Annotated in this window: 46 protein-coding genes and 1 pseudogene (1 of these 47 running past the window's edge); 21 read left to right on the forward strand and 26 right to left on the reverse strand. The window is 73.7% G+C overall.

The annotated features are described in order from the left end of the window. Window positions 1-217 precede the first annotated feature (217 nt). The 3 genes from ACFWJO_RS30280 (at window position 218) to ACFWJO_RS30290 (ending at window position 2446) form a co-directional block, all read left to right on the forward strand. Window positions 218-826 (forward strand): hypothetical protein, encoded by a 609-nt coding sequence (locus ACFWJO_RS30280; RefSeq protein WP_386870316.1) that lies wholly within the window; start codon window positions 218-220, stop codon window positions 824-826. 68 nt (window positions 827-894) lie between these two features. Further along, window positions 895-1683, forward strand: coding sequence for a TIGR04222 domain-containing membrane protein (locus tag ACFWJO_RS30285; RefSeq protein WP_386870224.1), 789 nt, complete (start codon window positions 895-897; stop codon window positions 1681-1683). Between the two features lie 52 nt (window positions 1684-1735). Further along, window positions 1736-2446 (forward strand): GNAT family N-acetyltransferase, encoded by a 711-nt coding sequence (locus tag ACFWJO_RS30290; RefSeq protein WP_386870226.1) that lies wholly within the window; start codon window positions 1736-1738, stop codon window positions 2444-2446. Here the strand turns inward: ACFWJO_RS30290 and ACFWJO_RS30295 are convergent. Continuing rightward, window positions 2394-3998 carry an AMP-binding protein gene (locus ACFWJO_RS30295; protein WP_386870228.1) on the reverse strand — a complete coding sequence of 535 codons (1605 nt, stop codon included), beginning with the start codon at window positions 3996-3998 and terminating at the stop codon, window positions 2394-2396. The genes ACFWJO_RS30290 and ACFWJO_RS30295 overlap by 53 nt on opposite strands. Then, window positions 3995-5692 carry an AMP-binding protein gene (locus tag ACFWJO_RS30300; protein WP_386870230.1) on the reverse strand — a complete coding sequence of 566 codons (1698 nt, stop codon included), beginning with the start codon at window positions 5690-5692 and terminating at the stop codon, window positions 3995-3997. Before ACFWJO_RS30300 ends, ACFWJO_RS30295 begins: the two co-directional genes overlap by 4 nt. 162 nt (window positions 5693-5854) lie before the next feature. Between ACFWJO_RS30300 and ACFWJO_RS30305 the strand changes: the two genes are divergently transcribed. Beyond that, window positions 5855-6655, forward strand: a complete 801-nt coding sequence (locus ACFWJO_RS30305; protein WP_386870318.1) for a LuxR C-terminal-related transcriptional regulator — start codon at window positions 5855-5857, stop codon at window positions 6653-6655. A 147-nt stretch (window positions 6656-6802) separates the two neighbouring features. On the opposite strand, the gene ACFWJO_RS30310 is transcribed toward ACFWJO_RS30305, so the two are convergent. Further along, window positions 6803-7924, reverse strand: a complete 1122-nt coding sequence (locus ACFWJO_RS30310; protein WP_386870232.1) for a winged helix DNA-binding domain-containing protein — start codon at window positions 7922-7924, stop codon at window positions 6803-6805. A gap of 158 nt (window positions 7925-8082) precedes the next feature. Between ACFWJO_RS30310 and ACFWJO_RS30315 the strand changes: the two genes are divergently transcribed. Next, window positions 8083-9207: a magnesium and cobalt transport protein CorA gene (locus ACFWJO_RS30315; RefSeq protein WP_386870234.1), complete on the forward strand. Its 1125-nt coding sequence runs from the start codon at window positions 8083-8085 to the stop codon at window positions 9205-9207. A 257-nt stretch (window positions 9208-9464) separates the two neighbouring features. Here the strand turns inward: ACFWJO_RS30315 and ACFWJO_RS30320 are convergent, their stop codons facing one another. The 4 genes and pseudogenes from ACFWJO_RS30320 to ACFWJO_RS30335 all read right to left on the reverse strand — a co-directional run bounded on the left by ACFWJO_RS30320 (window position 9465) and on the right by ACFWJO_RS30335 (window position 12514). Then, window positions 9465-9992 (reverse strand): flavoprotein, encoded by a 528-nt coding sequence (locus tag ACFWJO_RS30320; RefSeq protein ID WP_386870236.1) that lies wholly within the window; start codon window positions 9990-9992, stop codon window positions 9465-9467. After that, window positions 9989-10252 (reverse strand): annotated as a pseudogene (locus ACFWJO_RS30325) (transcriptional regulator); the annotation flags it as partial. The gene ACFWJO_RS30320 and the pseudogene ACFWJO_RS30325, both read right to left, overlap by 4 nt. A gap of 88 nt (window positions 10253-10340) precedes the next feature. After that, on the reverse strand, window positions 10341-10742 hold the full coding sequence (locus ACFWJO_RS30330) for a hypothetical protein (RefSeq protein WP_386870238.1): 402 nt from the start codon (window positions 10740-10742) through the stop codon (window positions 10341-10343). After that, the gene (locus tag ACFWJO_RS30335) at window positions 10742-12514 is read right to left on the reverse strand and encodes a hypothetical protein (RefSeq protein WP_386870240.1); all 1773 of its coding nucleotides are present in this window, start codon (window positions 12512-12514) and stop codon (window positions 10742-10744) included. The genes ACFWJO_RS30330 and ACFWJO_RS30335 overlap by 1 nt, the downstream gene beginning before the upstream one ends. 381 nt (window positions 12515-12895) lie before the next feature. Here ACFWJO_RS30335 and ACFWJO_RS30340 point away from each other — a divergent pair, with 381 nt between their 5' ends. After that, the gene (locus ACFWJO_RS30340; RefSeq protein WP_386870242.1) at window positions 12896-14758 is read left to right on the forward strand and encodes a TerD family protein; all 1863 of its coding nucleotides are present in this window, start codon (window positions 12896-12898) and stop codon (window positions 14756-14758) included. Window positions 14759-14878: 120 nt separating this feature from the next. Here the strand turns inward: ACFWJO_RS30340 and ACFWJO_RS30345 are convergent, their stop codons facing one another. From ACFWJO_RS30345 to ACFWJO_RS30370, 6 genes are all read right to left on the reverse strand, one after another. Next, complete coding sequence (locus ACFWJO_RS30345) at window positions 14879-15562, reverse strand: potassium-transporting ATPase subunit C (RefSeq protein WP_386870244.1); 684 nt, start codon at window positions 15560-15562, stop codon at window positions 14879-14881. Window positions 15563-15568: 6 nt separating this feature from the next. Further along, entirely contained in the window at window positions 15569-17677 is a 2109-nt protein-coding gene (gene kdpB, locus ACFWJO_RS30350) for a potassium-transporting ATPase subunit KdpB (protein WP_386870246.1), read from the reverse strand. Continuing rightward, window positions 17674-19338, reverse strand: a complete 1665-nt coding sequence (gene kdpA / locus ACFWJO_RS30355; RefSeq protein ID WP_386870248.1) for a potassium-transporting ATPase subunit KdpA — start codon at window positions 19336-19338, stop codon at window positions 17674-17676. Before kdpA ends, kdpB begins: the two co-directional genes overlap by 4 nt. An 8-nt stretch (window positions 19339-19346) precedes the next feature. Continuing rightward, window positions 19347-19436 carry a K(+)-transporting ATPase subunit F gene (gene kdpF / locus ACFWJO_RS30360; RefSeq protein WP_386870250.1) on the reverse strand — a complete coding sequence of 30 codons (90 nt, stop codon included), beginning with the start codon at window positions 19434-19436 and terminating at the stop codon, window positions 19347-19349. 200 nt (window positions 19437-19636) lie between these two features. Then, complete coding sequence (locus ACFWJO_RS30365; RefSeq protein ID WP_386870252.1) at window positions 19637-20521, reverse strand: sigma-70 family RNA polymerase sigma factor; 885 nt, start codon at window positions 20519-20521, stop codon at window positions 19637-19639. Continuing rightward, a complete protein-coding gene (locus ACFWJO_RS30370) occupies window positions 20518-20901 on the reverse strand; it encodes a VOC family protein (RefSeq protein ID WP_386870254.1) in 384 nt (127 codons plus the stop codon). Before ACFWJO_RS30370 ends, ACFWJO_RS30365 begins: the two co-directional genes overlap by 4 nt. Window positions 20902-21136: 235 nt before the next feature. Between ACFWJO_RS30370 and ACFWJO_RS30375 the strand changes: the two genes are divergently transcribed. Continuing rightward, window positions 21137-23155 (forward strand): DUF2264 domain-containing protein, encoded by a 2019-nt coding sequence (locus ACFWJO_RS30375; RefSeq protein WP_386870256.1) that lies wholly within the window; start codon window positions 21137-21139, stop codon window positions 23153-23155. Here ACFWJO_RS30375 and ACFWJO_RS30380 read toward each other — a convergent pair. Next, window positions 23142-25049 (reverse strand): protein kinase, encoded by a 1908-nt coding sequence (locus tag ACFWJO_RS30380; protein WP_386870322.1) that lies wholly within the window; start codon window positions 25047-25049, stop codon window positions 23142-23144. The genes ACFWJO_RS30375 and ACFWJO_RS30380 overlap by 14 nt on opposite strands. Window positions 25050-25294: 245 nt before the next feature. Continuing rightward, entirely contained in the window at window positions 25295-26617 is a 1323-nt protein-coding gene (locus ACFWJO_RS30385) for a D-arabinono-1,4-lactone oxidase (RefSeq protein WP_386870258.1), read from the reverse strand. 426 nt (window positions 26618-27043) lie between these two features. On the opposite strand from ACFWJO_RS30385, the gene ACFWJO_RS30390 reads away from it, so the two are divergent. Together ACFWJO_RS30390 and ACFWJO_RS30395 are read left to right on the forward strand one after the other, a co-directional pair. After that, window positions 27044-28363, forward strand: coding sequence for an amino acid deaminase/aldolase (locus ACFWJO_RS30390; protein ID WP_386870324.1), 1320 nt, complete (start codon window positions 27044-27046; stop codon window positions 28361-28363). A 206-nt stretch (window positions 28364-28569) separates the two neighbouring features. Further along, window positions 28570-29169, forward strand: coding sequence for a TetR/AcrR family transcriptional regulator (locus ACFWJO_RS30395; RefSeq protein WP_386870260.1), 600 nt, complete (start codon window positions 28570-28572; stop codon window positions 29167-29169). Window positions 29170-29250: 81 nt separating this feature from the next. Here the strand turns inward: ACFWJO_RS30395 and ACFWJO_RS30400 are convergent, their stop codons facing one another. The 4 genes from ACFWJO_RS30400 to ACFWJO_RS30415 all read right to left on the reverse strand — a co-directional run bounded on the left by ACFWJO_RS30400 (window position 29251) and on the right by ACFWJO_RS30415 (window position 34978). Beyond that, a complete protein-coding gene (locus ACFWJO_RS30400) occupies window positions 29251-31872 on the reverse strand; it encodes an ABC transporter permease (protein ID WP_386870262.1) in 2622 nt (873 codons plus the stop codon). A gap of 67 nt (window positions 31873-31939) precedes the next feature. After that, a complete protein-coding gene (locus ACFWJO_RS30405) occupies window positions 31940-32722 on the reverse strand; it encodes an ABC transporter ATP-binding protein (protein ID WP_386870264.1) in 783 nt (260 codons plus the stop codon). A gap of 144 nt (window positions 32723-32866) precedes the next feature. Continuing rightward, the gene (locus ACFWJO_RS30410) at window positions 32867-34261 is read right to left on the reverse strand and encodes an ATP-binding protein (RefSeq protein WP_386870266.1); all 1395 of its coding nucleotides are present in this window, start codon (window positions 34259-34261) and stop codon (window positions 32867-32869) included. Between the two features lie 27 nt (window positions 34262-34288). Then, entirely contained in the window at window positions 34289-34978 is a 690-nt protein-coding gene (locus ACFWJO_RS30415) for a response regulator transcription factor (RefSeq protein WP_386870326.1), read from the reverse strand. Between the two features lie 409 nt (window positions 34979-35387). Between ACFWJO_RS30415 and ACFWJO_RS30420 the strand changes: the two genes are divergently transcribed. Further along, a complete protein-coding gene (locus tag ACFWJO_RS30420) occupies window positions 35388-37703 on the forward strand; it encodes a SpoIIE family protein phosphatase (protein ID WP_386870268.1) in 2316 nt (771 codons plus the stop codon). 135 nt (window positions 37704-37838) lie between these two features. Then, the gene (locus tag ACFWJO_RS30425) at window positions 37839-38294 is read left to right on the forward strand and encodes a tellurite resistance TerB family protein (protein WP_384410775.1); all 456 of its coding nucleotides are present in this window, start codon (window positions 37839-37841) and stop codon (window positions 38292-38294) included. A gap of 14 nt (window positions 38295-38308) precedes the next feature. Here ACFWJO_RS30425 and ACFWJO_RS30430 read toward each other — a convergent pair whose 3' ends face one another. Next, window positions 38309-39250 carry a M56 family metallopeptidase gene (locus ACFWJO_RS30430; protein ID WP_386870270.1) on the reverse strand — a complete coding sequence of 314 codons (942 nt, stop codon included), beginning with the start codon at window positions 39248-39250 and terminating at the stop codon, window positions 38309-38311. Window positions 39251-39255: 5 nt separating this feature from the next. Next, window positions 39256-39672, reverse strand: a complete 417-nt coding sequence (locus ACFWJO_RS30435) for a BlaI/MecI/CopY family transcriptional regulator (RefSeq protein WP_386870328.1) — start codon at window positions 39670-39672, stop codon at window positions 39256-39258. Between the two features lie 273 nt (window positions 39673-39945). Here ACFWJO_RS30435 and ACFWJO_RS30440 point away from each other — a divergent pair, with 273 nt between their 5' ends. From ACFWJO_RS30440 to ACFWJO_RS30450, 3 genes are read left to right on the forward strand one after another with little or no spacing between them, the layout of a single operon-like run. Further along, window positions 39946-40581 carry an ABC transporter ATP-binding protein gene (locus ACFWJO_RS30440; protein WP_386870272.1) on the forward strand — a complete coding sequence of 212 codons (636 nt, stop codon included), beginning with the start codon at window positions 39946-39948 and terminating at the stop codon, window positions 40579-40581. Further along, window positions 40578-41456, forward strand: a complete 879-nt coding sequence (locus tag ACFWJO_RS30445; RefSeq protein ID WP_386870274.1) for a metal ABC transporter permease — start codon at window positions 40578-40580, stop codon at window positions 41454-41456. The genes ACFWJO_RS30440 and ACFWJO_RS30445 overlap by 4 nt, the downstream gene beginning before the upstream one ends. Continuing rightward, window positions 41405-42214, forward strand: a complete 810-nt coding sequence (locus ACFWJO_RS30450; RefSeq protein ID WP_386870276.1) for a metal ABC transporter solute-binding protein, Zn/Mn family — start codon at window positions 41405-41407, stop codon at window positions 42212-42214. Before ACFWJO_RS30445 ends, ACFWJO_RS30450 begins: the two co-directional genes overlap by 52 nt. Window positions 42215-42332: 118 nt before the next feature. Here the strand turns inward: ACFWJO_RS30450 and ACFWJO_RS30455 are convergent, their stop codons facing one another. The 3 genes from ACFWJO_RS30455 to ACFWJO_RS30465 form a co-directional block, all read right to left on the reverse strand. Continuing rightward, window positions 42333-43748: a signaling protein gene (locus ACFWJO_RS30455; protein ID WP_386870278.1), complete on the reverse strand. Its 1416-nt coding sequence runs from the start codon at window positions 43746-43748 to the stop codon at window positions 42333-42335. A gap of 150 nt (window positions 43749-43898) precedes the next feature. Then, window positions 43899-45659: a class I adenylate-forming enzyme family protein gene (locus ACFWJO_RS30460; protein WP_386870280.1), complete on the reverse strand. Its 1761-nt coding sequence runs from the start codon at window positions 45657-45659 to the stop codon at window positions 43899-43901. Continuing rightward, on the reverse strand, window positions 45656-47704 hold the full coding sequence (locus ACFWJO_RS30465) for a CoA transferase (RefSeq protein WP_386870282.1): 2049 nt from the start codon (window positions 47702-47704) through the stop codon (window positions 45656-45658). Before ACFWJO_RS30465 ends, ACFWJO_RS30460 begins: the two co-directional genes overlap by 4 nt. 143 nt (window positions 47705-47847) lie before the next feature. Between ACFWJO_RS30465 and ACFWJO_RS30470 the strand changes: the two genes are divergently transcribed. Continuing rightward, the gene (locus tag ACFWJO_RS30470) at window positions 47848-49080 is read left to right on the forward strand and encodes an acyl-CoA dehydrogenase family protein (protein ID WP_386870284.1); all 1233 of its coding nucleotides are present in this window, start codon (window positions 47848-47850) and stop codon (window positions 49078-49080) included. On the opposite strand, the gene ACFWJO_RS30475 is transcribed toward ACFWJO_RS30470, so the two are convergent. Together ACFWJO_RS30475 and ACFWJO_RS30480 are read right to left on the reverse strand one after the other, a co-directional pair. After that, window positions 49067-50413, reverse strand: coding sequence for a sugar ABC transporter permease (locus ACFWJO_RS30475; protein ID WP_386870286.1), 1347 nt, complete (start codon window positions 50411-50413; stop codon window positions 49067-49069). The two genes, ACFWJO_RS30470 and ACFWJO_RS30475, sit on opposite strands and share 14 nt — an antisense overlap. Further along, window positions 50410-51978 (reverse strand): MFS transporter, encoded by a 1569-nt coding sequence (locus ACFWJO_RS30480; RefSeq protein WP_386870288.1) that lies wholly within the window; start codon window positions 51976-51978, stop codon window positions 50410-50412. The genes ACFWJO_RS30475 and ACFWJO_RS30480 overlap by 4 nt, the downstream gene beginning before the upstream one ends. A gap of 218 nt (window positions 51979-52196) precedes the next feature. On the opposite strand from ACFWJO_RS30480, the gene ACFWJO_RS30485 reads away from it, so the two are divergent. The 6 genes from ACFWJO_RS30485 to scpA all read left to right on the forward strand — a co-directional run. Then, complete coding sequence (locus ACFWJO_RS30485) at window positions 52197-52898, forward strand: hypothetical protein (RefSeq protein ID WP_386870290.1); 702 nt, start codon at window positions 52197-52199, stop codon at window positions 52896-52898. A 74-nt stretch (window positions 52899-52972) separates the two neighbouring features. Further along, a complete protein-coding gene (locus ACFWJO_RS30490) occupies window positions 52973-53713 on the forward strand; it encodes a sigma-70 family RNA polymerase sigma factor (protein WP_386870292.1) in 741 nt (246 codons plus the stop codon). Between the two features lie 230 nt (window positions 53714-53943). Next, the gene (locus ACFWJO_RS30495; protein ID WP_386870294.1) at window positions 53944-54234 is read left to right on the forward strand and encodes a hypothetical protein; all 291 of its coding nucleotides are present in this window, start codon (window positions 53944-53946) and stop codon (window positions 54232-54234) included. A gap of 144 nt (window positions 54235-54378) precedes the next feature. Beyond that, window positions 54379-54996: a histidine phosphatase family protein gene (locus ACFWJO_RS30500; protein WP_386870296.1), complete on the forward strand. Its 618-nt coding sequence runs from the start codon at window positions 54379-54381 to the stop codon at window positions 54994-54996. A gap of 184 nt (window positions 54997-55180) precedes the next feature. Next, window positions 55181-56998, forward strand: a complete 1818-nt coding sequence (locus ACFWJO_RS30505) for a methylmalonyl-CoA mutase family protein (RefSeq protein ID WP_386870298.1) — start codon at window positions 55181-55183, stop codon at window positions 56996-56998. Continuing rightward, a protein-coding gene (gene scpA, locus ACFWJO_RS30510) for a methylmalonyl-CoA mutase (protein ID WP_386870300.1) crosses the window boundary here: on the forward strand, window positions 56998-57314 show its 5' end (the start). Its footprint extends 1906 nt past the window's final position; the window shows 317 of its 2223 coding nt (coding positions 1-317); the start codon lies at window positions 56998-57000; its stop codon lies off the right edge, out of view. The genes ACFWJO_RS30505 and scpA overlap by 1 nt, the downstream gene beginning before the upstream one ends.

Below are 57314 nucleotides of genomic sequence, written 5' to 3' on the forward strand. Positions count from 1 at the left end.
CCCGCAGGCCCGGCTGCGGCGGGGCAGCACCCGCAGGGGCCCGCCGAGGGGCGGCCCTCCGAGGGGCGGCCCTACGCCGCTGACGCCTCCGCCACCGGCTCCTCCCCCGGCTCCACCGCCGCCGGCACCACCGCCGCCGGCACCACGGCAGCAGGCCCGGGAGGCGGCACCGCCACGGGGAACGGTCCCGTCCCGGGAAGCGGGAGCGACGCCCGCACTGGGACCGGGACCGGCGTCGGCCCCGCCGGTCTCGCGTCGCCCTCCGCCGCACCCGGCGAGCCGGCACCAGGCGCCGGCTCCGTCCCGGCCCCCGGTGCCGCACACGCTCCCGCTTCCCCGCCCGCTCCCGCGCCCGCCGAGTCCTCCTCCTTCGCGCGCCGGCACCCCTCTCCGCCGGTCCCCCCCCGCCCCGGCGCACGCCCGTCCGGGTCCTGAGGCGGCCCGAGCCGCGTTCCGGCCGGTCACGATCAGGACCGCACGGGACGCCGTCGCCGCGTCCGCCGGGTACCTGCGCTGGCTGGGCTTCCGTGACGTCGTCCAGCCGGAGGAGCGCTCGGCCTCGGCCGTGGACCTGCGCGGGCCCGGGCTGGTCGCGCAGGTGGACCCGAGCACCCGGCCGACCGGACTGCGGGCGGTGGAGTGCCTGTGGCTGAACGGCCTCAGCAGTTCCTCCGTGAGCGTCTACTTCTCGCTCGCCGGATACACGCCCGAGGCCCACGAGCGGGCGGACGGCCTCGGCATCCCGCTGTTCGTGCTCGACCTCACCGGCACGCCCCAGCCCGTCAACCCGCCCGCCGGCGAGCTGCTCTCCTCCGGGGCTCCCTAACAGTTTCGGCCATTCGCACGTGACGACCGCCGCTCCCCCGGGCACAACTCCTTCGGGGGGTGGACGCCATGACGACGGGGATGTGGTGGTTCCTAGCGGTCGCGGCCGGTCAACTCGGACTGGCGGCCGTGCTGTTGCGTGCGCGCAGCCATGAGCAGCCGGAACTGCCGCCGCAGGCACTCGCGTTGCTGCGGGGCGGACCGCGGGCGGCGGTCGTCGTGGCGCTCGTCGCGCTGCACCAGCGCGGCGCGGTCGCGGCCGGGCGGCGGGGCACGATTCGCGCCAACGGCGGGGCGGGCCGCACCCGTGATCCGCTCCAGCTCGGCGTGCACCGCTCGCTCCAACGGGCCCTGACACTAAGGCTGCTCGCGACGCGGCCGAAGGCGCGGCAGGCGCTCGACGCGCTGAGCGCGGAGCTCGCCAGGACGGGGCTGCTCCGGTCGCCCGGACGGCACCGGACGGCCCGGGTCCTCCTCGTCTGCGTCCCGCTCACCGTCGCCGCGGGCCTGGTCGCGACCGGAGCGTCCGGACCGGCGCTGGCACTCGGGGCGCTGCCGGTGCTCGCCGCCGCGGCGCTGCTCACCGTTCCGCCGACGACCCGGGCGGCCCGGCGGCTGCTCGACGGCCTGCGCGCCCGGCACCCGCTGCCCGCGCACCGCCAGGAGGTCACCGAGGGCCGGGACGTGCTGCTGTACGTGGCGCTGTACGGCGACCCCGCGCTCGCCCTCTTCGTGCCGCACTTCTCCCGGGACGGCGGGCTGCTCGGCCGCCAGGCCCATCGCGAGGACGGCTACGCGACGGGCCGGGGCCTGAATCCGGAGACCGGGTTCACCTGCACGGGAGCGACGCCCGACTGAGGGCCCGTCCGCCTGTGACGCGCCGGCTGCCCCCGGCGCGTCATACTGGCGTATGCGCATCCGAGTGGCCGCACGGGCCGAACTCCTCCTGCTCCAGGACATCGAACGCGCCGCGGGCGAGGCCTTCCGCCCTCTCGGCATGGTGGAGATCGCCGACGACGAACCCCTGCCGCTGGACGTCCTGGAGAGCTATCGCCGCGCGGGCCGGGCCTGGGTGGCGGTGGACGCGACGGACCGGCCCGTCGCGTATCTGCTCACGGACACCGTCGACGGGGCCGCCCACATCGAACAGGTCTCGGTGCACCCGGACGCCGCCCGGCGCGGCGTCGGACGTGCGCTGATCGAGCACCTGGCCGGGGCGGCCCGGGAGCAGGGTCTGACGGCGCTGACCCTGACGACCTTCGCCGAGGTCCCGTGGAACGCCCCGTACTACACCCGGCTCGGCTTCCGCCGCCTCGACGAGGACGATCCCGGGCTCACCGAGGGCCTGCGCGCGATCAGCCGGACCGAGGCGGCGCACGGCCTCGCCGCCTGGCCCCGGGTGTGCATGCGCCGCGAGCTCACGACCGCCGGCGGCACCGGCCCGGGCGGCCCGGCGGGCCACACCGAGCAGACGCACCCGGCCGGCCCGGGCGACACCGCGCACGCGCACCCGGCCGGACCGGCCCGCGTGGCCGGCGCGGCGCGCGCGGCCCGCCCGGCGGGCACGGTCAGCCCGCCCCGTACCGCTCCCGCAGTTCCACCTTCCGCACCTTCCCGCTGACCGTCATCGGGAACTCGGTCAGGATCTCCACCCGGCGCGGGATCTTGTAGTGGGCGAGGCGGTCGCGGCAGAAGGCCGTGATCTCCTCCAGGGTGGGCGGGTCGGCCGGGTCGCGCGGCACCACGCAGGCCAGGATCTCCTCGCCGTAGCGCTCGTCCGGCACGCCCACGACCTGTACGTCGGCGACCTTGGCGTGCCCGTACAGGAACTCCTCGATCTCGCGCGGGTAGACGTTCTCGCCACCGCGGATGATCATGTCCTTGATGCGGCCGACGATCTGGACGTACCCGTCCTCGCGCATCACGGCGAGGTCGCCGGTGTGCATCCAGCGGCCCGGGTCGATCGCCTCGGCCGTCTTCCCGGGCTCGTCCCAGTAGCCGAGCATCACGCTGTAGCCGCGGGTGCACAGTTCACCAGCCGTGCCGCGCCCGACCGTCAGGCCGGTCGCCGGGTCGACGATCTTCACCTCGACGTGCGGCATCACCCGGCCGACGGTGCCGGTGCGCCGCTCCAGGTCGTCGTCACGGCGGGTCTGGGTGGACACCGGCGAGGTCTCCGTCATGCCGTAACAGATGGAGACCTCGGCCATGTTCATCTCGGCGACCACCCGCTTCATCACCTCCACCGGGCAGGGCGAGCCCGCCATGATGCCGGTGCGGAGGGAGGAGAGGTCGTACGAGGCGAAGTCGGGCAGGTCGAGCTCGGCGATGAACATCGTCGGCACCCCGTAGAGCGAGGTGCAGCGCTCCTCCTGCACCGCGCGCAGGGTGGCGGCCGGGTCGAAGGAGGGCGCCGGGATCACCATGCACGCACCGTGCGAGGTGGCGGCGAGGTTGCCCATCACCATGCCGAAGCAGTGGTAGAAGGGCACCGGGATGCAGATCCGGTCCTGCTCGGTGTAGGCGATCATCTCGCCCACGAAGTAGCCGTTGTTGAGGATGTTGTGGTGGGAGAGGGTGGCGCCCTTGGGGAAGCCGGTCGTGCCCGAGGTGTACTGGATGTTGACCGGCTCGTCGCAGGACAGCTCTGCGGGCGCGACGCCCTCCGGGGCCGTGCGGGCGAGGAGTTCGTCCCACGTGGGGTCGCCGAAGTAGACGGTCTCCCGCAACGCGGGGCAGGCGCCGCGCACTTGCTCGACCATGGCCCGGTAGTCGCTGCTCTTGTGGGTGAGCGAGGCGAACAGCAGGGAGATCCCGGCCTGGTTGAGCACGTACTCCAACTCGTGCGCGCGGTAGGCCGGGTTGATGTTGACCATGATGGCGCCGATGCGGGCGGTGGCGTACTGCACGAGGACCCACTCGGCGCAGTTGACCGCCCAGATGCCGACCCGGTCGCCCTTGGTGACGCCGCTGCCGAGCAGCGCGTCGGCGAGCCGGTCGACGTCGGCGCCGAACGCGGCGTACGTCCAGCGTCGCCCGGTGGGCAGGTCGACCAGCGCCTCGCGGTGGGGCCAGGCGGCGACGGCCCGGTCGAGGTTGGCGCCGATGGTGTCGCCGAGGAGTGCCGTGTCCGACACCCCGTGCGCGTACGAGAGTTCGGCGGTGTCGCTCACGCGAGGTCTCCTTCGGTGTACTCGGTGCCGGTGTCGCCCTCGGCCGTGAGCCTGCGCAGCTCGACGCGGCGGATCTTGCCGGAGACGGTCTTCGGCAGGTCGGCGAACTCGATGCGGCGGATCCGCTTGTAGGGGGCGAGCACCTCGCGTGAGTGCGCGAACAGCGCCTTCGCGGTGTCGGGGCCGGGCTCCCAGCCCGCGGCGAGGACGACGTACGCCTTGGGGACGGCGAGCCGCAGCGGGTCGGGCGCGGGGACGACGGCGGCCTCGGCGACGGCCTCGTGTTCCAGCAGGGCGCTCTCCAGCTCGAACGGACTGATCTTGTAGTCACTGGCCTTGAAGACGTCGTCTCCGCGTCCGATATAGGTGATATATCCCTCTTCGTCCCGAGAGCCGATGTCGCCGGTGCGGTAGTAGCCGCCGGCCATCGCCTCGGCCGTACGCTCCGGGTCGCCGTGGTAGCCGGTCATCAGGCCCACCGGGTCTCCGGAGAGGTCGAGACAGATCTCGCCCTCGTCGGCGTCCGGCCGCCCGGTGACCGGGTCGACGAGGGTGACCCGGAAGCCGGGGCTCGGACGGCCCATCGAGCCTTCCTTGAGCCGCTGGCCCGGGCTGTTGGAGACCTGCACGGCGGTCTCCGTCTGGCCGAAGCCGTCCCGGATCGTGACGCCCCAGGCGCGCCGCACGCTCTCGATGACCTCGGGGTTCAGCGGCTCCCCGGCGGCGACGACCTCGCGCGGCGGGGTGGCCAGCCGGCCGAGGTCGGACTGGATCAGCATGCGCCAGACGGTGGGCGGGGCGCAGAAGCTGGTGACGCCGTGCCGGTCCATCTCGGCCAGCAGCCGGGCCGGGTCGAAGCGCGTGTAGTTGTGGATGAAGACGGTGGCCTCGGCGTTCCACGGGGCGAAGAGGTTGGACCAGGCGTGCTTGGCCCAGCCGGGCGAGGAGATGTTGAGGTGGACGTCACCGGGCTTCAGGCCGATCCAGTACATCGTCGCCAGGTGGCCGACGGGGTACGAGGTATGGGTGTGCTCGACGAGCTTGGGGCGGGCGGTGGTGCCGGAGGTGAAGTAGAGCATGAGGGTGTCGTCGGCGAAGGTCGTGCCGTCCGGCTCGAAGGCCGGGGACTCGGCGTAGGCGTGCTCGTAGCCGAGCCAGGTCACGCCGTCGCCGCCCACCGCGATGCGGGTGTAGTCGCCGGGCACCTCGTCGAACTTGCCGGTGTCCTCCGCCCGTACCAGCACGTGCCGGGCCCGGCCGCGTTCGACGCGGTCGCGCAGGTCGGCGGGGCCGAGCAGCGGGGTGGCGGGGATGACGACCGCCCGCAGCTTCATCGCGGCGAGCATGGTCTCCCACAGCTCGACCTGGTTGCCGAGCATGACGATCATCCGGTCGCCGGCCCGGACGCCCTGCGCGCGCAGCCAGTTCGCGACCCGGTTGGAGCGCGCGGACATCTCGGCGAAGCTCACCTTCACCTCGGTGCCGTCCTCCTCGACGATGTGCAGCGCGGTGCGGTCGTTGCCCGCGGCGATGACGTCGAACCATTCGAGCGCCCAGTTGAACCGCTCGGGGCGGGGCCAGGCGAAGCCCGCGTACGCCGTCTCGTAGTCCTCGCGGTGCTCGAGCAGGAAGTCGCGGGCGGCCCGGAACCTTTCCGTCGCTTCCGTCGGCTCCGTCACGCTCGTTGCGGTCATGCGTCCTCGTCCTCCTCGTTGCGGGACCGTGCCCGGACATCGTGTAATCGGTGACCCAGGTCTCACTACCCCCGTTCGGGGGGAGACCGCGCACGCCGAGGAGGAGGTCCGGTGCGCGAACAGATCGAGTCGGTGGACGTGCGCGGCGTGGCGCACGGCGACGTGCGCGCGGACGCGGACGGCGACGTGCGCGGCGCCCTGCTGCGGCTGCGCCGCGGCACCGGCCTGCAGGTGGTGTTCGGCGGGCTGCTCCAGACCGGCGGCGGCGCGCTGCGGATCGCGGAGACGAACGGGGCGGTGACACCGGCGCTCATGGGGTTGACGGTCTCGGCCGGCTCGGGGCTCGGCGGGAAGTGTCTGGCCCTGTCCCGGCCCTGCGCGGTCACGGACTACCACTCGGCCCGGCACATCACCCACGAGTACGACGGCCCGGTGTCGGCGGAAGGACTGCGGTCGGTGATCGCGGTGCCCGTCGTGGTCCGCCGGCAGGTGCGCGGGGTGCTGTACGGCGCGCTGCGCGACGCGCTGCCGGTCGGCGAGCGGTTCTTCGACGCGGCGGTCGCGGCCGCCCGTGACGTGGAGCAGGCACTCGCCGTACGCGACGAGGAGCGCCGGCTCGCGGCCGAGCGCGAGGAGCTGCGCCAGGCGTACGGCGAACTGCGCGAGCTGGCGCCGCGCGTGACCGACCCGGAGCTGCGGGACCGGCTCCTCGCGGTGTGCGGCCGCCTGGAGTCGGCCTCCGCCGCCGGTGCGGGGCGGACGCCGGAGGTGGCGCTCACGCCGCGCGAGACGGACGTGCTCGCGGCGGTGGCGTCGGGCGCCACGAACGCGGCGGTGGCCCGGCGGCTCGGCCTCAGCCCCGAGACGGTGAAGGGCTATCTGCGCTCGTCGATGCGCAAGCTGGGCGCGCACACCCGTCTGGAGGCGGTGGTGGCGGCCCGCAGGGCGGGGGCGCTGCTGTAGCTCGCGGGGACTGGGGGGGAGGACCCGTCGGGGTCGGGTGTGGGCGATCTCGTACGGGACCGGTGGGGACGGGCCCTCAGGCGCTCGCGTGGACGATCTCGTACGAGGGGGGCGGACGAGCCCTACGGAACCGGTGGGGACGAGCCCTCACGTGCTCGCGTAGACGATCTCGTACGGGATGTCGCGCGGGCCCAGGAGCCGCAGGGTCCGCTCGGCCTCGGCGGTGAGCTCGGCGCGCTGGGCGCGGCTGGTCCGCCCGAACGCCTCGACGGTCAGGAGGGTCCTCTCCCTGTTCTCCTCCAGGTGCCAGATCCCGGCGAGGAACCCGTCGAGGAGGAAGACCCGGTGGGCCTGGTTGCCGCTCCAGGTGCGGGTGCGGTGCTCGGCGGGGACGACGCGCGTCCGGTCGGCGTGGGACAGGAGCAGGTTGTCGAACTCGGGCAGGAAGCGGGCCGGGGCGGGGGTGTCCTCGTCGGGCCGGGGCGCGTCGGGCAGGTCGAACAGCTCGGTGCCCTGCTCGTCGCGGAAGACGAGGAGGCCGGGGCGGAGCCGCTCGAAGGCGGGCCTGAGCCGGGTGAGACCGCACCAGGTCTGCATGTCCTGGACGGAGGCGGGCCCGAAGGCGCGGAGATACCGCACCACGGTCTCGTCGAGGTCGGCGGCGACGGTGTCGTCCACGGCGTCGCGGAACCACTGCCGCGCGGTGGTGAGCGCGACCTGCCCGCTGCGCCCCCAGAGCCCGCGGGGCGTGACCTGGACCAGCGGCAGCAGGCAGCGGGCGGCGACGGAGAGGGCCTGCGGGTCGGCGTCGGGCCACTCCTGGAGCAGGTGCTCGCGCAGTTCCTTCGGGGTGCGGGGCCGCTCCTCCAGGTAGTCGGCGGAGAGCCCGGCGAGCCGGTCGAGGTCGACGCCGTCGAGGCGCTTGAGGAACATCCGCAGCTCGCGGTCGACGGCCCCGGCCTGGACGAGGCGGCGCAGGGCGACGGCGTCGGCGGCGGTGTGGGTGTGCACGGTGGACCGCAGGGTGACGATGCGGGCGACCCGCCGGGCCTCCATCAGGCGGGACAGCTCCTCGGGCTCGAAGCCGTCGAGGCGGGCGGCGAGCGCGTAGTACGGGGGCTTGGTGTTCTGCGCCTGCAGCCCGACGAGATGGTGCACCGCCTGCTCGGCGGAGAGCGCCGCGGGCCGGAGCAGCAGCTGCCGGTCGAGGGTGGCACGGTTGAGGGCGCGGGCGGAGAGGACCGGGGGCGGTGTCGTCTTCGGGGCCATGGGGGCACGCTAGCGAGGATTGCGGACAGGTGGTGTCCGCGACCGGAGGAGGCGGCGCCGCCTCACACCGCACCGATATGGAGCGATTCGCCCACGATATCCTGCGAGTCGTCCACGGAGGACCCGTCTCGCACGCCCCGCACGGAGGAGACCCGACGATGTCCGACCGCCGCCCCCGCGCTGCCTGGCGGCGCGCACCGGAGCCGCCGGCCACCGCCTCGCCCGCACAGACGTCGGCGCCGGCGCCGGCGCCCGCGAGCCGGCCGAGCGTGGTCCAGGCGACCCTGTACCGCGACGGTCGCCGCGTCTCGTCCCCCGCCACCCTCGCGGAAACCTTCCGCCAGCTCCGGGAACACCCCGAAGGCATGGCCTGGATCGGCCTGCACCGCCCGACGGAGTCCGAACTCCACTCCCTGGCGGCCGAGTTCGACCTCCATGAACTGGCCGTCGAGGACGCGATGGAGGCCCACCAGCGCCCCAAGCTGGAGCGGTACGGGGACACGCTGTTCGTCGTCCTGCGCGCGGCCCGCTACCTGGACGCCCAGGAGGAGGTCGACTTCGGCGAGCTCCACGTCTTCGTGGGCCCCGACTTCGTCATCACGGTCCGCCACGGCGCGGCCCCGGACCTGTCGGCGGTCCGCCACCGCATGGAGAAGGACCCCGACCTCCTCGCCCTCGGCCCGGAGGCGGTCCTCTACGCGATCCTGGACGCGGTCGTCGACGGCTACGCCCCGGTGGTGGCCGGCGTGCAGAACGACATCGACGAGATCGAGACCGAGGTCTTCGGCGGCGACCCCGCCGTGTCCCGCCGCATCTACGAACTCTCCCGCGAAATGGTCGAGTTCCAGCGCGCGACCCGCCCGCTCGTCGGCATGCTCCACGGCCTGATGGCCGGCTTCGCCAAGTACGGCACGGACGAGGAACTCCAGCGCTACCTCCGCGACGTCGCCGACCACGTCACCCACACCAGCGAACGCGTCGACGGCTTCCGCCAGGCCCTGACCGAGATCCTCACGGTGAACGCGACGCTGGTCACGCAACAACAGAACGCGGAGATGCGCGCCCTGGCGGAGGCGGGCTTCGAGCAGAACGAGGAGATCAAGAAGATCTCGTCATGGGCAGCCATTCTGTTTGCACCCACATTGGTGGGAACGATCTACGGCATGAACTTCGACAACATGCCGGAGCTGCACTGGGCGGGCGGGTACCCGTTCGCGGTGCTGCTGATGGCGGTGGTGTGCACGAGTCTGTACGTGGTGTTCAAGCGGAAGGACTGGCTGTAGCGACCCACCCCAGACCCGTGATCCACTCAGCATGAGCAAACACCAGCTTGCACCTCCAGAACCCCCTGGGAGAATCTGGGGAGAAAGCGCGAGGAGAGGAACGCCCTACGCGTTCCCTGAAGGAACAGCCACCGCGTTCACCGAAGAATCAAGGCTCGCGTCCGGTTCGGAACACCCGCACTGTTCCGTAGAACGGCGAAACTGTCCCGAAACGGATCGCGCTCGCCACGATGGTCAGAAGGCAGGCCGGATCGCGTTCAGTCGATCTTGCCCTCCAGCAGCTCCAACGCTTCCTCCCACCGGAAGCGGTCCGCTCCCCCGCCCGCCTTCGGCCGGTGTGGCTCGTGCGACCCGACCAGCACGCCCATCTCCCGCAGCTGCTCCAGGCTCCGGCCGTACGCCGGGTGTGCGGCCATGGCCGCGTTCACGTACGGCAGGACGACCGCCGGGATGCCCATCCCGTACGCCTCGCACAGGATGCCCAGCGCGAGGGTGTCTGCGATGCCGGCGGCCCATTTGTTGATCGTGTTGAAGGTGGCCGGGGCGACGGCGATGGCGTCCGCTGGCGGGAGGGGGCGCGGGTCACCGGGGCGACGCCAGTCCGAGCGGATCGGATAGCCGGTCTGGGCCTCGATCGCCTCCGTGTCGAGGAAGCCAAGCCCCTGAGGCGTGGCTATGACGCCGACGCCCCAGCCCTGCTCCTGCGCGGCGGTGATCAGCTTGTCTGTGTCGCCCGCGATGCCGGCGGCACAGACAACGACGTACAGGAACGGCTGTGCGGTCACGCGGGCACTCCCAGTCGGCGGCTGAAGTGGTGGAGCTCGGGCAGCGTACGTCGCCGATCGCGGGCGGGCATGTCCGCGACCAGGTCGCGGACTACCGGGCGGCGTATGTCCTGGGCGGCGCAGGTCTCGGCGATACGAAGGGCCTGGTAGCCCTCGGCGAGGCGGCCCTGCTGGTGGTAAGCGTGGGCGGCCTCGACCCACAGCGCCGCTCGGCGTTCGGGGACGGGGATGTGGCGGCGCATGAGGGGCGCGGCGGCTCTGGAGCACCGGTGGGAGCTGAGTACGAGATGCTTCTCCCGCCCCCGGCTCCACGTGTCTCCTGATCGGGCGATGGTGCGCTCCCCAGTTTCAGGTCAGCAGCCCGCCGATGGCCGTGGCGAGAGCTTCTCCGCTCTGCTGGACAGCGGTCCCGAGGACAAGTGCGGGCAGTGCCTGTGCGATCCCCCTCAGCGTGTGCGCCTGTTCGGCCGGAGCCGCAAGTGAGTCGTTCGCGGTGCCCGCCATGGCTCTCAGAGCTTCCATGTGCTGCAGACCCGCCGCGTTGCGCTCCAGATCCACCCGGAACGCGACGAGGAGGGCTCGTACGGTGTCGACGTCGGTGACCCCGTGGGCCGATGCGGCCTGGTGCACATGAGAAATGTTCTGCCCCACGACGTTCTGGAGTGGGGCGTTGTTGTTGCCGCCGATGCTGATGCCCGTGCCGTGTCCCGACTCGGGTGTGGGGTCAGGTCGACGTCGTCCAATGGCCATCACTTTCCTCCTTGGCTGGTAGAGCCCTGACCGATGTTGCTGTTGTCGTTACCGACGATGTTCTGGATCGGCGCGTTGTTGTCGCCATAGATCTGGATGTTGTTGGTCACAGCAGCCACCTGCTGGTCGTAGGCGGTTGTGTCGATGCCCAGGTCCCGCAAGTAGGCAGCGACGGTGCGAAACACGCACGTTTCCATGAGGACGACGTGTCGCTTGGCGTCATCACTCTGATGCATGTCAGTGACTTCCTCGGTGGAGTATCGGTCCCGCAGGCTCACAGGGTCCTCTTCCTCTGCCCGACCCTCGATGCTCTCTCCGAGCGCGATCCGGGCGACCAGGCGCCACAACGTCAAGGGGCCGACGGCCGCGTCCAGGAGCGCTTGGACCGTCACCCACCTGAGCAGCCTCACACCGCGATTGCCGACGGGGACCGCTGTCACCTTCAGCTCGTTGTAGAGCGGGGTCATGACGTGCGGCCGTACGGTTAGACGCAACTCGCCTGCCTCCAGGGCGGCGTGAACGAACACGCTGACCACAACCTGGCCGTCCCAAGTGATGCACTGCGCGCGCAGATAGAGTCGCGTCGGCTCGCTGGAGGGCGACTTACGACCCCGACCAGTCAGGTCCGGCGCTGTCCCGTTCGCCTCCCGGGTCTGCTGTAGCCAGAGGTGGGCCGGCAGCCCGAGTACTCGCTCCATGGAAAACCCTGGCAGCGGGTCCGTGATCTCCCGTGCACCCCGGCCCAGTTCGTCGAGTGCCGCACCCACGCGCCGCAGCAGCTCCGCCTCGCCGAAGGGCTTGACCGACTCCTCGGGGTCTTTGGGTTTCAGAGGGATGTTGATGTGGGCGGCTCCCCAGAGGTCGCGCCCGGCGCCGATGAAGTGCTGGGAGGCGTCATAGGGCAGCTGGCGCCCCTCCTGCCCCTCCCCGATCTTCGCGAGCCTCCGGGTAGCCCTCGGCGCCGTCCACGGCAGCGTGTCGAGGGAGATCCGCTTGCGACTCAGCGCAGACAGAGCGGCCCTCACGACCAACCGGTCCCCGACGTACACCACTGCCATCCCAGCAAGCAAGCCGGCCGGCACCGCGACCAGCCCGATCCTCACCTCCGGCGCCGGTTCGTACGGCACCAGCGCCAGCATCCACGGAGCGACGAGAGGCAGATACGCCAACCACGGGCGGCGGGCCAGCCGACTGTTGAGCTTCTTCTTGCGCTGCGCTCGAAACGCCGCCCACCTCGTGGTGAGGGCGACCACGACCGCGGTCGCCCAGATCGCCGTCGCCCATGGAGAGACATACCCGGCCGCTGTCAGGAGCAACAGGAAGCAAAGACGCCGTAGCCACCGCCCGCGACGTGCACGCAGGCTGTGCGCCACCATTGGGACAAGATCGAACCCATACGACGGCACGGGCAATGGCGGGCCGTTCAGCACATGGTCGACAACCCACTGTGCCGTCGGCTCGCCCAGTGGAGGGCAATCGTCCCTGCCTTCCAGGTAAATGGGCCTGCGTGTACTACGCCGCGGCTTCTTCGGGGCGGCGCTCTTTCCCCGGAACTTGCGCCACCACGCCTTGAGCTCCTTCACTCGATCCGGCCGCGCATAGACCGCCTGGCACAGTAGCCGCGTCACCTCGGTGGCAGTCGGATCCACCTCCGCGGGGCGAGGTGTGTCGGCCGTCCGGGCAGCCCGTTGGACAGGCACACCGGGCCACCCGTCCGTGCACACCTCCTCCTGCTTCTTCTCCCGAGCTTTGCTGCCCCAGGCGATTCCCATGCCGCTTCCCCGTTCGCTTGTACGGCGGGCATCTTCACGACGAACGGCGGGAGCCGCCAGATCACAAAGGCGACATTGTGCGTAACAGGCCGCGAGACAAGTGGATTGGCCGAAACCTGATCAGGCAAGCGGGACGAAGTCGTCCGCAGAGAACTACACAAGGAAACACATACCGATGTGATCCCCGGGCCCGCACACTACAAGCACCGCCCCCGGCAACTGATGTCGCTCCGGCGTCTACGGAGGCGATCGATGCTTGTGCCCGGCCTGGGGTCCACCCGAGGATGGCGCCGCAGTCGGTCTCGAAGCCCCCAGTAGCAGCGAAGCCCAGCATCGATATCGGAAGGCTGACAGACCCTCCGCAGCAGCGAGGGAGGCTCCATGGGTTTCGGATTCCGCGTCGGTGTGCCGGGATTGAGCGTGCGCGTCTCGACGAGGGGCGTGCGGACATCCATCGGGCCGCGTATGGCACGCGTGAACGTGGGCGGCGGGCGAACGACGCTCTCGTCGGGCATGGGGCCCTTGTACGCCTCCACCGCGCTGGGCGGTGGGCGCCGTCGGAGCACGACGAGCCGCGCGCCACGTTCCGGCTCGGGCCCGCGGTCCGCCGTACCTTCGGGCGCGCAGCTGGAACGGGCTCGCCGACAGGCTGAGCGGGCCCGACAGGAGGCAGAACGCGACGCGGCCATCGCGCATCTGCAGGAACTGCGGCTGCAGATGACCAGCGTGCATCTGCCGTCTTTCTCCCCCGCCCGCCCACCGGTGGTGCCTGAACCCCCGCAACTGGGACTGCCCTGGGCGTTGGCCGAGGCCAGGACGTTCCATCTGGCGGGGCTCGGTGTGTTCGCCCGTGCAGAGCGCGCCGAGGCGAAGCGGCGGGCCGAGCAGGACGCGCCGGTTTACCTGGCCGCCGAACAGGCACGGTTGCACGGTATCTACGCCGCTTTGACCACCGAGGCACATCGCTGGTGGCAGGCCCTCGTCGCGAACGACGAGGCGACCGTGTGCGAGACGGTCAACTACGCCTTCTCCGACAACCCCGCCGCCGGCTGCGCGGTCGGGGTGGACGGCTCTGTGATGTCCGTGGTGATGCGGCAGCCCGACATCGACTCGCTCCCCGATCAGACTCCCGGAGTCACCTCCAGCGGGCGTCCCACGCTGAAGACGCTGACGAAGCGCGACCGGGTCCTGTGGTGGCTCACGGCCATGGGGTCCAACGTCATCGCCACCCTCAAGGAGGGCTTCGCCGTCGCGTCGGGAATCACCGCGATCGACCTCGCGGTGATCACCCGCATGCCGGACACCCAGCGGCTGGGGTTTGTGGCGTACGGCCGGTGGACCCGCCAGGCCATCGAGGCGGGCTCCTGGCGGCAGCCTGAGGACGCGCTGCGGTTCCTCGACATCGGCCAGGACGTGGCCTGCGCCGTCGCCACGACCGCCTCCGGAAACCTGTCGAGCACCATCAAGCCGCTGGACACCAGCCGTCTGCCGGGCCTGCAGAGCCTGCTCGACCACGCCCAGGACGACGCCACCTCGGTCGACGCCACACTGGCCGGCCTGGACGGCGACCTCCTCGCCAACGTCCCCGCCACCCACGATGTGCCGACCGCAGACCCCTACCGGATCCACACGTTCGCCGAGTGGAGGGCCCAGGCCCCGTCCCCGGCCCAGCTGCCCGCCACGGGCGAGCCCGTTCTCGCCGCCCCCGCGATGCTCACGCCTGGGCAGAACCTCACCCTGCCCGACGAGGCGTGGGAAGGGCTGAACATCACGTTCAGCTTCGACGGCGCAGACGCCGACCTCACGCTCTTCCTCACCGACGCGCACGGCCGGGTCACCTCCGACGAGGACTTCGTCTTCTACAACCAGCCTTCCGCCGCCGAAGGGGCCGCACGTCTCCTGGGGAAGCAGAACGATGGCACGCACACCATCGAGCGCGCCGCCGTCCACCTCGCGGCTCTGCCCGAACGCGTCCAACGCATGACGATCGCAATCAACATGGATGTCGACACCGGACTGACGTGCGACTCCCTCACCCGCGCAGGACTCTCCCTGAGATGCACTGCCGCCGCCTGGGCCTTCCATCCACCTGCCGACCCTGCCATCCGAGCAATGGTCGTGGCGGAGCTCTACCGGCACAGGTCCACCGAGGGTCTGCCGGTGTGGAAGCTCCGAGCGGTCGGGCAGGGCTGGGCAGACGGACTCGACGGCTTGGCCAGAGCACATGGAGTCGATGTGGTGTAGCCCATCGTGCACGGACGCTCCACTGACCAGCAGGAGGACTCGCTCCAGCGACTGCGCCTCGGGAGCCGGCAGCCGGGGTGTTCCCGGGCTGCCGGCTCCCGTGCGTCGGGCGCGAGGCCGTCAGTCCTTGGCCGCCACGAGGTTCCGCAGTGCGATGTTGAGCCGGAGGACGTTGACGCGGGGCTCGCCGATGAAGCCGAGGATGCGGTCGTCGGTGTGGTCGGCGACGAGCTTGTCGACTTGGGCGACGGTGAGGCCGTTCCTCTCCGCCACGCGGTGGACCTGGAGCTTCGCGTACTCCGGCGAGATGTGCGGGTCGAGGCCCGAGCCGGAGGAGGTGACGGCGTCGGCGGGGACGTCGGACGGCTTCACCTCGTGGTCGGCGGTGGAGTTGTCCTTGACGACGGCGGCCTTGGCGTCGGTGACCCACTTGATCAGGTCCGCGTTGTCGCCGGAGCGGTTGGTGGCGCCGGACAGGACGAGCGAGTACCGGGTGTTGACGCTGTTGCTGCCGAGGCCGTTGGAGGGGCGCGGCTGGAACCACCTCAGGTCCGGGGCCACCGGTTCCTCGGCGTCGGCCGGGTTCTTCTTCGGCAGGTCGTAGGTCTGGCCGATGAGTGCGGAGCCGACGACCCTCCCGCTCGCGTCCTTGATCTCGGAGCCGTTCGCCTTGTCGTGGAACAGGAGTTGGGCGACGCCCGTGACGGCGAGCGGGTAGAGCACGCCGCACACGACCGTGAGGACGAGCAGGGCGCGCAGGCCCGCCCAGAGGAGCCGCCCCGCGTTTCCGACAGAGTTGTTCATCGTGGATCAGCCGATTCCGGGGATGAGGGAGAGGAGCAGGTCGATGATCTTGATGCCGATGAACGGCGCGATCAGGCCGCCCAGGCCGTAGAGGCCCAGGTTGCGGCGGAGCATCCTGTCGGCGCTGGTCGGGCGGTACCGCACGCCCTTCAGGGCGAGCGGTACGAGCGCGACGATGATCAGGGCGTTGAAGACGACGGCGGACAGGATCGCGGACTCCGGCGAGGCCAGGCCCATGATGTTGAGCCTGTCCAGGGACGGGTAGGCGACCGCGAACATCGCGGGGATGATCGCGAAGTACTTGGCGACGTCGTTGGCGATGGAGAAGGTGGTCAGCGCGCCTCGGGTGATGAGGAGCTGCTTGCCGATCTCGACGATCTCGATGAGCTTGGTCGGGTCGGAGTCGAGGTCGACCATGTTGCCGGCCTCCTTCGCGGCCGACGTGCCCGTGTTCATCGCGACGCCGACGTCCGCCTGGGCGAGGGCCGGTGCGTCGTTGGTGCCGTCGCCGGTCATGGCCACGAGCTTGCCGCCGGCCTGCTCGCGCTTGATGAGGGCCATCTTGTCCTCGGGCGTGGCCTCGGCGAGGAAGTCGTCGACGCCGGCCTCTTCGGCGATGGCCTTGGCGGTCAGCGGGTTGTCACCCGTGATCATGATCGTCTTGATGCCCATGCGGCGCAGCTCGTCGAACCGCTGCCGCATGCCCTCCTTGACGACGTCCTTGAGGTGGATGACTCCCAGGACCCGCGCGCCCTTGCCGTCCTCGACGGCGACGAGCAGCGGGGTGCCGCCGGCCTCGGAGATCCGGTCCGTGAGCGCCTGCGCGTCCTCGGCGACGTCGCCGCCCTGCTCCTTCACCCACGCGACCACCGAACCGCTCGCGCCCTTGCGGATCTTCCGGCCGTCCACGTCCACGCCCGACATGCGGGTCTGGGCGGTGAACTCGATCCACGTGGCGTGGGCGAGCTCGCCGTGGTGGCGCTCGCGCAGCCCGTACGTCTCCTTGGCGAGGACCACGATCGAGCGGCCCTCGGGCGTCTCGTCGGCGAGTGAGGAGAGCTGGGCGGCGTCGGCGACCTCGGCCTCCGTCGTCCCGCGTACGGGCACGAACTCGGAGGCCTGCCGGTTGCCGAGGGTGATCGTCCCGGTCTTGTCCAGGAGCAGCGTGCTGACGTCGCCGGCCGCCTCGACGGCGCGGCCGGACATCGCCAGGACGTTGCGCTGGACGAGCCGGTCCATGCCGGCGATGCCGATCGCGGACAGCAGCGCGCCGATGGTCGTCGGGATCAGGCAGACCAGGAGCGCCGTGAGGACGATCAGCGAGGTCTGCCCGTCGGCCCCGGCGTAGATCGCGAAGGGCTTCAGGGTGACGACGGCGAGCAGGAAGACGATGGTGAGGGACGCCAGGAGGATGTTGAGGGCGATCTCGTTGGGCGTCTTCTGCCGTGCGGCGCCCTCGACCAGGTTGATCATCCGGTCGATGAAGGTCTCGCCAGGCTTCGTCGTGATCGTGACGACGATCCGGTCGGACAGCACCTTGGTGCCGCCGGTGACGGCGCAGCGGTCACCGCCGGACTCGCGGATCACCGGAGCCGACTCGCCCGTGATGGCCGACTCGTCGACGCTCGCGACGCCGTCGACGACGTCACCGTCGCCGGGGATGACGTCGCCGGCCTCGCAGACCACCAGGTCGCCGACCCTGAGCTCGGTGCCGGGGACCCGCTCCTCGCCCGTCTTCGTCAGACGGCGGGCGACGGTGTCGGTCTTGGCCTTGCGCAAAGTGTCGGCCTGGGCCTTGCCGCGGCCCTCGGCGACGGCCTCGGCCAGGTTGGCGAAGACGGTCGTCAGCCAGAGCCAGGCGGTGATGGCCCAGCCGAACCAGTCTCCGGGATGCAGCAGCGCGAGCGCGGTGGTCACGACGGAGCCGACGAGGACCACGAACATGACCGGTGACTTCACCATCACGCGCGGGTCGAGCTTGCGCAGCGCGTCCGGGAAGGACCTCGCCAGCTGCTTCGGGTCGAAGAGGCCCCCGCCGACGCGTCCGGCCGCCTCGGGCTCGTGCCCCGTGGGGACGTCCGGGTGGGGTGCCCGGGTGGGAGTGAGGGTGCTCATGCTGCGAGTCCTTCGGCGAGCGGGCCAAGGGCCAGGGCCGGGAAGTAGGTGAGACCGGTGATGATCATGATCGTGCCGACGAGCAGGCCGGTGAACAGCGGCTTCTCGGTGCGCAGGGTGCCCGCGGTCTCGGGTACGGGCGGCTGGCCGGCGAGCGAGCCGGCGAGCGCGAGGACGAACACCATCGGCAGGAACCGGCCGAGCAGCATCGCGATGCCGATCGTCGTGTTGAACCACTGGGTGTCGGCGTTCAGGCCGGCGAACGCGGAGCCGTTGTTGTTGGCGCCCGACGTGTACGCGTACAGGATCTCGGAGAAGCCGTGTGCGCCGGAGTTCGTCATCGAGTGCGCCGGGGTGTCCAGGGCGAACGAGGCCGCCGTGAAGCCGAGCACGAGCGCCGGGGTGATCAGGATGTAGCAGGCCGCGAACGTGATCTGGCGGGTGCCGATCTTCTTGCCCAGGTACTCGGGCGTGCGGCCGACCATCAGCCCGGCGATGAACACCGCGATGACCGCCATGACCAGCATGCCGTAGAGGCCGGAGCCGACGCCGCCGGGCGCGATCTCGCCGAGCTGCATGCCCAGCATCGTGATCCCGCCGCCGAAGCCGGTGAACGAGGAGTGGAAGGAGTTCACCGCGCCGGTGGACGTCAGGGTGGTGGCGACCGCGAAGATCGACGAGCCGCCGATGCCGAAGCGGGTCTCCTTGCCCTCCATGGCTCCGCCCGCGATGTCGAAGGCGGGGCCGCCGTGGTGGAACTCGGTCCACATCATCAGGGCGGTGAACGCCAGCCAGATCGTGGCCATCGTCGCCAGGATCGCGTAGCCCTGCCTGAGCGAGCCGACCATGCGGCCGAAGGTGCGGGTCAGCGCGAAGGGGATGACGAGGATCAGGTAGATCTCGAAGAGGTTGGAGAGCCCGTTGGGGTTCTCGAAGGGGTGGGCCGCGTTGGCGTTGAAGTAGCCGCCGCCGTTGGTGCCCAGTTCCTTGATGACCTCCTGCGAGGCGACGGCGCCGCCGTTCCACTGCTGCGGGCCGCCCGTGAACTGGCCGACCTCGTGGATGCCGGAGAAGTTCTGGATCGCGCCGCAGGCCACCAGGACCAGCGCGCCGACCACGGAGATCGGCAGCAGGACGCGGACGGTGCCGCGGACCAGGTCGGCCCAGAAGTTGCCGAGCTCGCCGGTACGGGACCGGGCGAAGCCGCGGACGAGGGCGACCGCCACGGCGATCCCCACCGCCGCCGAGACGAAGTTCTGCACCGCAAGGCCGCCGGTCTGCACGACGTGACCCATGGCCTGCTCGCCGTAGTACGACTGCCAGTTCGTGTTCGCCACGAACGACGCGGCCGTGTTGAAGGCCTGGTCCGGGTCGATCGAGACGAAGCCGAGCGAGCCGGGCAGCGAGCCCTGGAGACGCTGCAGCAGGTAGAGGAAGAGGACGCTCACCGCGGAGAAGGCGAGGACGCCGCGCAGATAGGCCGGCCAGCGCATCTCGGCGTCCGGGTCGGCGCCGATGGCCTTGTAGAGCCATCTCTCGGGCCGGAGGTGCTTCTTTGAGGAGTACACCCTGGCCATGTGGTCACCGAGCGGCCGGTACGAGAGGCCGAGGGCGACGACGAGGGCGAGCAGCTGGAGGATCCCAGCCAGGACGGGACTCATATCCGTACTCAGAACCTCTCCGGATCGACGAGGGCGAGGACGAGATAGACCAGCAGGCCGGCGGCGACCAGCAGACCGACGACGTTCTCGACAGTCACAGCTTCGCCACCCCCCTGGCGACGAAGGCCACCAGCGCGAAGACCGCGACCGTGGTGACGACGAAGGCCACGTCGGCCATCGTGAGCTCCCGAAAGTGTGTGGATGGAATGAGCGGTCCGTCGGACCTGTTCGAGAAAAGCTCATTCCAGCCACGACACCGTCGGCGTTGACGCCCTCCTAACGTGCACCCCGGCCGTCTTTACACATCCCGTACGGGGGCGGGCAGACGGATCGAGGCGAGCTTGGCCGGGTCCACGACGATGTGGATGCCGGTGATCCGGCCTCCGGTCACGGTGAAGGCGATGACGGAGAGAGGCGTGCCGTCGGAGCTCCACGACATGTGGCCGGGAATGCCGTTGACCAGCACGGGGCGCTGCCGGGCGACCTCGCCGGAGAACATGCGGGCGCCGGCGGCGACCTTGGTGGCACCGAGGGTGACGACCACGCCGCCGGCGGTGTCGACGGTCAGCCTCACGTCCGGGTCGAGGACGCGCAGGAGCGCTTCGAAGTCGCCGCCGCGGGCGGCGGCGCCGAACGCCCGGACGACCTCTCGGTGCTCACGGCCGGGGCCCGTCGTGCGGTCCGTGGCGCGGACCTTGCGGCGGGCACGGCTCGCGAGCATCTTGGCGGCGTCGGCGGATCTGCCCAGGATCGGGCCGATGTCGTGGAACGGGACCGCGAACATGTCGTGCAGGACGAAGGCCAGGCGTTCGCTCGGGGTGAGCGAGTCGAGCACGACGAGCAGGGCGAGGCCGACCGAGTCGGCCAGCACCGCCCGTTCGTCCGGCGCCGGATCGTCGTCGGGCGTCACCACGAGGTCCGCGAACTCCTGCTCGTACGCGGTCTCGGGCTGCGCCCGGCGGGATCTGAGGAGGTCCAGGCTGATGCGGCCGACGACGGTGGTCAGCCAGCCCGCCAGATTGGCGATGGTCGCCGCGTCCTGGCGGGCGAGACGCATCCAGGCCTCCTGGACGACGTCCTCGGCATCGGCGTGCGAGCCGAGCACGCGGTACGCGACGGCGCGCAGCCGGTCGCGCTGGGCTTCGAACGCCTCGGCCACGGAGCCGGGCGGACGGGCGGTCACGGCTTCCGCCGCTGACGCAGCGAGATCCGGTTGCCGTCCGGGTCCACCGCCTCGACGCGGACCCCGAACGGATAGTCCACGGGTGCGGACTCCTCGAAGACGACGCCGCGCCGCCGCATGACGTCGAAGTCCTTTCGCAGGTCCTCACATTCGAGGACCAGCGGACCGGGCACGGCCGTGCCGCCCGGCTGTCCCGCGGCCGCCGCGTGCGACCACAGGATGATCTCCACCGGGCTGCCGGGTATCCCGACGGTGAGGAAGCGTCCGTCGGGTCCCGGGAAGTCGAGCCGCTTCTCCAGGCCGAGACCCTCGGTGTAGAACTCCAGGGCGCGGTCCTGATCGGTGACGTAGATCGTCACGTACATGAGGCCGGTCGGCATCGTGTCCTCGATTCAGTCGTGGGAACGACGACCGTTCGTCGGCCGTCACCCCCATGACGGATGCCGGACGGCGAAGGTAACAGGATGATCCGCCGCGGCGGTCGCCGGGCGCACACGCGGGTCCCGTCGGCAAGGATCGAACGATCACAAGTGACCGTACGTTCATGACTTCTTGACGTTCGATCCGTCGCTCCCTAGATTCGGTCCGCCTGACCGGACCAAGGAGCGCACCCGCATGTCCTCGATCCCGCTTCCCCCCGAGGACCGTGTCCTCAGCCCCCGCACCGGCTGGACCCGGGCGCACTGGGAGGCGGTCGCCGACGGGCTGTTGACGTCGGCCCTGCGCCACGCCGGCCCCGGGCACGCCCTGATCGCCCTGCCCGGACCCCGCCCCAGCGTCTCGGGGACGCGGTCGGACGCCCTCGAAGGCTTCGCCCGGACCTTCCTGCTGGCCGCCTTCCGGATCGCGGGCGCGGCCGGCGACGATCCGCACGGCTTCCTCCCGCGCTACGCCGAGGGCCTGGCCGCCGGTACCCACACGCCGACCACCGACCGCGACCTGACCGGCGGGGACCCGGTCTCCTGGCTCGCCGTCGGCGACCGCAGCCAGCCCATGGTCGAGGCCGCCTCGATCGCGCTCGCGCTGCGCCTGACCCGCCCCTGGCTGTGGGACCGGCTCGACGCCCCGGTCCGCGAGCGCGTCCGGACCTGGCTCGCCGGAGCCCTGCACCACACCCCCGTCGACAACAACTGGTGGCTCTTCCCGTTCACCGTCGGCGGCTTCCTGACCGAGGTCGGCCCGGACGCGGACGGCGCCGCCCGGGCCGCCGTCGAGCGGGGACTGGCGAAGATCGAGCAGTGGTACCTCGGCGACGGCTGGTACACCGACGGCCGCCCGCGCGCCTTCGACCACTACAACGGCTGGGCCTTCCACCTCTACCCCGTCCTGCACGCCCATCTGGCCGGCGACAGGCGCCTGATGGACGTCTACGGCCCGCGCCTGAGCGCCCATCTCGACGGCTACTCCCGCACCTTCGGCGCCGACGGCTCCCCGATGCACCAGGGCCGCTCCCTCACCTACCGCTTCGCCGCCACCGCGCCGCTGTGGGCCGGCGCCCTCACCGGCCACACCCCGCTCGCGCCGGGCGCCACCCGCCGCCTCGCCTCCGGCTCGCTGCGCCACTTCGTCGACCGGGGCGCGGTGGACGCGGACGGGCTGCTCACCCTCGGCTGGCACGGCCCCCATCTCCCGCTCGTCCAGGAGTACTCGGGGCCCGCCTCGCCGTACTGGGCGAGCAAGGGCTTCCTCGGGCTCCTCCTTCCGCCCGACCACCCGGTGTGGACGGCGGCCGAGGAGCCCGCTCCGGTCGAGCACGCCGACGCGGTCGTCCCGCTCCCCCGGCCCGGCTGGCTGATCCAGTCCACCGCCGCCGACGGCGTCGTACGGCTCCACAACCACGGCAGCGACGACCAGCCGGCCGAGCAGGTCCTGCCCGACGATCCGCTGTACGCCCGCCTCGCCCACTCCACCGCCACCGGCCCGGTCCTCGACGGCACCCCGGACAACCACGTCGGCGTCCTCGTCGACGGCGAACTCAGCCTGCGCGGCCGGATCCGCCCGCTCGGCGCGGGCGAGGGCTGGGCCGCCTCCGCCCACCGGCCCCGCGTCGGGGGCGCCGAACTCCCCGGAGTCACCGTGACCTCCGTCGTCCTCGCGGCGGGTGCGGACGAGATCCACGCCCACCTGGTCACCGGCGCGCGGCCCGGCACCGAGGTGCGCCACAGCGGCTGGGCGGCGGCGGGCACGACGGTCGCGGAGAGCACGGACGGGCTGTCCGCACGGGTCGTCGCCACGACGCCGGACGGTACGCGGCTGACGTCGTCCATGCGGAACGTCCACGGGTACGGCATGGCCGCCACCCGGCCCGTACCGGGCGGCACCGCGTACGGAACGGCGGCCGCGCTGCCCGTCCTCAGCGGCACCACGGGTGCTACGGCCACCCTCTTCGTCGCCGCCACGAGGCTCGCCGGGGCGCGGCTCTCCGCGACGAAGCTCGCCGCGGCCAAGCTCGCCGGGGCGACGGCCTCCCCCGCGACGCCCTCCCCGGCCGAGCCGGAGGGCCTTCCGGCACTCCCCGTGCGGGTCGACGGAGCCCGGGTCCGGCTGCGCCGGCCCGACGGCACGGAGCTGGAGGCGGTGCTCGCCCCGGAGGCGGTCACCGTGACCGTGAACCGGCCGCTCAGCAGCGGATGAGCGAGCCGCCCGTGACGGTGGACTTGTCGGCGAAGATCCAGCCTTCGGTGTTCGTGCCCTGGATGCGGGCGAAGATCCACTTGTTGCCGTGGGCGTTGGTCACGTAGCAGTCGTACGAGACCTTCACGCCGGTCTTGATCACGGTCACGTACGAGCACTCCGCGTACGGCCCGGTGTAGAGGTGTGTGTTCTGGCTTGCCGCACCCACCCCGCTGCTGCGGTCCGAGTGGGCCCAGCCGGTGCACGCCGTCGACACCGGCGTGGGCTCCTTCACCGTCGAGCTGGGCAGGGCGTCCTTCGAGGCGGACGGCGACGCGGTCGGCTTGTCGTCCGCGTCCCCGTCGCCGTCGCCGTCACCGGGCGCCGCCGTGGGACCGTCGTCCTTCTGGGAAGGGGTGGCGGACGGCGTCGCGCCGGGGCTGATGGACGTCAGGTCCCCCGGGGAGGTCGCGCCGTCGGTCGCACCGCCCGCCTCGGACATGTCACCGTCGGCGGAGGTGCTCGCCGTGGGGAGCGCCGTGTCCGACCCGCCGGCGTCCTCGTCTCCGCGCATGCCGATCAGGGCGTAGGCGACTCCGCCGCAGGTGAGGACGGTTGCCGCGGCCACCGCGACGACGGTACGGGTGCGCCGGCGCCGCGCGCGGACGGCGGTGGCACGCGTCTCGGCCCGGCCGGCGCCACCGGCGGTCACGGCCGGCGCCATGCCCGGGTGCGCGGCGCCCGGGTGGACGGCGCCCGGATGCGCGACGCCCGGGTGGACGGCGCCCGGATGCGCGACGCCCGGCTGCGGAGCGGGAGCACCGTACGCGTCGGCCGGCATGGAGAAGGCGGCGGGCTGGGGGGCGGACTGGGAGAACGGCGTGGCGACGGGAGGGCCGAAGGCAGCCGGCGGGGGCGTGACGGCCTGCGGGGCCGGGGCGGGGGGCGGGGTCGCGCCGAGGCCGGGCGCCGTGCCGGGGTTCGGGGCCGTGCCCAGGCCCGGCGCCGTGCCGGGGTTCGGGGCCCCCGGGTGCACGCCCAGGCCCGCAGTCGGGGTACCGCCCGGCGTCGGGGCCGGCCCCGGCGTCCGGCCTGCGGCGACCGCCTCCAGCATGTCGCGCGCCTGCGCGGCGTCCGGCCGCTGCAGCGGGTCCTTCGCCATCAGCGCCTGGAGCACCGGGGCGAGCGGCCCCGCGAGGCGGGGCGCCGGAAGCGGGTCGCCGACGATCGCCGCGAGCGTGGACCAGACCGACGTACGGCGGAAGGGCGAGGCACCCTCCACGGCCGCGTACAGAGTCATGCCGAGCGCCCAGATGTCCGAAGCGGCACCCGGCACCTGGCCCTGGGCGCGCTCGGGCGGCAGGTAGTCGAGGGAGCCGACGATCTGGCCGCTCTGGGTCAGCTTGGCCAGGGCCTCCTCGCCGGAAGTGTCCATGCTGGCGATGCCGAAGTCGGTGAGCACCACACGGCCGCTGCTCTCCAGCAGGACGTTGCCGGGCTTGACGTCCCGGTGGAGGACGCCGGCCCGGTGGGCCGCGTCGAGCGCGTCCATCAGCTTCGCGCCGATCGCGGCCGCTTCGCGCGGGTCCATGGGGCCGCGCTCCGTCAGCACGTCGTCGAGGGAGGGTCCGTCGACCAGCTCCATGACGATGACGGGCAGTCCCTGCTCCTCGACGACGTCGTGCACGGTGACCACGCCGCTGTGCCGGATGCGGGCGGCGGCCTGCGCCTCGCGCTGCATCCGGACCCGCAGGTCGGCCAGTTCGGCCGGGGAGGCGTCGGTGTAGGCCCGCAGCACCTTGACGGCGACCTCGCGGTTCAGCAGCTGGTCCACCGCCCGGGCGACCACGCCCATGCCCCCGCGGCCGATCATCGCGGTCACGCGGTATCGACCGCCCAGGACCTGGCCGACCATGTCGGCGCCGTTCGCCCCCGTCACCTGTCACATCCCGTTCGTCGTACTGTTCGAAGTCCGCCACTAAGCGGGCACCAGGGTAGGGGTTCGCGTGTGTGCGAGTGCGCACGGCCCAGCCCTCGATACACGGGTGCGCGGAGCAACGACGGAGACCATCGGGACATCTGAGACGAGATCAGGACACACGCCCCGGCGTCCTCACCTCGTCCTGCGGGTGGCGCGCCGGAAAAGCGTGCACCAGCGAATCACGGCCTGGCCGCTCCCGGTGCGCGTCCGAGGACACGGTCGAGGTACGGGTTGGCGAAGAGTCCGGCCGGGTCCAGCTCGTCGCGCAGGGCGACGAAGTCGTCGAAGCGCTCGTAGCGGGGACGCAGCCGTTCGGCGTCCAGGCCGTGCATCTTGCCCCAGTGCGGCCGGCCGCCGTGGGCGGCGAGGATGTCCTCGCAGGCGCGGAAGTACCGGTCGTACGGCATCCGGTGGTACTGGTGGAAGGCGATGTAGCAGCTCTCGCGGCCGTACGCGGTGGAGAGCCAGATGTCGTCGGCGGCGGTGAAGCGGACCTCCAGCGGGAAGGACACCTTCTCGTCGTGGGTGTCGATCCAGCGCTTCAGTTCGCCCAGCGCGTCGGCGGCCCGTTCCCTCGGGATGGCGAACTCGCCCTCGTGGAAGCGGACGTCGCGCGCGGACGCGAAGACACGGTGGGACAGGTCGGTCCACTCGCGCGTGGACATGGCGCGGGCCGCGAAGCGGGTGATCGGCGGTACGAGGGCGGGGAAGCGGGTGCCGAGCCGGTTGAGCCCCTCGAAGCCCAGGCCGCTGACGGTCTCGTCGACGCGGCGGCTGAGCGCGCCGATGGGCTTCAGCGGTGTGGTGCCGGGCAGGCGGCGGAACCTGCGGGTGAGGGTCAGGTCGCTGTGCGGGAACCAGAAGAACTCGAAGTGGTCGTGGGTGTCGGCGAGTTCGTGCATCCGGTCGAGCGTCTCGGCCACGGGCGTGGTGGCGTCCCTGGCGTGCAGGACGTAGCTCGGCACGCACTGGAGCGTCACGCGGGTGAGGACGCCGAGCGCGCCGAGACCGACGCGGGCGGCCGCGAACAGCTCGGGCCGCTCGGTGGCCGAGCAGGTGACCACCGACCCGTCGGCGAGGACGAGTTCGAGGGCCCGGACCTGGGTGGCGATCCCGCCGAAGCGGAGACCGCTGCCGTGGGTGCCGGTCGAGATCGCCCCGGAGACGGTCTGCCGGTCGATGTCGCCCATGTTCTCCAGCGCGAGGCCGTGCGCGGCGAGCAGGGGGTTGAGCTTCCACAGGGGCATGCCGGCACCGACCGTGACCAGGCCGCTCTCCGCGTCGACCACGTGCGGCGCGTCGAGCCGGTCCAGCCTCAGCTGGACGCCGTCGGCGACGGCGACGGGACTGAAGGAGTGCCCCGCGCCGACGGCCTTGAGGCGGAGTCCGTCGCGGGCCGCGTCCTTCACGGCGGCGGCCACCTCGTCCGTACTTCCGGGCCGGACGACCCTGGCGGGACGTGCCTGCTGGCTTCCGGACCAGTTGCGCCAGGTCTCGGTCACGGGGCGGATCCTCTCGACGGGGGCGGGGTGGGCGGCCGGGGGGTGGCCGGGGTGGGTGGCCGGGGTGGCCGGGGTGGGCTAGGGGGCCGGGCCGGCCTGGGTGGACTGGGGGGCCGGGGGCTCCGGCGGGTGGCCGCGGAGGCCGGGGCCTGGAACCCGGGGAAACGGGACGTCGTGCCGGGGAAGCGCGGAGGGGGCGGCCCGCCGGTGGGCGTCACCGCCGGGCGGTCCCCCGGGCTTCGGTTGTCCGGGCTTCGGTTGTCCGGGCTTCGGTTGTCCGGGCTTCGGTTGTCCGGATGGTCGTCTTGGTCAGCCGTCCAAGTCAAGGGTCCCGATGCCTTGACTTGGACGGGCGACCAGGAGATGGTGGCCGCGCCTCGGACGGCTCCTGCCGCCGCCCCGTCAGGAAGGCGCCACGCCATGCGAATCCCGCCCCCGTCATCCGGCTCCGGTTCCCGCTCCCGCTCCCTCTCCCGCTCCGGATCCGACTCCCGCTCCGACTCCGGTACCCGCTCCCGCTCCGGCCTCTCGCCGCGCCCGTCCGCCCACTCCCCCGCCGCCTCGGCGCCGTTCGGCGAGCTGGAGAGGGCGACGGCCGGCCTCACGCCGCCGTTCGCCGTCGTCAACCTGGACGCGCTGCGCGCCAACGCGCGGGAGATGACCGGACGCAGCAACGGCAAGCCCGTCCGCCTCGCCAGCAAGTCACTGCGCTGCCGCGCGCTGATCACCGACGTGCTGCGCCTCCCCGGCTTCGCCGGCATCCTCGCCTTCACCCTGCCCGAGGCACTGTGGCTCGCCGAACAGGCGGAGGACGTCCTCGTCGGCTACCCCACGACGGACCCCGACGCGCTGCGCCGGCTCGCCTCCGACGACACGCTCGCCGCACGCGTGACCATCATGATCGACTCGGTGGAGCACCTGGACCACGTGACGTCCGTGATCGGCCACGACGGCCCTCCGGTACGGGTCTGCCTCGACCTCGACGCCTCCCTGCGCCTGTGGGGCGGCCGTGTGCACCTGGGGATGCGGCGCTCTCCGCTCCACTCCCCCGCCCAGGCCCGCGAACTCGCCCGCGCCGTCGTCGCCCGTCGCCGTTTCCGGCTGGTCGGGCTCATGTCGTACGAGGGGCAGATCGCCGGCGTCGCGGACGACCAGCCGGGCCCGCGCGCCGCCCGGGCGGCGCTCCGGCTCGTCCAGCGGGTCTCCGCGCGCGAACTGGCGCGGCGCAGGGCCGAGGCGATCCGCGCGGTCCGCTCGGTCGCGGACCTCGAGTTCGTCAACGGCGGCGGCACCGGCAGCCTGCACACGACCTCGGCCGAGGCGGCCGTCACCGAACTCGGCGCCGGCTCCGGGCTCTACGCCCCGGCGCTCTTCGACCACTACCGCGCGTTCACGCCGTATCCCGCCGCCTTCTTCGTCCTCCCCGTCGTCCGCCGCCCGGCGCCCCGGCACGTCACGGTCCTCGGCGGCGGCTGGACCGCCTCCGGTCCGGCGGGCGCGGACCGCCTGCCCGTACCCGTGTGGCCGCCCGGCCTGCGCCTGCTGCCCCGCGAGGGCGCGGGCGAGGTGCAGACGCCGCTCACCGGGGAGGCCGCCGACGCGCTGCGGCTCGGCGACCGCGTGTGGTTCCGCCACGCCAAGGCCGGCGAACTGTGCGAGCGGGTTGACCGGCTGCACGTCGTGGCGGGCGGCCGGCTCGTCGACGAGGTCCCCACGTACCGGGGAGAGGGCCACGCCTTCCTGTGACCCTCCCTACCCATGGCGGCCCCTGCCCCGCCGGCAACGCACTCCTGCCCCTCCGGCGACTCCTGCCCCTCTGGCAACTCCTGTCCCTTCGACAACTTCTGCCCCTCCGGCGGCGCCTGTTCCCCCCGGCAACCCCTGACCCTCCGGCGACTCCTGTCCCTGCCTAGACTCCTGTTCCCCTCCACCCGCGCGCCCAGGGAGCATGCATGACCCGCCTGTCGGCCGACGAACGCCGCGACCAGCTCGTCGAGGCGGCCATCGCCGTCATGGTCCGCGACGGCGTCGCCAAGGCGACCACCCGGGCCATCGTCACCGAGGCCGGGGCCCCGCTGGGCGCCTTCCACTACTGCTTCCGCTCCAAGCAGGAGCTCCTGCACGCCGTGATCGACCGGATCATGCGGCGCACGCTCGTCCCCACGACGGCGACGGCCACGGAGGACGACGACCGCTCCCCGTACGAGGTCATCCGCGACACCCTGCACGCCTACTGGGACGGCATCCGCCGGAGCCCCGCCGAGCAGATGGTGACGTACGAGCTGACCCAGTACGCCCTGCGGCAGCCGGACCTGGCAGACGTGGCTCGCAGGCAGTACGCGCACTACCTGGCCGTGTTCGGCGAGTACCTGGAGGCCGTCGCCCGCGCCGCCCGCGTCCGCTGGACCGTCGAGGTTCCGGTGCTCGCACGCCACGGGCTCTCCCTCATGGACGGCCTCACCCTCAACTGGCTCATCGACCGCGACGACGCCCAGGCGGGGGCCGCGCTCGACGAGTACGCCCGCTACCTCGGCACGGTCGCCGTGCGGTGAGGGGCGCGGTCGGGTCCCAGGCCACCGCTTCCGGACCTCGGCCAGGCCCGCGACGCCTGGCCCTGATCCGAAGCAAACGGCCTAGGCGGCGGCTTCGAGTGGGCTCAGGGTCGCCGCTCTGCGGGCCGGGGCGGCGGCCGCGAGGGTGCCGGTCGTGAGGGACAGCAGGCAGACGAGGAGCAGCGTGCCCCAGGGGACGGCCAGGGAGTACTGCTCGACCGCGCCGTTGGCGAGCGAACCGACCGCCCAGGCGCCGAACAGCCCGCCCGTCAGGCCCAGGAGGGTGCCGAAGCCGGCGACGGTCAGCGCCTCCAGGCGGATCGTCCGGCGGACGGCGGCGCGGTCCATGCCGAGGGCCCGCAGCACGCCGATCTCACGGGTGCGTTCGGCGACCGACACGGCCAGGGTGTTCACGATGGCGAGCGCGCCGATGACGACGCCGATGACGAGCATCCCGTACATCACGCCCAGCAGGTCGGCCACGGAGCCGGCGGCCTCGCGGACGAGCTCGTCGCGGTCCTGCACCTTCAGCAGCGGGTTGTTGCCCACGGCGGTGCGCAGACGTGCCTCCAGGGCCGGCTTCGACGCCGTGCCGTCCGTGCGCAGGAGGACGCGCTGCACGGAGCCGGGCAGCAGGCTCTTCGCCGCGACCTCGGAACGGGCGCCGAGCGCGTCCCCTGCCGTGGGGTTGTCCTTGTAGACGCCCACGACGGTGACCTTCGTGAACCGGTCGCCGCGCCCCAGGCTGACGTTCAGCACGTCTCCGGTGGTCACCCCGTTCTCCCGGGCCAGGGTGCCGGAGACGGCGATCCGGCCTGGTGCGAGGCCCTCGGCGGAGCCGGAGACGAACTCGAGCCTCATCGTGTCGCCGACGGTGGCCGGGTCGACGCCGGAGATCTGCCTGACGCCGCCGGCGATGAACATGGTGGAGTCGGTGACGGCGCTCGCCGTCCGCACTCCGGGCGTCCCGGCGATCCGCCGTACGGCCGCGGGGTCGATGCCGGTCATGGTGGAGCGGCTGCTGATCACGTGGTCGGCGCCGAGGCCGGCCGCGGCCTGGCGGTCGAGGGCCTGCCCGGTGGAGTTGCCGATGACGGCGAGCCCCGCGACGAGCGCGGTACTGACCAGGAGGGTGGCGGCGGTGGCCGCGGTGCGGCGCGGGTCGCGCAGCGCGTTCTCGCGGGCCAGGCGGCCGGTGACGCCGAGGCGGCCGGTCAGCCGCCCGGCCAGCCGGATCACGGGGCCGGCGAGCAGCGGCGCCAGCACGATCAGGGCGGCGACGAACAGGCCGCAGCCGGCCATGGCGCTCCGCAGGTTCTCCTCCGAGGCGTCCCGCGCGCCGCTGAGCGAGACGAGCCATCCCGCGCCGAGGACGAGGAGGCCGAGGCCCACCGCGCCACGCAGCCCGAATCGCGGTGCAGCGGGCGGCTGTTCGGCCGTACGCATCGCCTCGACCGGCGCGACCCGCGCCGCCCGCCGGGCCGGCAGCCAGGCGGCGAGCACGGTGACGCCGACACCCACGGCGAACGCCGCGACGACCGGGAGCGGGCCGATGACGAGCGGGCCGCGGGGCAGAGTGTTCCCGCCGCTGCTCAGGACCTCGGGCAGGACGGCGGCGACGCCGAGGCCGAGCAGGAAGCCGGCCGTCGAGGCGACCAGACCGACCACCAGGGCCTCCAGGAGGACGGAGCGCGACACCTGGCGGCGCGAGGCGCCGATCGCCCGCAGCAGGGCGGTCTCACGGGTGCGCCGCGCCACGAGCATGGTGAAGGTGTTGACGATGAGGAAGGAGCCGATGAACAGCGCGACTCCGGCGAACACCATCGGCACCTTCTCGTAGCCGCGGGTCAGGGTGTCGACGAGGACCGCCTGCTGCGCCGCCTGGGCGGCTCCCGTGATGGCCTCGGCACGGTCGGCCGGGAGCACGGCCGTGACCCGGTCGGCGAGTTCGTCCGCGGTGGTGCCGGGCGCGGCTGACAGGTCGATGCCGGTGTAGTGGCCCGGCGTCGCGAACAGCCGCTGAGCGGTCGCCCTGTCGAACAGCGCGAGGGTGCCGCCGGCGGTCACCCGGGGGTCGTCCGTGGTGACGATGCCGACGAGCCGCTTGGTCATGACCGGGCCGTCCGTGGCCAGCGTGACCGTGTCGCCGACGCGGAAGCGGCCGGCGGCCGCGGTGCCGCTGTCGACCGCGATCTCCTCGCTGCTCACGGGGCCGCGGCCTTCGGCGAGCGGATAGCGGCTGTCCTTGCCGCCGTTGCCGCCGTTGCCGCGGTCGCCGCCGTTCTTGCCGCCGTTGGCGCCGTTGGCGGGCACGTCCTCGGCAGGCACGTAGGCGGCGGCCAGGTGTGTCCAGGCCCGGTCGGCCCGCAGCGGGGAACCGTCGGCCGCGTTCAGGATCGCCGAGCCGTCGGCGGACGGCCGTACGGCGGCGACGCCGGGCACCTGGGCCAGTTTCCGTACGAGCGCGTCGTCGAGCACGCTGCTCCGCTGCCGGTCCGCCGCGCCGGGCGGCGGCGCCTTCTCGGTCACGGTGACGGCGATCCCGGCGAAGCTCTTCGACGCGGCGGCGCGGTGGGCGGCGGCGGTGGAGTCCGCGAAGACGAGGGTGCCGCTGACGAACGCGACGCCGAGGCACACGGCGAGGACGGTCATGGCCAGTCGGGCCTTGGCGGCCAGGATGTTGCGCAGGGCTGTTCTCAGCATGGGGAGCTTTCGCCTGGGAGGAGGAGAGGTACGCGGAGGGGAAGAAAGAGAGGATCGGGCGTGGGTGTCAGGCGGTGCGGGCGCCGAGGTTCTTCATCAGGTCCAGGACCCGGTCCGGGCTGGGCCGCGTCATCTCCTCGACCAGGCGGCCGTCGGAGAGGAACACCACGCGGTCGGCGTAGCCGGCGGCGACCGGGTCATGGGTGACCATGACCACGGTCTGGCCCAGCTCGCGCACCGAGTCGCGCAGGAAGCCGAGGACCTCGGCCCCGGCGCGCGAGTCGAGGTTGCCGGTGGGCTCGTCCGCGAAGACGATCGCGGGCCGGGAGGCCAGGGCGCGGGCGACCGCGACGCGCTGCTGCTGACCGCCGGACAGCTGGGCGGGCCGGTGTCCCAGGCGCCCGGCGAGTCCGACCATGGAGATCACGCGCTCCAGCCACTCCTGGTCGGGGCGGCGTCCCGCGATGTCCATCGGCAGCGTGACGTTCTCGAGCGCGGTCAGCGTCGGGAGGAGGTTGAACGCCTGGAAGACGAACCCGATGCGGTCCCGGCGCAGTTGGGTGAGCTGCCGGTCGTTCAGGCGGCTCAGCTCGGTGGTGCCGACCCGTACGGAACCGGAGGTGGGCGCGTCGAGTCCGGCCGCGCAGTGCATGAGGGTGGACTTGCCGCACCCGGACGGTCCCATGATCGCGGTGAACTCGCCCTCCCGGAAGGCGATGTCGACCCGGTCCAGGGCGACGACCCGGGTGTCGCCGCTGCCGTAGACCTTCGTGAGGTCGGTGGTGGCGGCCGCGACGCCGGGCGTCGGGTACGGCAGCAGGGGGTCGGTGGTCACGGGCACGGACGTCATGCGGACTCCACTTCTCGTACGGAAAGGCGCACGTCGAAGGGTGTCCGGGAAACGTGTCGGGACCTGGGCGGCCGTGTATCGGCGCGCGCTCCGCCGCGCGGCAGGTCTGTAGCGGCGCCGCCTCGTGCCGTGGCCCGGCGCCGGTCAGGCCGGCAGGCGCAGGGTGGCGACGGCGCCGCCGTCCGGGGCGTTGGCGAGGCGCAGCTCGGCGCCGAGGACGCGGGCCTGTCCCAGGGCGATGGTCAGGCCGAGGCCGTGGCCGGAGCCGCGTTCCCGCGCGCCGGTGTGGAAGCGGCGCGGACCGTGGCGCAGCACCTCCGCTGGGAACCCGGGTCCGTGGTCGCGGACGACGACCGTCCGTCCGTGGACGGTGACCTGGACGGGGGCGGCGCCGTGCCGGTGGGCGTTGACGACGAGGTTGCCGACGATCCGCTCCAGGCGGCGGGGATCGGTCTCCACGATCTCCATGGTCTCCATGGTCTCCATGGTCTCCACGACCTGCCCCGTCGCGCCCGTGTCGGCCGTCTCGGTCATCTCGGCCATCCCGCCCGTGTCGACCGTCTCGACCGTGTCAGCGGTGATGGCGTCGCCGGTGTCGGTGTCGCGAGCGGTGGCGGTGGCGGTGGCTGCGGTGGACGCCTCGGCGGTCTCGATGAACTCCGTCTCAAGGCCGGTACGAGCCACGGCGTCGGCGACGACGGCGGCGAGCGGCACCCGGGCGCGGACCGGCTGTTCGGCGCCGGCGTCCAGCCGGGAGATCTCCAGGAGGTCCTCGACCAGGCCGCGCAGATCGCGTACCCGGGCCCGGAGCAGGTCCTCGGTCTCGCCGGGCGGCAGCAGGTCGGTGGCCGCGAGCAGTCCGCCGACGGGCGTGCGCAGCTCGTGGGCCACGTCCGCGGTGAACCGGCGCTCGGCGCGGAGCCGCTCGGAGAGGGCGTCGGCCATGCGGTCGACGGTGGCGGCGATGTCGGCGACCTCGTCGCGGCCCTTCGTGGGCCCCGTGCGGGCGTCGAGGTCCCCCTCGGAGATCCGGGCCGCCGTCTCGGCGACCCGGCGCAGTCTGCGGGCCACGAGGCCCGATCCGTAGACGGCCAGGGGTGCGGCTGCCGCGAGCGCGGCCAGCGAGGCCACCACCATGGCCATGTCGAGCCGCGCCAGGTTGGCGTGGTCCGTGTTCAGGTTGATCCGGACGGCGAGGACAGGACTGCCTGGGCCGCCCGTCCGCTGGGCGGCCCAGGCGGTCGGGCCGACGTTTCCGTCGACGTGCCCGTCGTACGCGGTGTGGCGTCTGTCGTCGGCCGGGGCACGCAGCGTGGCGGGCAGGTCGGCGGGGTCGAGTTCGGCGCCGTCCGTGAGCGTGCCCGTGCGCCGGTAGACGTCCATGGCCTCGTACAGCGAGTTGAAGGCCCGCGCGTCACCGCGACTGCGGATGTCCTGCGCGGTCCACAGGTGTACGAGCAGGCCGACCGCCGCCACGACCAGGCAGGCCGTGGCGGCGACCAGCGCGACGATCTTGCGGCGCAGCGAGGTACGGGACACGCTGGACGGGCGAGGTGGGCGCACGCCTCACCGCCGGAACTTGTATCCGAAGCCCCGGACCGTCTCGATCCGGTCCCGGCCCAGCTTCCGGCGCAGCCGCTGCACGCACAGGTCGACGACGCGGCTGTCGCCGTCCCACCCGTACTCCCAGACGTCCCGCAGCAGGGTGTGCCGCTCGAGAACGACACCGGGGTGGGCGGCGAACGCGAGGAGGAGCTTCAGCTCGGTCGGGGTCAGGGCGACCAGGCGGTCCGCGACGAACACCTCCATGCCGGCGGTGTCGATCCTGAGGTCCCCGAACTCCAGCACGTCGCCTTCGCCCGGCCCGCCGCCGCCCTCGGCCGGGCCGGCTCCGGCGCCCGTGACCTGCCCAGGTGCCGGGGCGGGCGCGTACGTCGCCCGCCGCAGCAGCGAACGCATGCGGGCCACCAGTACGTACGTCTCGACGGGCTTGACCACGTAGTCGTCCGCCCCGGCCTCGAGCCCGGCGACGACGTCGAGCCCGTCGCCGCGGGCGGACATCATCAGCACCGGCACCAGGCTGGTCTCCCGGACCCTGCGGCACAGCCCGATCCCGTCGAGGCCCGGCAGCATCACGTCCAGGACCAGCAGATCGAAGGCGTTCTCGCGGAAGAGTTCGAGGCCCGTGAGTCCGTCGGCCGCGGCCCGCACCTCGTACCCGTAGCGCTCCAGGGCCACCGCGAAGGAGCGGCGCATCAGCTCGTCGTCCTCGACGAGCAGGACGCGGACGGGCTGCGCGGCGGACGCGGCCTGGGCGGGCGAGGACACGGGGAGGCTCCGGTTTCTCGGTCGACAGACGGAACGGCGTAGCGAAGGGGAGGTGGACGGACCGGCAGGACGAAGGGGGGTGGACGGAACGGCGTAACGAAGGGGAGGTGGACGGAATGGGCGGAACAGGCGGAACCGGCGGAAGAGACGGATCGGACGGAACGATACGGCAGGCAGCGGACAGGTCCGCCCCTCCGACCCCCGGACCCTACGGATCGACACGCAGCCGAGCACCCGCCGATACGTCCCGGATACAGAACCGCTCGTCGTGCCGATCCGGCCGCCACCCCGCAGGATGGTCGGGGGAGCCGATCGGGTCCGAGACGAGGAGGTCCCGGTGCCGGAGCCGAAGGACGAGGAGAGCCGCGAGGAGGCTCCGCCGCTGGGGGAGGCGATCCTGGACGCCGTTTTCACCCAGTCGGACGTGGGGCTGCACGTCCTCGACACCGATCTGCGGGTGGTGCGGGTCAACCCGGTGGCCGTCGGCATGCGCGGCGTGCCCGAGGAGAGCGTCGTGGGGCGGACGGCGGCCGAGGCGTACGCGGCGCTGGGTGTGACCGTCGACGAGGAGGCGCTGCGTGACGTGCTGGCGACCGGCCGGCCGCTGAAGGACACGCTGCTGCGCAGCACGCCGCTCTCCGACCCGGGTCACGAGCACGTCTTCTCCGTGTCGGTCTACCGCCTCGAGGACGACGCGGGCCGGGCCGCCGGTCTCGTCGCCACGACGGTGGACGTGACCGACCGGGAGCGCGCGAACGCCCGGCTGCGGCTGCTGTACGACGCGCGGGAACGGATCGGCGGCACGCTGGACGTGGAGCGGACCGCCCGCGAGCTGGTCGAGGTCGCGCTCGACGGCGGTTTCGCGGACGCGGTCGTCGTGGCGCTCACGGACGCCGTCCTGCAGGGCAGGGCGCCGGAACTCGCGGGCGGGAACGGCCTGTTGATGCGCTGCGCGGCCGTCGGCGCCACGGATCCGGGAACGCCGGTGCCGACGGCGGGCTGCGTGCTCCTGCCCGGCCTGTTCGGCTCACCGCTGCCGGACGGGCCCGTGCTGATTCCCGCGGCGGACGGGGTACGGCTGGTGGCGCCGCTGACGGTACGGGGCCTGGTCCTGGGCGCGGTGTCCTTCGAGCGGCGGCCGGGCTCGGAGCCGTATCTGGCGGCCGATCTCGACCTGGCGGAGAGCATCACGACGCGTGCCGCGGCGAGCCTGGAGAACGCGCTGCGGTTCACCCGCGAGCACATCGTCATGACGGCCCTGCAGAGCTGGCCGCTGCGGCAGGAGCGGGAGACGCAGCGGGCCGCCGAGATCGCCCAGCGGCGCAGGGCCGGGGGCAGCGGGGCCGGCTCGTGGTTCGACGCGCTGCCGTTGCCCGGGGCGCGGGTGGCGCTGGTGGTGGGTCAAGTGGAGCAACCGGGACTGAGCGCCGTGGCCACGATGAGCCGGCTGCGGACCGCCGTGCACAGCCTCACGACGCTCGACCTCGACCCGCACGAGCTGCTCGCCCGCCTGCACGCGACCGTCCGGCGGCTCGCCCGCGAACAGACGGGCACGGAGGCCCGGACGGCGGGCGGGGCGCCGCAGGGAACGGGCCGGGGCACGGGCACCGGCACGAGCACGAGCACCGGCACCGGCACCGGCACCGGCACAGGGACCGGCACCGGAACCGGCACGAGCACCAGCACCAGCACCAGCACCAGCACCAGCACCGGCACGGCGGTGGACGCCGCGGGCGGCCCGGAAGCCACGGAAGGCCCGGGCTGCGGCGAGGACCCCAGCAGCCCCAACACCCACAGCAGCCCCAACACCCCCAACGGCCTCGGCCGTCCCGCCGCCCCGCCACACGGCACACGCGGCCCGCACGGCCCGCACGGCGTGGGCGACGGCGGCGCAGGTGCGGACGAGCCGACGGCGCACTGCACGTTCGCCGTCCACGACCCGGTCACCGGGCGGCTGGACATCGCGCGGGCGGGTTCCTCGCTCCTCGCGATCGTGCGTCCCGACGGTTCGGTGGACACCTCGCCGCTTCCCGAGGGCCCGCTGCTCGGCGAGGAAGGGCCGCCGTTCGCCAGCACGAGTCTCGTCCTGCCGGAGGGGAGCACGATCTGCATGGCGTCGCCGGCCACGTCCCGGGACGAGGGCCCGACCGCCGCCGAACTGGTCGCCGCGCTCGCCGAGGCCCGCCGCGGCCCGGAGGCGATGGCGAACGACGTGGCACCGCACCTCTCCCCCGACCGCGTGCTGCTCGTCGCCCGCACCCGCCGCCTGCCCTCCCACGACCTCGCGGAATGGGACGTGCCCGCCGAGCTCCAGGCGGTCGGCCCGGCCAGGAGGCACGCGGAGAAGCGCGTACGGGAGTGGTGGCCGGAGGCCGACGTGTTCCCGGTCGAGCTCGTCGTCAGCGAGCTGGTGACCAACGCCGTCCGGTACGGCGCCGCGCCGATCACCCTGCGGCTGATCCGCGGCGAGACGACGGTCGTCTGCGAGGTCGACGACGCCGCCCTCGTCGCGCCCCACCTGCGCCACGCCAAGGCCTCGGACGAGGGCGGCCGCGGCCTGCACATCTCCGCGACCCTCGCCGAGGGCTGGGGCGTGCGGTACCGCGAGGACGGCAAGACGGTGTGGGCCGAACTGTCCGTCAGCTCGCCGTGAGGCGGCCACCAGCGCTGACCCGGAAGCGGGGAAACCGGCGACCCGCGAGTCCGGCAGACCCGGGAACTCCTCGCCGATCAGCTACGTTCTACAAGCACGTAGAAGTTGATCGACCGACGTCGGGAGTACCGCACCATGGCCCTGTGGGACCGCATCAAGGAGTCCGCATCGACGATGCAGACCCAGCTGATCGCCCGGAAGAACGACCTCAAGAGCGGCGCGTTCCGAGACGCGAGCATGGCGATGTGCGCGCTCGTCGCCGCCGCCGACGGGACCGTCGACCCCTCCGAGCGCCGTCGCGTCGCCCAGCTCATCGCCTCCAACGAAGTGCTGCAGAACTTCGACGCGAGCGATCTGCAGCGCCGTTTCGACGACAACCTCGACAAGCTGGCCGCCGACTTCGACTTCGGCAAGGTCAGTGTCCTCCAGGAGGTGGCCAAGGCGAAGAAGAAGCCGGCCGAGGCCCGTGCCGTCGTGCAGATCGGCATCGTCATCGGCGGCGCGGACGGCGACTTCGACAAGACCGAACAGGCCGTCGTCCGCGAGGCCTGCTTCACGCTCGGTCTCCCGCCGCACGAGTTCGACCTGTAGCCGCGCCGCGGTCGCTACATCGGCGTGGCCGCCCGCAGGACCGCGAAGAGCGTGACGGCGGAGTTCGCGGAGGACAGCGCCGAGAGGGTCGCCCCCGCCGCGGCGCCCCACACGGCGAGCCCCGCCGTCGTGAACGCCGACGGCCACGCGCGCGCCGCCGGGGCCGGTCGCAGCAGGGCCGCCACCCGGCGGGGCACCGGGCCGGCCTGGGCGAGGGCGGGCAGGGTGGCGGTGAGCGGGCCACGGGACATCAGGGCCGCGGTGCCGATGGCGCGCGCCACCGTGCGGCGGCTGCCCACCTCGGCCGCCGCCTCCTCGTCCGCCCACCGCTCGGCCGTGTACGTCACGGCGGTGCGCAGCGGCCGCAGGAACGGGTTCGCGCGGGCCGCCAGGTGCACCACGAGGAGATGGCGGTGGTGACGTCCCTTCAGGTGGGCACGCTCGTGCGCGAACAGGGCCCGGCGTTCGGCCGGGCCGAGCCTGATCAGCATCCCGGTGCTGGCCACCACGCGGTCCGGGGTCCGGCCCCGGCGGCCGGGCAGGGCGTACGCGTACGGATCGGGGTCGGGCAGCACCGCGACGGACCGCGCCGGAAGTCCCGCGAGGGCGCCCTCCGCCCCGCGGCGCACCCGGACGTGCCGCCGGGCCGCCGACGCGCAGGAGACGAGGACCGCGAGCAGCGCGGGAATGGCCGCCGGGCCCGCGAGCTCGTCGTACGGGACGGCCGCCCGTACCTCCGGGTCCGACCAGCCGTCGGGCAGCGGGTTTCCCGGCAGTTGCGCGGTGCCGACGATCATGAGGAGTCCGAGGCAGAGGGTGCTGCACACGGCGAGGACACCGGCGACGGCGGTGAGCAGCCGGGTCGCGGTGCGCGGGTGCAGGCGCTGCTCGGCGAGCCGGGCCACCGGCCAGGCGGCGAGCGGAAGGACCAGCGGAAGGAAGACGAAGACTCCCATGGCGGTCAGTCTTCCGCCTCGCCCGGAGCCTCCTGCGAGGTGTCGCCGAGGAGTTCACGCAGCAGCCGCTCGTCGTTCGGCGACAACGCGGTGACGAAACTCGCGAGGACCGCCTCGCGGTCGGCCTCGGCGTCGAGGACCTTGCGCATCCGCAGCGCCGCGAGCCCGGCCTCGTCCGCGACGGCGGTCCAGACGAAGGACCGCCCGGCCCGCTCGCGGGCCACGGCGCCCTTCCCGTGCAGCCGGGTGAGGATCGTGATGACGGTGGTGTAGGCGAGGTCGCCGGCGAGACGCTCCTGCACCCAGGCGACGGGCACGGGCCCGGGCGCGCTGCGCAGCATGGCGAGCACCTGGGCCTCCAGTTCGCCCTGCCCGCGCCTGCGCGGTGCGGGCCGCCCTGTCCCGCCCTCGTTCCGCTCCACCACGCCGTCGTCCTCCGTGCCGTCTCCGCCCGTGCCGCGCCGGGGCGGCTGCTCATCGTACGCATCCGCGTCGGCGCCACGGGAACTCCGGCCGCCTTCCGTCCGACTCCCTCACCGCATCGGCACGGCGAACGCCGTACGACGGCCCGGCACCGGCGAACGCGGCACGGCGAAAGCCGTACGACGAGCCGGCGCGGGCGGACGCGGTACGGCGAACGCGGTACGGCGACCCGGCACGGCAACGCGAGCGAGGGGCGAGGGCAGAGACGGCGGATGGGCGGACTGGACATACGGATGCGCGGAGTCGCCTGCCGGCACGGCCGCAACGAGGCCGTCACCGGCGTCGACCTGGAGATCGCCGCCGGTGAACGGGTCGCGCTGACCGGGACCAACGGTTCCGGGAAGACGACACTGCTGCGCGCGGTGCTCGGGCTGCACGCACGGACGAGCGGCACGATCGAGGTCGGCGGGCGCGGGGCGCGCTCCGCCGCCGAGTGGGCATGGCGGCGCCGGGCGTGCGCCTGGATCCCGCAGAAGCCGGCCACCGGCCGCTTCCCCCTGCGCGGTGACGAACTCCTCGGCAGCAGCGGGGCCGGCGAGGAGGCGGCCGGGGCCGCCGAGCGGCTCGGGGTCGGCGCGCTGACGGCGAGACCCGTGGACACCTTGTCCGGCGGGCAGTTGCAGCGCATGTACCTGGCGCGGGCCATCGGCTGCGTGGCGGCGGGCGCGCAGGTGCTGCTCGCCGACGAGCCGACCGCCGCGCTCGACTTCGAGGGCCAGGAGGAGGCGGCGGACGTGCTGACCGCGCTGCCGGTCACGCTCGTCGTCGTGACCCACGACCGGGCGCTCGCCGCGCGCTGCGACCGGGTCCTGGAGATGGCCGCCGGCCGGCTGCGGGAGGTGCGGTGAACACACTCGCCACGGCCGATCTCGGCGCCCTGCTCCAGCTCGTGCCCGTCCGGCGGGCGGGCGCGGCCCTGCTCCTCGCGGCCGTCGGGCTGCCGGTGATCGGCGTCGTCATCGTCGGCCTGGACATCATGCCGGTGCGGTTCGCGATGATGCACGTGGCGCTGCTCGGCATCGCGGTCGGCCTGCTGACCGGGCTCGACCCGATGCTGTGCGCGCTGGTGGCCTGCGCCCTGTCGGGGGCCGCGGTCGCGCCGCTGGCCCGTACGCCGGACGGACTGTCCGGCGCGATGGGTCTGCTGATGAGCCTGGCCGTCGCCGCCGCGCTGCTCGTCCTCGCCGTCTCCGGCGTCAACGCCTCGGGTGCCTTCGCTCTGCTGTGGGGCTCCATCCTGTCCGTCGGCACCGCGGACCTCGTGGTCCTGGGCGTCCTCGCCGTCGTCGTGCCGTCGCTGTTCTGGTGGCGGCGCCGCGAGGTGGCTCTGCTGCTGTACGACCGTGAGCTGGCGCAGTGTTCGGGCGTTCCGGTCCGGTTCCTGACCGCCGCGCTCCTCGTACTGGTGGCGGTGGCCGTGGCCGGGGCGATCAAGCTGACCGGCGCGCTCCTGGTCGACGCCCTGACCCTGCTGCCCGCCCTCGCCGCCCGCCGGCTCGGCCGGTCGCTGCGGTCGATCACCCTGTGGGCGGTCGGCATCGGCGTCGCCGTCAACCTGACGGGTTTCCTGCTGGCCCTGTGGCTGGACTGGCCTCCCGGGCCCGTCCTCGTCCTGACGGCGGGGGCCGTGGTCCTCGCCGCGCACCTCGTCCCCGAACGGAGAGACCGCTCATGGCGCGCACCCGCGTCCGTTTCGTTTCCCTCGTCGCCCTCGCCGCACTGAGCGCCGCGGTCCCGCTGCTCGCCGGGTGCGGGAGCGAGGACGCGCCGGACCCGGGGAGGCCCGCGGCCGGCGGGCGGGGGCCGGTGGTGGTCGCGACCACCACCTGGGAGGGCGCCTTCGCCAAGGCCGCCGGGGCCGAGGACGTCACGGTGATCGTGCCGCGCTCGGTGCACCACGCGCCGGACTACGACCCGAAGCCCTCGGACCTCGCCGCGGTCGCCGAGGCCGACTTCGTGCTGTACGCGCCCTTCGAGCCGTACGCCGGGAAGATCAAGGAGGCGGCCGGCTCGAAGGCGAGACTGGTCGAGGTGAACCTCGACAACGACCCGGCCAGGGCCGGCGCCGAAGTCGCCCGCCTGGGCGCCCTGTTCGGTACGAAGGACGCCGCCGGCCGGTGGAAGACCCGGCTCGACGGCGAGGTCGCCAGGCTGAACGGAGAGCTGAGGTCCGCCTGGCCCGGCGGCCGGAGCCCGGCCGTCGTCACTCAGGTCTTCACCGCGTGGGCGGCGGACCTCGCGGGCGCCACGACCGTGGGCACGTACGGCCCGGAGCCGGTCACCCCGTCCCAGCTCGCCTCCCTGTCGGCGAAGAAGCCCGCGTACGTCCTCGACAACGCGCACATGTCGACGGGCACGGTGCTGCCCGACGCCGGCGCGCGCCAGATCGAAATCGCGAACTATCCGGGCGAGGACCTGGACCTGCTGGCGGTGTACCGCGCAGCGGCGACCGAGCTGAGGAAGGCCATGTCCGGAGCCTGACGCGGGAGGAGGAAGGGAGGGCCGCAGTCGCCGAGGCGAACGCGGTCCGCCCTCCCCCCTGATCGCGGCTGCCGCGGCGCGGCCGGCCCGTGAACGCGGCTGCCGCGGCGCGGCCGGCTCAGCTGGTGAAGTAGCCGTCGTCGAGACCGATCCAGCCGCTGAAGCCGCGCTGGTCGTAGATGCGCAGCTGCCCGTCGGCGAGGACCTCCCACCGGAGGGTGAAGGAGCCGGTGACCCCGGAGCCGGTGGTCTGGCCGACCATGCCCTGCGTCCGGATGGGCCGGATGTGCGGCGGGAGCGTGAGGACCGTCTCGCCGTTGCCCCAGGCGGCACCGTCCTTTCGGTACACGCGGAGGTGGAGGTCGACGCGGTTGCCGACCTGCCGGTACTGGGGCACGTAGTTGGCGGAGTTGGGCGCGTAGACGGCGGTGTCGTAGTCCAGTTCGGTCCACGGGACGTGGTCGCCGGTGCCGTCGGTGGTGCTGGTGATGCCGTAGAGGGCCATCTGGCGCGGTCCTGGTTCTCGGGTGGCGAAGCCGAAGACGAGCTGCGGCCCCTCGGGCGTCTGGCGGACGGTGATGGCTTCGGTCTCGCGGTGGGACAGGTCGAGAGCGGTGGTGTTGAAGCTCCGCTCGATGATCTGGCCGGTGGTGACGTCGTAGACGTTCCACCAGGAGTTCCCGGGCCGCGGGTTGGTGTCGCTGTAGGCGCTGCCCTCGTTCTGGAGGACGAGGTCCCCGTAGAGACACCAGGCCTGGGTGCGGTAGCGGGCCGGGAAGGTGTGCAGCGGGGTGAAGGCCCGGCTCTTGAAGGCGTCGAGGTCGTAGACGCGGTACTCCTCGGCGCCGGACGCCCCGTGACGTACCCCGATCCGGCCGTGCGCGACGTCCAGGGACGGGGTGACGCGGACGGATCCCGGGACCGGGTCGAAGACCTCGATCAGCGGGCTTCCCGCGTCGACGACGGCGTCGGGGGTGAACGCGAGGCGGCCGATGTGCCTGCCGTAGGCGTTGCCCACGGTGACAGGGTCCGCGTCGGTCTCCAGCCAAAGCCAGGGGCGGCCGTCGGCGTGTTCGACGCCGAGTCCGCCGCCGTGGCCGAAGCCCCTCAGGTACATGACGGCGCGTACGGTGCCGTCGGGAGCGACCTCGTTGACGCACAGGTCGCCGCGGCGGGCGCGCTCGCCTTCGGGCAGGGTCACGGTCTCGTCGGCGAGCCGGCGACCGTCACTGATGATCTGCGTGACGTACGCGAGGCCGGTCACCGGGTCGAAGGCGACCTGCTGGTGCACCCTGCCCTGCTTGAGCAGGATCTCCCTGCCGAACAGGTCGACGGCCCGGGCACGCAGGTCGAACCTGTTGCGCGCGTTGAAGACGGGCCCCGGCAGGCTCTCGGAGGCGAGGGCTGCCGGGAGGACAGCCTGATGGCCGGCTGCCTGGGCGGATGCCTGCGCGGCCGCCTCGGCGGTTCCGGCGGGAGCGAGGACCGGAGCCGCGACCATCGCGGTCAGGACGGTACGGCGGGTCAACGGCACGACGGGCGCCCTTCGTTGCCGTCGGCGGGGCCGACGGTCCGGGCGACGGTGGTGTGCGCGGCCTTCGACGAGCTGCGGCACGGTATGCGGGCGGAACAACGAGCCATAAGCGTGCGAGGCCCCCTTCCAAGATCAACACCTACGGTGGCGTCATCCTTGCACACCGAGTGACGGACCTGGTCGGTCGAGCGACGGCCGCACGGTGCAGCGCAGGGCCGCGCGGTCGGGCTTGCCGGCGGCCGTGAGGGGCAGTTCGGGCAGCACCAGCAGGTGTTCCGGGTGCTTGTGGCGGGCGAGGCCGCGCGCGGCGAGGTGGGCGCCGAGCTCGGCGAGGTCCGGGGCCCGGTCGCCCCTGGGCACCAGGCAGGCGGCGAGCCGCTCGCCCATCAGCGGGTCCGGGACGCCGACGCAGACGACGTCGCGCACCAGCGGGTGGGAGACGAGTTCCCGCTCGACCTCGGCGGGGCTGATGTTGGCGCCGCCGCGGATCACGACGTCCTTGAGGCGCCCGACGACGTGCAGCACGCCCTCGTCGTCGAGGAAGCCGAGGTCTCCGGTCCGCACCCAGCCCTCGGGCGTGCGGTAGCGGGCGTCGAGCTCCGGGGAGGCCACGTAGCAGAGCGGGGTCATCGGCCCGCGCGACACGATCTCGCCGATCCGCCCCTCGGGCAGCGGCTCGTGCGTCTCGGGGTCGGCGATGCGGATCTCGGCGACGCGGGGATCGGGGCGGCCCGCGACGACTCCGGTGCGGTCGGTGGGCGGCACCGTGTTGGCGAGCCCGGTGTGGCAGTTGACGCCGTCGGCCGAGCCGTAGAGGTTGACGACGGGACAGCCGAAGGCCTCGGCCGCCGCCTTCGCGGTCGTCTCGTCGAGGGGCGCGCCCCCCACGACGAGCGCGGTCGGGGCGGGCAGCGGGTCCGCCGGCGCTCCTGATGCCTCGGATGCCTCCATGGCCTCCATGGCCTCCATGGCCTCCAGCATCATCCGGATCATCGTGGGCACGCCGAGGACGTGCGTGGGACGGTGCTCCCGTACGGCGGCGAGCGCGGCCTCGGGCGTGAAGTGGTCGAGGAGCACGAGCGTGCCGCCGTGGCGGGCGAGGGTCACCGCCGTGCCGTTCGAGCCGAAGGCCGAGGCGAGCGGGACGAGGAAGAGACAGCGGGGCGCGGTGCCGTCGGGCATGAGGGAACCGAGGAAGTTCCCGCGCCCGCCGGCCAGGGCGTTGTGCGAGTACGCGACCATCTTCGGCTCCGCCTCCGATCCGGAGGACACGAGGATGCGGGCCGCGCCGTCGGGATCCGGGCGGGCCGGGACGAAGCCGGCGGGGTCGGTGCGCAGCAGCTCGCGGAAGGGAATCGTTCCTTCGGGTACGCGGGTCGACACGGGTGCGGGCGTGCCCACGGGTCCCGTACGGGCCGTGGTGTGGCGGCCCGGGGCCGTGGCGATCACGTGGCGCAGGGCCGGCAGCGCGGGCGCGAGGGCGTGGAGGTCGGCGGCCGGCGTCCTGCCGCGGTGTTCCGTGGCGGCGACGACCGCCACGGCCTCCGCCCGCCGCAGCAGGCACTCGGCCTCCGCGGGACCCCGCCCGACCGGGAAGGGCAGGGCGACGGCGCCCAGGGCGGCGACGGCCAGGTCGGTGACGACGGCGTCACGCGTGTCCGGAAGCTGTACGGCGACGACGTCTCCGGCCCCGACGCCGAGCCCGCGCAGGCCCTCGGCGAGGGCGCGGACCTTGCGGTCGAGTGCGGTGTAGCAGAGCTTGCCCTTGGCGTCGAGGACGGCGGTCCGGTGCGGGTCGGCGATCTGTCTGGCCCGGAACAGGCTGTAGAGGTCGAGGTCGGGACAGGTGCCGTCGGCCGCCCAGGAGCGGCGGAGTCCGGCGGGCAGCAGGTCGTTGAGGGCGACGGTCACGCGAAGCTCCAGGGTTCGGGAACGGCGGGGGCGCCGTGCGCGTCCCGGCCGATCGGGCCGGACAGGCGCGGGTCGAGGTGGAGGGCGGAGAGGTCGGTGGTGACGGCGGTGGCCGTCAGGCCGTGGGCGCGCAGCTGGTCGAGGGCGTCCTCGGCGCACATGCCGCGCAGGTCGTACGCGGCGGCGGCGCGGGCGCAGGCGTCGGTCGGGGCGATCCAGCCGTCGGACGTCCGGAGCGGGTGCCGGAATCCGGCGGGCGGCCGGGGGTCGGCTCCGGCGGCGGCCCGGCGCAGGGCCGGGGCGAGGAGGGTGTCGGCGGCGCCGAGCAGCGAGGAGTCGACGCGTACGCCGCGCCCGGTGCGCTCGCGCAGGAGGAGGCCGGCGAGGACGGCTTCGGCGCCGTGGAGTCCGCCCAGGACGTCGAGGAGCGTCATGAGGGACGGTACGGGCGGTTCGCCGGCCGGGTGGACGGCCTCGCCGACGGCGGTGCGGGCCTGCACCATGAAGTCGGTGCCCATGGGTGCGTCGTCGAGCCGGCCGGCCCAGCCTCCCGTGTAGGCGTAGACGAGGGACGGGTTGACGGCGGTCAGGTGCTCGGCGTCGAGTTCGAGCGCGGCGGCCTTTCCGGGTGCCCAGTTGTGCAGGAACACGTCTGCCTCGGCGGCGAGTTCGCGCAGCCGCCGCCGGTCGGCGGGCGACTTGATGTCGAACTCGGCTGCCTCTTTGCCCCTGTTGAGCGCGAGCCAGCGGGCGGAGACGCCGGCGCAGGTCGGCGGCATGCCCCTGAGCGGGTCGCCGCCCGGCGGCTCGATCCGGATCACCCGGGCGCCGAGCAGCCCCAACAGGTGGGTCGCGAGGGGTGCTTGGATGCGCCGTCCGGCCTCCAGGACGGTCACGCCGGCGAGGGGAAGACCGGGCGCGGGCGGCACGCCGAGGGCGGTTCTGCCCGCCCCCAGGGAGCGCAGGTGCCACGGGTCGGCGCCGTCGTCCTCGCGGGCGCGCTCGGCGAGCGTACGCAGGCGGCACACCTCGATCCCGGCGGCCGCGGACGCCCCGGTGGCCCCGGTGGCCCCGACGGCCGCGGCGGCCTGCCGGACGCGCTGCCAGGTGTGGCGCCGGGTCGCCTGGTGGAGGGCGTCGGGCAAGGGGGCGCAGGCGGTGGCGTACCGGAACTGGAAGGGCCGCCAGCCCGCCCGTATCGCGTCGGCGGGAGCCCGGAGCTCGCGCCAGAACACGGCCCAGGCCCCGGCGTCGAGGGTCTCCAGCTCGAAGAGGACTCCGTCGGCGGAGGTGAACGGCGGCTCGACGGGGGCGGGTCGGCCGGGGGCGAGGTCTCGGGAGGTCGGTCCGCCGGTGGGGGGATCGCCGGGGCCGGGTCGGTCGGAGACGGGTCCGCCGGGGGCGGGTCCGCCGGCCTCGGATTCGACGGCTTCGGGTTCGTCGGCGCAGGCGGCGGCGAGGTACTGGGAGACGGCGAGCAGGCCGGCACGGTCGGCGGAGGCCGTCACCCGCGCCGCCTGGGCACCCGTGGACACCGCGGTGCCGGGCGGCCGGCCGCCGCTCCGCGCGGTGGCGGTCACGGTCACGCCTCGGGCCTGGCCGACGAGTGCGGCCAGCAGGCCCTGGGCGGCGAGGACGCCGGTCGCGGTGGCCAGGTAGTCGACGCCCAGTCCGCGCGGGGCTCCGTAGCGGCGGCCGTGGACCGCCATCACGCCGGTGGCGGCCTGCGCGGTGGCCTCGTCCTCGATGCCGGAGCCCGCCGCGCCCCAGGCGGTGGCGGCGGTGACGGGCGCGAAGCCGTCGCCGCCGAGCACGATCTCCCCGGCGCCTGCCGCCCGCGACGCCGGATCCGCCCCCGCCCGGTTCTCCCCCTCCCTCTCCGACGCCGGGCGCGGGTCCACCGCCCCGAGCCGGCGCAGGTGGTCGGCCGCGGTACCGGTCAGGGCGGCGGGCCCGGCGACGGTGATGACCAGTCCGTCCAACGGGCGCGCGCGGCCGGACGGGCGGCGGGCCGCGGTGGTGTGCGTGGTCGCTGGTGACGCCATGCCTCTCCTCATCTCCTGGCGCGGCGTGGGCCGGCGCGCGGGCGTGTCGTTACGTGGGAACCGAGGGGCGGACGGGCCCGACCACTTCCCCGGACAGGCAGTCGGACGCGTGTTCTGTCGAGTTCCCGAGATGGAGGTAAACGGTGACGGATCATGACGTACCGGATGCCGGTGGCGACAGGGATGCCGGCCTCCTGCGGAAGCGGGTGGAGGCGTTCGTCCGTGACCGGGTGTTCCCTTGCGAGTCCCGGCTGGACGCCGGCGGTCCCGTCGCCGCGGAGCTGAGGGCCCGGCTGCGCGCCGAGGCCCGTGAGGCGGGGTTGTGGGCGCTGCCGTTGCCGGCCGAACTCGGCGGCGGTGGACTGCCGTTGGGTGCGTATGCGGCGCTCGCGGAGGCGGAGGGCGCCAGCGACCACGGCCCGGCCGCGCTCGGGTCGGCGTCGCTGCTCGACGTGACCATGCTGTCCCGGCACGGCTCGCCCCGGGTGCGGGCGGAGTACCTCACGCGCCTGGTCTCCGGTGAACTGCGGGCGTGTTACGCGATGACGGAGCCGGACGTGCCCGGCACCGAGCCGGCGCTCACCGCCACCCGGGCGGAGCCGCGCACGGGTGGCGGCTGGAGCGTCACCGGGCGCAAGTGGTTCGTGTCGCACGCCGGGGACGCGGATCTGGTGACCGTGCTCGCCCGCACGAGCGGGTCGCCCGGGGACCGCGACGGCCTGTCGCTCCTCCTCGTGCCCACCGCCTCCCCCGGCTTCCGCGTCGTCCGCGAACTGCCCGTGCTCGGCGCGACCGGCCCGTACGAGATCGCGTTCGACGGTGTCGAGGTCGCGGCGGACCAGCTGGTCGGCGAACCGGGACGCGCGCTCGCCGTCGCCGGCGAGCGCCTGCAACTCGGCCGTACGCTGCGGGCGCTGCGGTGGATCGGCCAGGCCCAGCGGGCGTTCGACCTCATGTGCGGACGCGCCGTCGCACGCCGGGGCGTCGGGGGCCCGCTGGCCGACCGGCAGCTGGTCCGACAGCACGTGTTCGAGGCGCTGCTGGCGCTGCGGACGGCTCGACCGCTCGTGTACGAGGCGATGGCCCTGGTCGCGGAGGGCCGCGACGCCCATGTGGAGGTGGGCCTGGCGAAGACGGCGGCGGCGCGCACGCTGCAGGACGTCGCGGACCGTGCCGTCCAGGTCTTCGGCGCGGCCGGGCTCGGCCCGGACACTCCGCTTCCCGCCCTGTTCCGGACCGGGAGGACCGCCCGGATCCTCGACGGTCCGGACGAGCAGCACGTCTCCTCCGTCGCCCGGCGCGTCCTGCGCGGCCACGCCCCGGACGCGGCCACGCCCTCGCCTCCGCTCCCGCTCCCGCCGGTCACACCCGTCTGAGGTCGACCCGGTCGAGGAGGGCGGCCAGGCCGAGGGCGAGGAAGTAGTCGCCCCAGACCAGTTCGTGCCGGACGGCCGTACCGCCGCGCGCGTCGTAGCAGCCGTCGAGCAGCATCCCGGCCGGGAGGGAACCGGCCGGCCGGGTGAGGTGGACGGGCGACGCGAGCCGGTGCAGGACGGCCGCCGCCCGGGCGGCGCACGCCGAGGCCCACGCGGCGGCGGTACCGGGAACCTGCGCCAGTTTGAGCAGGGCGACCGCCGCGATGGCGGCGGCGGAGGTGTCGTACGGCCCCTCGGGGCGGCGGGCGTCGGCGGGCGGGACGAGCGGTCCGGTGAGGAACGCGCAGCTGTGGAGGAGGAGTTCGGCGGCGTCGGTCAGCCGGCCGACGCGCCAGACGGCGGGGTCGTCGGCGGCGGCGGCGCACGTCAACGCGTCCGCCACGGCGAGGAGGAGCCACGCCTCGCCCCGGGTCCAGCCCGGCGCCGGGTCCGCCTCGGCCGTCCAGCCGCCCGCCGCGTCCAGGTGCCAGGCCGGAACGGGTCGCCGGGCGGCCGTGGGCGGCAGGCACAGGTCCAGATGGCGGTGGAGATGCGCGGCCGCCGCCCGCCCTTCGGGGCCGGCGGTCGCCAGGAGCGGTACGAGGCCGGGGACACCGTCCGCACGCGCCCGCAGCCGAGGGCCGCCGAGCGCGGAACCCCACGGAACCAGCCCGAGCACCGGATCGAACCCGGCGAGGACCGCATCCGCCGCCCGCTGACGCAGCAGGCGGAGGCTCACCGTCCCGCCCGCGCCGGCGGCCTCGTCGTGGCTACCCCTTCGGCGTTCGTCCGCACCGTCGCCCTTGCCGCCGCAGCCGTCGGCGACGGCGGTCTCCGTCACTCGTCCGTACGTCGCGCCCCGGCCTTCGGGCCCGCCCCCGCCCGTCTCCTCGCCGCCACAGTCGCCCTCGGCGAAGGCCACCGCCGCCCTTTCGCGCGTCGCCCCCATAGCGGCGCCCGCGCCCTCGGCTTCGTCGGCGAGGGCGGTGCCGTACCAGAGGATGAGCCCGCGCGTGGCCGTGTCCGCCTCGATCCAGGAGGCGAGCCGGGCCGTGGCCGCGATCGCGCGGGCGTGGTCGGTGCGGCTGCCCGTGTGCCGTGCCCGGAGCCGGAGGAGTCCCGCCCAGAAGCCGCCGGTCCACGAGCCCCGGCCGGTGGTGGTCCACCGGCCGTGCACCGGGTCCGCGTACAGAGGGAAGCGGTCGCCCACCTGCTCGGCGGTCTCACCGACCCGCCCGAGCAGCAGCCCGAGGGCCTCCTCGGCCCAGCCGGCGCCGGGGTCCCCGGCGGTCATGCCGCCGCACCCCTTCCCGTACGACGGTCCCGCAGCGCCCAGGCGAGCGCGACGGCCCCCGCGACCGCGAACTCCACCGCGACCAGCAGCCAGCCCTGGCCGTACCGTGCGCGCTCCGCGAGCAGTCCGAACAGCGGTGGACCGACGGCGAACCCGGCGAAGAACCCGGCGGCGACGAGCGCCGAGTCCTGCCCGGCCCGGCCGGGCGCGGAACGCTGCATCACCAGCACCATCGAGACCGCGTTGCCCGACACGGCGAACACGCCGACCGCCACGGCGGCGGGCCACACCAGCGGTTCGACGCGGACGGCGGCGGCGAGGAGCACCGCCGCGAGGACCGCGCCGCCCGCGAGCCCGGCGGGCAGCCAGGGCGCGCGGCCGGGAGTCGCGGCCCGGGCCCAGCCGACGCGGCCGCCGATCCCGGCGACGCCGAGGACGGCGACCAGGACGCCGGCCACCGTGGGCCCCATGCCGAGGCGTTGGGCGCCGAACAGCGCGAGGTAGGTGTTGACGGACGCGATCCCGGCACCGAGGAAGAGCGAGAAGGCGGCGAGCCAGGGCACGGGACTGCCGGAGGCGGCAGATGACGGGGGTCGAGACCCGGCGGGATGCACGGCGGGAGACGTGACGGGGGGCGCGGCGGGAGACGCCGCGGGAGACGTGACGGCGGGCGCGGCGGGAGACGGGACGGCGGGCGCGGCGGGAGACGGGACGGCGGGCGCGGCGGGGGGCGCCTGCCGAGGGTGGTCGGCGAGCGGGTCCGGCCCCGCCTTCGGCGGCGGGCCGGCCTCGGACGCCGAGGGCGCCACCGGTGCCGGTGCCGGTATCGGTGCCGATGGCGATACCGGCACCGGTATCGATGCCGGTGCCGGTGCCGACGGCGCTGTCGGTGCCGACGCCTGTGTCCGTGGCGGTGGCGGCGCCGGTTCATGTGCCGAGCCTGCCCGCATGGCAGGGCTCGCCGTCGTCGGTCGTGTGGCGTCGGGCGGCAGCGCGCGCCACGCCCACACGGCCGCGAGCAGGGCCGCGGCGGCGGCCAGCCAGACCGCGCCGCGCCAGCCGATGAGACCGGCGGCCGCCGCGAGCGGCAGGCCGGCGGCGAAGGCGCCCAGTTGGACCCCGGACTGCTTGGCGCCGGTCACGGCGCCCCGCCTCGGTGCCGGGACGGCGGCCAGGATCGCCTTGTTCGTGGCCGGGTTGGCGAGCGCCTGGGGAAGGCCGCCGAGCGCGACCGCCGCCAGGAGCAGGCCGGGACCCGGCGCCGCGCCGATCAGGCCGAGTGCCACGGCCGAGACGGCGAGCAGTGCAACGAGCGCGCGGCGAGGGCCGGTCCGGTCGACGATCCGGCCACCGGCGGGCGAGAGCACGGCGGCCGTGCCGAAGCCGACGGTCGTGGTCAGTCCCAACAGGGTTTCCGAGACGCCGAGCCGTTCGACGAGACGGGGACCGAGGGCGCCGATCAGGAAGAGCTGCATCATCGAGAACGCCATCGCGGTCGTCAGCAGCGCGGTCAGCCCGCGCGCCTTCGGCGTGCCGGCCGGCTCCTTGGTGTCTGCGCTCGTCACGTGTGGCTCCTCCTTCCCTACGACGGCCCCGGCCGCCCGGCCCCGGCCGCGCGCCGTCGACGTCGAGAAGTCGTCCCGGACGTGCCGCGAGTTCCCGAGGCGCTCTTGTGGGGCGGGCCACAGTGGCGTACTCATGGGCCGACAGGTCGAGGGGGCGGCCTCCAGGCGGCCGTTCCCGCCCTCATGCCTCCGAGGAGGGGTGCAAGGATGGGCGCGCCATGACAGCAGGCCGATGTTCGCGAGGGGTGCGGGCCGCGACGTTCGCGGCCGTGTGCGTGCTGCTCGCGGCCACCGGCCACATCCTGATGTCCGGCAGGCCCGTGCCGGTCGGGACGCTGTCGCTCGCGCTGGCCGGAACCGTGGCGGTCGCGTGGGTCCTGGCGGAGCGCGAGCGCGGTCTGTTCGCGGTCACGGCCGCCACGGTGACGGTGCAGAGCGCGCTGCACGCGTTGTTCTCCCGGTCCGGGCCGGCCTCCGTCCCCCTGCCGGACCCCTCGCCCCTGGACCACTCCGCCCACGCCCACCACCTGATGAGCGGTCAACCCGGCATGCCCATACCCGGCATGCCCATGCCCATGCCCAACCTGTCCCATGACGCATGGGCCGCGACGGCGCACACGCCCTCCGACATGACAGACATGTCCTCGACTTCCGGCATGCTGTCGGCGCATCTTCTGGCCGCGCTCCTGAGCGGCCTGTGGCTGGCGTACGGCGAGCGCGCCATCTTCCGCCTGGCGCGGGCCCTGCCCCTGGGGCTCTTCCGGCCCCTGCGCCTCCTCCTCGCCGCGTTCGTACCCGTGACGGCGACCTGCCCACGTCCGCGCCCCGTCCGCGCCGCCGACGAGCGCGCCCCGCAGCGGCTCCACCTCGCCCATTCCCTCATCACCCGGGGTCCTCCAGAGGCACTCGCTGTCCTTTGACAGCCGGCTCCTCATCACCGGCGCCGCCTTCCGCGCGCCGCCGGATTCCCTTTGCCTCGTAAGGACTTGTGGTGATGACTGCTGCCCACGACACCCTCATCCGGCGCCAGGGGCCGCCTCGGCGGTCCCGGTCCGCACACGCGCCGGACGCCGCCGCCGACGCGGCGACGACGCTGCTCGCGCTCGCGGCGCGGGACGGCGACCCGGGGAAGGCCGACCTCTTCGTCCGCGCTCTGCACCGCGACGTATGGCGGTACGTGGCCTACCTCAGCGCCGACCGCCAGGCGGCGGACGACCTAACACAGGAGGTGTTCCTCCGTGCGCTGGCCGCGCTGCCGCGCTTCCAGGGGCGTTCCTCGGCGCGCACCTGGCTGCTGTCGATAGCCCGCCGTACGGTCGTCGACAGCCTGCGGCACGCGGCCGCACGGCCCCGGCTGTCCGATCGCGACGACTGGCAGGCGGAGGCCGAACACACCCAGCCGCGGGGGCTGCCCGGCTTCGAGGACGGCGTCGCGCTCGCCGAACTCCTGGCCGCGATCCCGGCCGAGCGGAAGGACGCCTTCGTCCTCACCCAGCTCCTGGGTCTGCCGTACGCGGAGGCCGCCGAGGCCATGGGCTGCCCGGTGGGCACGGTCCGCTCGCGCGTGGCGCGGGCCCGCGCCACCCTGGTCGCCCTGGTGCGGGGAGACGAGGACTCGCCGGAATCGACGTCGGGAGCGGGGGCAGGGGCGGAGACAGGGGCGGATTCAAGGCCGACCTCGACCGACCGCCCGCCGGCCCGCAGACGCTTCACCCGGGCGCCGGCCCTCGCCTGACGCGGGCCTCTGGCCTTGGCCGTTGCCCTGGCCCTGGCTCCGGGTCCGGGTCCGGGGTCATGGCCAGAGGCGCCCGCGAATCCGCACGGAACCCTCCGGGAACCGGAGGGCCCGGCCGTCCGACTCCTCGGGTGACACGGTCATGTTCGGCATGTTCGGCGTGCTCGGCATGTTCCATGCATCTTCCGACATGTTCCGGCATGTTTTCGGCGACCGGAAAGGCGCGGCCGATGGAGAGTCCCCGAGCGTCCTCGCCCCGTGGCGCGGGTGCCGTGGGCCGGGCCCTTGCCCGTGTCCGTACCCGGCGGGCCCCGGTCCCTCCGCCCGTCGCCGTCGGAGGGTTCCTCCTGCTGCTCGCCGTGGTCTTCTTCGGGTCGTACGCGCTGGGTGCGGCCGTGGGGCCCGTCGGCGCCCCGGCGGGCTCCCGCTCCACACCCGCGCCCACGTCCACACCCGCACCCACGCCCGCGCCCGCGCCCGCGGACGACCCCGGCGCCCCGCACCACGGCACCCACCCGTGACCGGGCGGCGCCGGTCACCGGTCGCGGGGCGGCCCTGCGCGTCACCGCGCGTCCGGCCGCCCTGGGGGGATAGTCTCGCCAGCCCCGGATCGGAGCTAGTCGTGTCCCTTCTCCTCTCCTCCCGCCGCACGAGGCGGGCCGTCCATGGGTGACCTCCTGCTGGTGCGTCACGGTGCGACGGAGTGGAGCGCCGACGGGCGGCACACCGGCCGTACCGATCTGCCGCTCACCGCGGCGGGCGAGGCCGAGGCCCGTACGCTCGCGCCGTACTTCGCCGGGCGCTCCTTCGCGTTCGTCCTGACCAGCCCGCTCCGCCGGGCCCGGCGGACGGCGGAGCTGGCCGGGCTGCGCGGTGCGGTGGCCGACGCGGACCTGTACGAGTGGGACTACGGCGGCTACGAAGGGCTGACCACGGCCCGGATCCATGAGGACCGGCCGGACTGGTCGCTGTGGCGCGACGGGGTGCCGCCCCATCCGGACGGGCGTCCGGGCGAGTCGGCCGAGGACGTGGGGCGCCGGGCCGACCGGGTGCTCGCGCGCCTCGCGCCTTCGTTGTCCGCGTCCGGCGAGGACGGCGTCGTGGTCGCGCACGCGCACCTGCTGCGCGTGCTGACCGCCCGCTACCTCGGTCTGCCGGCGTCGGACGGACGGCTGTTCCTGCTGACCACGGCCCGGCTCGGACGGCTGTCGAAGGAGCACGGACTGCCTGTCGTCGCCGGCTGGAACCAGCGGCCCCTGCCCACGACCGGCGCCCACGAGTAGGGCGCGCCCGGCGCGGCACGCGGCGCACTTCCCCGGCCCTGCCCCCGGCCCTGTCCTGGCCCCGTCCGCAGCCCGTACCGGCCCCGAGCACGGACGGCACCCGGGATCAAGGCCATCCCGAAGAGGTCAAGGTCACAGCTGATCACACTGCTGTGACTTTAGGACGCTGGCCTAGCATCCGGGCATGACTGTGCTGCCTGACGACGGCCTCTCCCTGGCCGCCGAGTTCCCCGCAGCGACCCATGCGCAGTGGCAGCGCCTCGTGGCGGGCGTACTGAGCAGGTCGGGCAAGGACGTTCCCGAGACCGAGGCCGAGGACGCGCTCTCCACCGTGCTGGAGGACGGCCTGCGGGCCCGGCCGCTGTACACGGCCGCCGACGGCGCCCCGGACGCCGGCCTGCCCGGTTTCGCCCCGTTCGTGCGCGCCGGCCGCGCCGAGGGCAACACCGCGGGCGGCTGGGACGTGCGCCAGCGCCACCGCGCGGCCGACCCCGAGGCGGTCCTCACGGACCTGGAGAACGGCGTCACGTCGCTGTGGCTGGCCGTCGGGCCGGACGGCGTCCCGGTGGAGGAGCTCGACCGGGTCCTGCGCGACGTGTACCTGGACCTGGCCCCGATCGTCCTCGAGGCCGGGGCGGAGACCGCCGCCGCGGCCGATGAGCTGCTCTCGCTGTACGAGCGTCGCGGTGTCGCCCCCGAGGCGGCCCGCGGCAACCTCGGCGCCGATCCGCTCGGCACGGAGGCGCGTACGGGCGCGGCCTACGACGGCGACGGCTTCGCCGCGACGGTGGCGCTGGCGCGGCTGTGCGCGGAGTCGTACCCGGGTGTGCGGGCGCTGACGGTGGACGCCCTGCCGTACCACGAGGCCGGAGGTTCGGCCGCGCAGGAGCTCGGCTGCTCGCTCGCCACCGGTGTGGCTTATCTGCGGGCGCTCACCGGAGGCGGTCTGAGCGTCGAACAGGCGCTGGGCCAGCTGGAGTTCCGCTACGCGGCCACCGCCGACCAGTTCCTGACCATCGCCAAGCTGCGGGCCGCGCGGCGCCTGTGGGCGCGGGTCGCGGAGGCCTGCGGCGCGCCCGCGGCCGGGGCGCAGCTCCAGCACGCGGTGACCTCGTCGGTGATGATGACGGCCCGTGACCCGTGGGTGAACATGCTGCGGACGACGGTCGCGACCCTCGCGGCCGGCGTGGGCGGCGCCGAGTCGGTGACGGTGCAGCCGTTCGACCACGCGCTCGGCCTGCCGGACGCGTTCTCGCGCCGGATCGCCCGGAACACCTCCACGATCCTCGTGGAGGAGTCGCACCTCGCGCGGGTCATCGACCCGGCGGGCGGATCCTGGTACGTGGAGTCGCTCACCGACGAACTCGCTCGGGCGGCATGGGAGTTCTTCCAGGAGATCGAGCGGTCCGGCGGTCAGGCGGCCGCGTTGCGCTCGGGTCTGGTCGGGGACCGGCTCGCGGCGACGTGGGCGGAGCGTTCGAAGGCGCTGGCCAAGCGGCGCGAACCGATCACCGGTGTCAGCGAGTTCCCGTTCCTCGCGGAGAAGCCGGTGGAGCGCGAGCCCGCGCCCGCCGGTCCCGGCGGCGGTCTGCCGCGGGTCCGCCGCGACGAGGCGTTCGAGGCGCTGCGTGCCCGCTCGGACGCCCATCTCGCGGCGACCGGGGCCCGGCCGCGCGTCTACCTGGCCGCTCTCGGCCCGGCCGCCGCGCACACGGCACGCCTCACCTTCGCGGCCAACCTCTTCCAGGCCGGCGGCATCGAGCCGGTCACCGACGGCTCCTTCGCGGACAGCGGCGCCACCGAGGTCTGCCTCTGCTCCAGCGACGCGCTGTACGAGGAGCGGGCCGCCGCCGAGGCGGCGGAGTTCCGTGCCGCCGGGGCCACGCACGTCGCGCTGGCCGGGCGCCCCGCGGCGTACCCGGACGCCGACTCGTACGTCTTCGCGGGGTGCGACGCGGTCGCCGTGCTCTCCGCCACCCTCGACCGCATGGGAGTGTCCTGATGGGAATCCCCGACTTCACCGGGATCGACCTCGGATCCCCCGCACCGGCCGGCAGCGCCGACGAGTGGCGCGCGGCCGTCAAGCGCGCCTCCGGCGGGGACGACCTGCTGTGGGAGACGCCGGAGGGCATCGCGGTCAAGCCGCTGTACACCGGCCGTGACCTGGAGGACGTCGACTTCCTGGGCACGTACCCGGGTGTGACGCCGTACCTGCGCGGCCCGTACCCGACGATGTACGTCAACCAGCCGTGGACCATCCGCCAGTACGCGGGCTTCTCGACCGCCGAGGAGTCGAACGCCTTCTACCGGCGCAACCT

The sequence above is a fragment of the Streptomyces sp. NPDC127092 genome, assembly GCF_042722475.1.
GTDB lineage: Bacteria > Actinomycetota > Actinomycetes > Streptomycetales > Streptomycetaceae > Streptomyces.

Coding starts and splice junctions, on each gene's coding strand:
- ACFWJO_RS30285 (WP_386870224.1), top strand. CDS start 895: ATGACGACGGGGATGTGGTGGTTCCTAGCGGTCGCGGCCGGTCAACTC.
- ACFWJO_RS30290 (WP_386870226.1), top strand. CDS start 1,736: ATGCGCATCCGAGTGGCCGCACGGGCCGAACTCCTCCTGCTCCAGGAC.
- ACFWJO_RS30300 (WP_386870230.1), bottom strand. CDS start 5,692: ATGACCGCAACGAGCGTGACGGAGCCGACGGAAGCGACGGAAAGGTTC.
- ACFWJO_RS30310 (WP_386870232.1), bottom strand. CDS start 7,924: ATGGCCCCGAAGACGACACCGCCCCCGGTCCTCTCCGCCCGCGCCCTC.
- ACFWJO_RS30315 (WP_386870234.1), top strand. CDS start 8,083: ATGTCCGACCGCCGCCCCCGCGCTGCCTGGCGGCGCGCACCGGAGCCG.
- ACFWJO_RS30330 (WP_386870238.1), bottom strand. CDS start 10,742: ATGGCCATTGGACGACGTCGACCTGACCCCACACCCGAGTCGGGACAC.
- ACFWJO_RS30335 (WP_386870240.1), bottom strand. CDS start 12,514: ATGGGAATCGCCTGGGGCAGCAAAGCTCGGGAGAAGAAGCAGGAGGAG.
- ACFWJO_RS30340 (WP_386870242.1), top strand. CDS start 12,896: ATGGGTTTCGGATTCCGCGTCGGTGTGCCGGGATTGAGCGTGCGCGTC.
- ACFWJO_RS30345 (WP_386870244.1), bottom strand. CDS start 15,562: ATGAACAACTCTGTCGGAAACGCGGGGCGGCTCCTCTGGGCGGGCCTG.
- kdpB (WP_386870246.1), bottom strand. CDS start 17,677: ATGAGCACCCTCACTCCCACCCGGGCACCCCACCCGGACGTCCCCACG.
- kdpA (WP_386870248.1), bottom strand. CDS start 19,338: ATGAGTCCCGTCCTGGCTGGGATCCTCCAGCTGCTCGCCCTCGTCGTC.
- ACFWJO_RS30370 (WP_386870254.1), bottom strand. CDS start 20,901: ATGCCGACCGGCCTCATGTACGTGACGATCTACGTCACCGATCAGGAC.
- ACFWJO_RS30375 (WP_386870256.1), top strand. CDS start 21,137: ATGTCCTCGATCCCGCTTCCCCCCGAGGACCGTGTCCTCAGCCCCCGC.
- ACFWJO_RS30380 (WP_386870322.1), bottom strand. CDS start 25,049: ATGGTCGGCCAGGTCCTGGGCGGTCGATACCGCGTGACCGCGATGATC.
- ACFWJO_RS30395 (WP_386870260.1), top strand. CDS start 28,570: ATGACCCGCCTGTCGGCCGACGAACGCCGCGACCAGCTCGTCGAGGCG.
- ACFWJO_RS30400 (WP_386870262.1), bottom strand. CDS start 31,872: ATGCTGAGAACAGCCCTGCGCAACATCCTGGCCGCCAAGGCCCGACTG.
- ACFWJO_RS30405 (WP_386870264.1), bottom strand. CDS start 32,722: ATGACGTCCGTGCCCGTGACCACCGACCCCCTGCTGCCGTACCCGACG.
- ACFWJO_RS30415 (WP_386870326.1), bottom strand. CDS start 34,978: ATGCGCCGCTCCTTCGCGGTGGCCCTGGAGCGCTACGGGTACGAGGTG.
- ACFWJO_RS30425 (WP_384410775.1), top strand. CDS start 37,839: ATGGCCCTGTGGGACCGCATCAAGGAGTCCGCATCGACGATGCAGACC.
- ACFWJO_RS30430 (WP_386870270.1), bottom strand. CDS start 39,250: ATGGGAGTCTTCGTCTTCCTTCCGCTGGTCCTTCCGCTCGCCGCCTGG.
- ACFWJO_RS30440 (WP_386870272.1), top strand. CDS start 39,946: ATGGGCGGACTGGACATACGGATGCGCGGAGTCGCCTGCCGGCACGGC.
- ACFWJO_RS30450 (WP_386870276.1), top strand. CDS start 41,405: ATGGCGCGCACCCGCGTCCGTTTCGTTTCCCTCGTCGCCCTCGCCGCA.
- ACFWJO_RS30465 (WP_386870282.1), bottom strand. CDS start 47,704: ATGGCGTCACCAGCGACCACGCACACCACCGCGGCCCGCCGCCCGTCC.
- ACFWJO_RS30475 (WP_386870286.1), bottom strand. CDS start 50,413: ATGACCGCCGGGGACCCCGGCGCCGGCTGGGCCGAGGAGGCCCTCGGG.
- ACFWJO_RS30485 (WP_386870290.1), top strand. CDS start 52,197: ATGACAGCAGGCCGATGTTCGCGAGGGGTGCGGGCCGCGACGTTCGCG.
- ACFWJO_RS30490 (WP_386870292.1), top strand. CDS start 52,973: ATGACTGCTGCCCACGACACCCTCATCCGGCGCCAGGGGCCGCCTCGG.
- ACFWJO_RS30495 (WP_386870294.1), top strand. CDS start 53,944: ATGGAGAGTCCCCGAGCGTCCTCGCCCCGTGGCGCGGGTGCCGTGGGC.
- ACFWJO_RS30500 (WP_386870296.1), top strand. CDS start 54,379: ATGGGTGACCTCCTGCTGGTGCGTCACGGTGCGACGGAGTGGAGCGCC.
- ACFWJO_RS30505 (WP_386870298.1), top strand. CDS start 55,181: ATGACTGTGCTGCCTGACGACGGCCTCTCCCTGGCCGCCGAGTTCCCC.